Source organism: Lachnoclostridium sp. MSJ-17, assembly GCF_018918205.1.
Taxonomy (GTDB): Bacteria; Bacillota; Clostridia; order Oscillospirales; family Acutalibacteraceae; genus Ruminococcoides.
In genome coordinates this window covers 1-49,345 of the sequence record NZ_JAHLQB010000116.1, presented here as the reverse complement: position 1 = coordinate 49,345, position 49,345 = coordinate 1, and the positions used below count along the sequence as shown (strand labels likewise).

The window sequence follows — 49,345 nt, the reverse complement described above, 5'->3', positions numbered from 1 at the left end:
TCTTTGAGATATTTCTCGTCGTGGAGCTTGATGTCGCGGCAGCTTTTGCCGTTGGGACAGTGAAAGGTCAGATACTTTCTCTCATCCGTCCACGTCATTCGGTAGCCGAGAATAGACATCGAGCGTATAAATTCATCCTTGCTTCCGCTAAACTCCATCGCCTTATCGATGTCATTCGCCAGCTTTTGTTTCCAGCTTTCACCCTTCATTCTTGCTCGGTACTCTCTGGTGGACATTCTTTTGCCGCCGTCCTCGTATGGCTTGAGAACGGAAAGCCCGTGCGCAAGGCAGATTTCATCGCTGACCTTGCGCAGCTTTTTCAGAGTTGACGGCGATTGCCGCAGCTTCATTCCCGATTCATAGCCGACCAAATTGATGACGAAGTGGCTGTGTACATGAGTGGCGTCGCAGTGAGTTGTTACCAGAACCTCATGACCTACCCACGCTTTCTCCGCAAATTCAAGAGCGATTTCGTGCGCCTGTTCGGGCGTAAGCTTTTCCGACGGCGAGAACGATTGCGCATAATGGTAGAAGAATATACCGTTATCTTTTCCGTAAACCTTCTTCGTCGCCATGAATTCTCGGAAGGCATTTTCGCCGTCGCAGTTGACTCCGCTGACTAATCTGCGCTTAGATTCGCTGTCAAAGGTCTTGTACTCCTGCTGACAGTAGTTGATAACCGCGCGCATGGCGGAACGATTCTGCCGACCTTCCTTGATAAAAATGACCGTTGCCATCAGCTTTCATCTCCCATCAGGCTGAGGATCGCGTCATAGATTTTTCGCTGACCTTCGATAACCGAATCGAATTTTCCGAAGAAAAACCGTTTTGAATTGATCTTTCGTGCGATCTGATTGAGGTTATTGCCAACGCGTTTCAGCTCAACAAGCACCTCTGACAAATCAGTCACCGTGATATCTGTGTCGCGAGAACATTCAATCAGGTAGTCGGTCAAGGTCATCTGCGCCTGTTCCGCTTTGGCGACGATCTCTTTCTTTTCTTCTGCTGTAAGACGAATTGATATGGTTTGATTTCGTTTTCTGTTTGCCAAATAAATACCTCCGTGGTTGATATAAAAGTGGGTGCGGGCTTCTGCCCGGCTTTATGCGTACGGCGGACAGCCGGACGCTCTGCTTGCCTCAGCCGAAGCTGAGCAGACACAGGCTTTTTTCTTCGCTTCGACAAAATCCGCTTGAATTTGATATGCGGTTTTCATAGGATAGGGGTACTGTATTTTTCGGGGGATTAGGGGGAGAATTGAAGAAAGTCCGGATTTCATGAGGTTTTTGAGAAATCCGCTTGGGGAAGCTAAGGGGAATTTCTCACCCGAAGCTCACCCCAACAGAAAAAGGAAGAAAGCCAATATTCATGCGGTTTCTGAACCTTTATCCCCTGTATCCCCTCTTATTCGGACAAGGCTATGATTTGGTCGGCTTTCTCCTTGTCAATGCAGAGCAGCTTGATACTTCCCTTTTTTCCACAGACGCTGACGGACTTAACATTTTTGTCTTTGTCCGAATCCAGCAAGCCTTCATCCGCCAGTGCTTTGATTAAGGCGTTCTTTTTGAGGGTAAAGAATTCGCCCTGATCTTTGCACAGCTGCACGACCGCCTTGTGAGCCATGTCCGCGTTCAGGCAGTAATACTTTTCATCTTCATATCCGATAAAGTTTACCGGCATATACTCGACCGGTTTCGTTCTGTCCAGCACAACCGCCTGTCCGCTTTCAAGAAGCGAGTAGAGTTTCTGAATGAACGTTACCACAGGATTGTCCCGCTCGATGCTGTTGCTTTGACCCTTCGCTAAACCAAATAGAATTTCGCGATACTCCCGCAGAGCAGATTCCTTTTCCGTCTCTTTAATGATGCTGCGGATATAAAGAAATTCCAGAAAGTATTTCATACCGATTGTCAGCCATGCAACCATCTCGGAAACTCTGCCGTGACTGTGACTGTCCTTTTTAATGAACTCGTCGCGGTAGGCTTCAAAGCTCTCACTCAAATCCTCAAGCAAAATTTCCTGTGCGGATTCATTGTGCAGGTAGTTGCCTTTAATCCACTCCGTATATGAAAGCAGACAACTCATCAGCGTTCCGTTTTTCGCTTCACTCTGGAAGCAACTGAGGTTTTCCAAATTGACATCTCCGCGCTTTATCTCCAGCGTAAAGGTTCTGGCGGTGCCGCTCTCGCCGACGTCGGGAACGGTCTCGCCTGTCACGATAGCATTGCCCTGCGGAGGTCGGGCTTCCATCGGCGTACAATCGGAAGTCAACCGTCCTTTTCCGATGCGGTCTCCAAAGGCACGGTCAATGCCTTGGGCAATGTTGGTATCCCTTTTCTCGGCTGCCCGGGTACCGGGGTGGAAGTCGTCGATGCAGGTCAGCACATCCTTGAGCGTATTGATATTGGTGAGAATGCTGTTCAGCGTATCGCTGAATGACAACGGCAAGTCCGTACCGCTGAACCTTCCGAAGAAAGAAAGGAACAATGCCGCCAGCGTACTCTTGCGCGAGCCTGTTTTTCCTATCAGACACAGAACAAATTTCGGCTCGTAGAATACCTGCCGGAAGAACTCGTTGAGCGGTGTCAGGAAAACAAACGCGATCAGCGTCCAGATGATTGCCTTCGTCGCAATCAGCTTTTCCTTCATCATCGACCAAACCGTTTTCAAATCCGAATACGACCAACGGTTTGCCATCTCATAATGCCTGAGCTTTCCGAACAACCTGACGTCATGTTTCCCGTCATTCGGTAAGAGATATTCCCACTTGCCGTCAATCAGCTGCCAGCCCGTGGTACGGTACACGTTCTTTTTTTCAGCGTTTCCCGCTGTTTTCAGAATTGCGCAGCTGACATTTTCTCTGTTGCTGTTCCCCGGCTCAATAACGCAGTCGGCTCCCCAGCGTTCGAGAACCCAATTCATTTTTTCGAACTCTTTTACAGTGACCTCGATCTCCGGCAGCAATCTTCCGCTTTCGTGAATGCCTGCAATACGAAATGATCTTGTCCGCTCTACACCGTCGTCAACCTCGACCTCGTTTGTGAGATACGGCAGGAAGTTGCAGAGCTTTCTTGTGGTTGTTCCGTTTTTGTTGGCTTTCTCCATATAGAGACAGCCGTCGACAGCCTTGTACGGCAACGGATACCGTACAGGGCTTGTGCTTGAATTACTCATCTGTAATTCCTCCTTAAAATATTTTTTCGAATACAAAACTCCCACCTCAGAAAAGTGGGAGTAGTATTCATATTTGCAGAAATCAAATTCAGCCTTAAGGCGCCGTTCGGCTGAATCATCCTTCCACTCTATCAATGTCAATTATTTTAAAAAGTCCGTATTTTCCCGTGAAGGGTTCGAACCGTTTCCTGTTTTTTGTGAATTTAGAACGATTGTTTGAATTTATATTGAATTCTTCAAACGTATGTGCTATAATTGCATTGTGAGGTGAACGAATGTTGTTTGAGGAAGATATAAAAAACAGAATTCAAAACATCAACCTTTTCGAGGTCGTTTATAAAAAAGGTAACTTTGTATTGGGAGGTAAAGAATATCCCTTTGGCTATACGAGCTACCTTGCCATTCAGAAAGAGTGTCGTTTTATGGACGAAAACCTATTTAAAGCACTTCTCGGTCTTTATGACGACTTACTCCATGATTTTACAAAGGAAAATTTAGATTACTATCACAAAGGCATTGTTTATGTGCTTAACTCATTAAAGGATAACCCTATGTTCACGCTATTGGGAATTGGAAACGTAAAAGGCAAGATAGCCCGTCTGTTTACCGAGAAGAAAAAGAATTATTACCTTGCCATCCATGACTTTCAGGAACACGGAATCGACTTAGCTACAGAAGAGAAAGCAAATTATGCCGACGAGGTGATGCACTCTCTCAACGATCTGCTTTCCGCAATGGCAATCGGAAAAATCATATATAATTCTGTATTGGAGCTAAAGCAATACGCTGCTCTGGTTTTCCAAATAACACACCGGATTGTAGAGCGCGACGCACGAAGCAAAAGTCAGTTGGCTGACGCGTTCGGTGCGTTTCTCTCTGATGAATATATGCAGTTCATCTTCCATACCGCTTCACACCCGTTTAAGACGAGGGCGACGGTTATGCCGGTTATCGAAAATGTTGACGGTGAAAACTATATCTTCCGAAAGGTCTATTACAATAATCTAAAGGACTTTTTGATGACCGATTTATTTGAGGGATATATTCACGGCCACTATCTATGGCAGTGCGATATTTGTGACAGGTACTTCTTTATGACTACAGCGCACAAGCAGTTATATTGCAGTACAAAGAACCCTAAATACAATGTGCCGTGCTCTTATGTTGCGAAACACCCCGAAGTGGTCAAACGGAAAATGGAACGTCAGAAGAAAACTGACAGTCCGTATTATTTGCTTTGGAGAAAGCGTAATGACTTAATCAGAAAAAACAAAAGCCTCGGCAAATACGATGAAGCCGTATCTGCCAAGGCAAAGGAATATATTGATGACCGCTTTGATGAAGCACTAACCGATTTTGATTATGCGGAAACGCAGTTTGAAAAGGATATGGAAATAGAGAATATTTATCAGATGGCAAAGGAAATGTTAGATGTATGAGTTGGAGTACAAGCCCGAGAGATTAGATTGGAATGTGTATTTTATCCGATTTAAGGAAACGGGAGATATACGATTTTTTCGGGAGTTTCTTCACTTTTATGAGCCTGTGTTGGATAGAAAAATCGGGCGTTTTATTGAACATTACGAGTTAGAGGATTACCGCGCGGAGGATTTTAAGCAGATTTTCTCTTTTCTGCTGTGGGAAGAATTGCAGAGCTATGATTCCGAGATTCCGTTATTGCAGTTGATCAAGTACAAGGTGCAAACCGCGTGGCATGAGTACGTCAGGGTGAATTGCGGCAATTTCCAAGTTGATAATCGTCATCAGTATTTACTCCTGAAAAAGATAGCGTATCTTTACTATCAGAAGAAAGATAATAATTCTCTATCGGAAATAATTCCCGAAATTGCTGCTGAGCTGGAAATAACAGAAGAAAATGTTGAAGAATACATTATCGCGGTGTCGACCTTCAAGCCGAAGTACAATGCTGATTATTACGCTAATGACGACGAGGACGTTCTCTATTCCTCTGCTATGGACTCTGTTGCAAATGATTTGGACACGGAAGCGTTGTATTTTAAGTTGCTGCGACAGGAAAAGCTCAATAGCGCACTTGCCGATCTGCGTAAACCGGATAGGTTGTTGATTGAATATGTCTATGGCATTTGTCCTAAGTGTCTGAAAAATAAAGATAAGAAAACCCTGCGCGAAGCGTCGATGTTGCTTGGTTTGACCGAGGACGGCGCGGAGAAAAAACTGAAAAAGATCTTGAATAAACTGAAGAAAAATATGGAAAAATGAAGGCTGCGGGCATTGTACCTATGCAGCCTTTTTCGTGCCCACAAACCGCGACAAATCGCCTGTGTCGGCTTTGTTGGGCGAGGTCGGGTTGTTACCCGAATTTTTATTTCGCGCGGCACGGGGCGAAACAGGGCGCGTCGTGTGAGATGAGTTATTGTTTCATAAAATATGTCTTGCAATTTGCAATACTATGTTGTACAATATTCTTGAAAGGTGGTTGAATTGTGATGATGAAAGATGCAACCGTCAGCGCACGGGTTCAGTCAGATATTAAAACAGAAGCTGAAGAGATATTAAAAAATCTCGGGATTCCTGTGTCCGTTTTAATCAATTCTCTTTACCGACAAATAATTTACAAGCACGGAGTACCGTTTGAGCTAACCATTCCCACAGAGCCTGCTACTATGGATGCTTTAACAAAAGCTGAATTAGACAGGAAGCTGCAGCACAGCTATGAACAATCATTAAACGGTCAGGGTGTATCTGCCAATCAGTTTTTTGATGAGCTTGAAAGGGATTTGACGTAATGGGGCGGTATAATGTTATCATTACGCCTGACGCCGCAGCGGATTTATCGCAGATTAAAAGCTATATCGCCTATACGCTGCAAGCGCCGGATACCGCTTTGAAATATATTCGCGGGTTACGGCAAGAGATTTGTAAACTTGATTCGTTTCCTGCAGCCATTGCTACTGTTTCGGATGAACCGTGGCATTCGCGCGGAATCAGAAGAATCATTTACAAATTTTTTTATATCTATTACAGGATCGCAGAGAACACAAAGTGCGTCTATGTTCTAAATGTGATTTACGCAAAGCGTGATCAACTGAACGTATTGACAGAATACAACTAATCATCAACAGCTATGGAGCCTGCATGGGCTTTCATAGCTGTTTTTGCGCTCACAAACCGCGACAAATCGCCTGTGTCGGCTTTGTTGGACGAGGTCGGGTTGTTACCCGATTTTTTGTTTCGCGCCAAATTCAGCGAATTTGGGCGGGTCAGGTTTTGCCGTAGTTCAACGCCTCTACCGCGATTCTGATTCCAAGAGAAAACCCTCGGATAAACGCGTCGCGTTCTCCGAGGGTCAATAGCTCAAGGTAACTGTCCTTAAATTTTTGAAACGTTTCTTTCTGCTGTTCCGTCAGCGTAGCTGTCAGAGCTTCATCATGACGGACAACGAGCCTGTTTGCCACGTCATAATCACTGCCCTTGATGATTGGTTTTTCATGTGGGATGATGTTGCCGTAATAAAAGTTTTCCAGAGTGGTCATTGTGTTCACCTCGCTTTCTCAGCAAGACACAATACCACAGTTCATTTGAAAAGTCCAGATGTAAAAATACTTATTTTTCTGTAACCTCCGTTAAAATCCAATAGCCGTTCTGGTCGGTTTATATGTCTTTGCCGCATTGATATCAAAGTCGGACGCGGACAGGGTTGAGATAGTTTTTTTATCATAAATCTCATTTTGACATTCGGTGACAATGCGTGACGACTGCTTGATGATCGCCTGCTCCAGCACGTTGCGGACAAATCTGCCGTTGCCGAATTCCGCGTTTTTACAAGCACAGTCAAAGATGATCCGGCACTTTTTCTCCGCTTCTTCGTCGAGCGTATATCCCTTTTCTTTGCTCATCAGTTTCAAAATGTCGCAAAGTTCTTCTGCGTTATAATCGGGGAAATCAACATGAAACGCGATACGGCTGCGCAGACCCTCGTTCTTCTCAAGAAACCGTTCCATCTTATCGGGATATCCGGCGAAGATAACGATCACATCATTCCGATAGTTTTCCATCATCTGGACGATCGTGTTGATCGCTTCGTCACCGTATAAGCCTTCTTTTTCAACAAGAGAATACGCTTCGTCAATAAACAGAACCCCGCCTCTGGCTTTCTGAAACTGCGCTTCAACCTGTTTTGCGGTCCAACCGACATACTTGCCGACCAAATCCTGACGTCCGCATTCGATGAACTTACTCTTATTCAGCACATGTTCATCATAAAGGATGGAAGCGAGCAGCCTTGCGACCGTTGTTTTCGCGCTCCCGGGGTTTCCGGTAAAAATCATATGCTTCGAGGAAGCGACAACATCAAGCCCCATTTCTCTGCGCGCTTTGTTCAGCTTTTGGGCAGAAATGATCTGGTCGATGATCGCCTTGATCTCTGTTAAGCCGACCATGCGCTGCAGCTTGTCATAGCCGTTGGAAAGAGATTTCGGCGCTTCGACTTTGATGGTTTCCACACCCTTATATGCCCGATAAATACTGTTTTTGATACTGTTCTTTTTGATGTCCTTATATGTCTTAACAATATCGCTTACACTGTATTCTTCCTGATCGGGCAGGACAAAATCCTCCTCGGCATACGACACTTTGTTTTCTTTGAGAAGGTATGCGAGATACTTCTTTCCCGATTCCGCATCACCCCTGCCTTCAAATATTTCAATAAAGCTGATCCCTTCTTTATTGATGAGCCGCTGGACCGACTGCTTGCACGCTTTGCTTCCGAGATCAACAAGGATAAATACCGATTGCGGCGCAAACTCTCTGACAGAGTCACATATCAGTTCGCATTTTCTTTCGCTGTCCCTTGCGAAGCTGTCCTTGTCCGTGTTATCATCGTCACATTCGATTGCAACAACCGAGGCATACGAATTGCCGCAGAGTTCTTCCAATAATTCATCACGGTAGTCGCAGTCAAGATCGGTAATATAAGAGATTCTTGTGCTGAGGACTCTCTTGTTTGCATACAGCGCTTTCGTTAAGAGCTTTACGAGGTTAACGGCGGTTTCTCTTGACGCGGCGTTGAGTTTATAATGAACCGGGCTTCCGCAAAACTCACGCTTGTTCAGCGGGGAATAGATTCTTTCGATCTCCTCGAGCATTGTATCATCCGCAAGATACTCCTGCGTTTTCCTAAGAGCTTCTTCGTAAGGAAAATCCGCGTGAGGCATAATATATTCATCATAGTGCAAATCCGAATGACTTGCATAGCTTGCTTCGCAATATTCCGCGGCATGCCGTCTTGAACCTCTGGTATACGATCTGAAATATCCCGCCATCAATCCTTTGTGTGTCAACTCAACCGCTTCTTCAACGGTGATTTCTTCAGGCTCGCCTGAAAAGCTGACACAAATTCCCTTTTCATGCTTCAGCTCGATTTCGTTAAGAACACTCTTTTGCGCGGAAGAAAGCGCGTTTTCTTTGACTGAAAACATCAACACGGCATCAAACGATGTTTCGTCATGATCAAAAACAAACAGTTTATTTCGCGCTTTGCCGAAACGAACATCTGTACTGATATCTTCCCAAATTCTCTTTTGTTCTCTCTCACCAAGCTCCTCTGCAAAAGTATAATTGCACTTCACTTTGTAGTAGATCATATGGTACCTCCCGATTGAATCTTGTGTTCGTTCCATTCGTCTTTAATCGATATAGATTTCTTCCGTGGTGTCCAGACAGATACACCCCAAAGGATTGCCGAAAACAGCTCCGCAATCAACTGCGATATGATTGTTGCCCTTCCATATTCGTCCCGTGTATGCGGGATCGATGAACCCTGTCGGCGTGTGACCGGTGACGATCGTCATATCCTCAAAATAACACTTTTCGTATTCCAGTTCTCCGATAAGAAAATCCAAAATACTGCACTTTTCAATATCGAGCAGTTTTGCTTTTTCGCAGACCGTATGCGAGAGAAAGAACCGCTGTCCGTTTATGCTGAGTTCTTCATAAAACGGTAAAGAGTCAAGAAAGCTCAGTACGGAATGTTTTTCGTTATCGCTGAGCTTTGAGAACGCGGAAAAGGTCTCTGCGCCGCCGTCCTCCAGCCATAACCTGAAAACATCTTTCAGACGGTTTTCTTCTTTGATGTGATCCTGCACGGCAAATCTTTTCAGGAATATCAAAGCATAATAATCATGATTTCCCCGCAGGCAAACGACGTTTTTCCGCTTCATCACATCTTTGATGATCTCAATTCCCCCGCCGCCTCTGTCGACCAGATCGCCGAGGATATAGAGCGTGTCAGCTTCTTTCATATCTAAGCGCTCTATCAGCCGCAGATACTTTTCATAGCATCCGTGAATATCCGATGTAACATAAACCATAACACACCTCCTGATTGGATTAAACGGTTATTAACTCGTCTGTTCTGTATATATAACATACCATAATCCATGGGGCAAATTCGGGGCATAAAAAACAGAGCAGTCTGTGCTGCTCTGCAAAATGCTTGTTGCATGATCATTCTGTCACACAATCAAAAATCAAACATCCTTTTTTCATTGTCCATATTATCGGATACAGGAAATTTTTCTTTACTATGTCCATACACCCACAATGCTTGGTCCTGTTCTCTGGTAATACTGTAACTTGTAAATAATTGTGTTAACAGCCAGCAGTATTCACAATACAAAGTTAAGACTTTGTCCATATCATTTTTATCGAGAGAAGTTTCAACAGTAACGTCTTTTGGGTTAGCATTGAAGAATAAAGCCTTAGCCGCCTTGTGAGCATATTTATCATAAATAGGAAACTTTCCTTTTGATAAAAAGTATATCAAGGTAAGAATATAGACCGGCCCAAAGTATTTCACTGTTTGCTCATTATTCTGTTTCTGTAAATTCAATATTTCCTTGTATGCTTTTTTAAGCTGTTCATAAACTTTATTGTTATCTTTAAGTAAATCCGAACTAACTCTTTCGCAAACACTATTGATCGAGTTAAGATACTCATTTATCAATTCTATCGGATTACCGTAGCCGTTACAGCCATCCCAAGCGTAACGCCCATCAGAGCTCACATGATAATCCGAGTCTTTTTCGTACTCTTTTAACAAACCGCCTTTTGCATCAAATTCGAGCCTACCCGCTTTCCAAGCTATATGTTTCCAACAGATTTCTTGACATGGAGTATCAAATCCTGCTATTGGAAATACTGAATTAGTAGCAATATCCTCTACGTCTTTTACAGAAGTACCGAGTTTGACATTCTTTCCCAATTTTTTATGCTTCTTATCAATGTATTGCTTGATTTCTCTGCCTTTTTCATTGTACTTGTTTTCAGACGAGTAGAAATATGAGTATTCTTCAACGAATTGTATTGTTTCCTTTGGTGTAATCATTTCTAACCTTCTATACTTATTTATTATTCTGATACTTCTCCAGCCCCGCGCTCAGAAGCTCTATCATATCTTCCCTTAACTCATCGGGCTTTATGATCTCTACCCACGGGGTATAGCTCTTTGCGAACTGCATCATTGCGAGGTCGTTGACGTAGGCAGTGACGGTGATGTGGGTGTCTGTCTCTTCGCTGAACCTGACATCCTTGCCGAACACATCTATCACATCGCTGATGCAGTCCTTTGTGATACGGAACAACGCGCGGACGGTTTTGCCCGAGAACATATAGATATGCTTTTCCATATACTCTTGCAGGTTGAGCGGTCTGCCGTCGGAGCCGGTCAGTGTATTGAACGGCTTGATATGTTCGGGCAAAATCTCCATATCTGTGATGCGGTCGAGGCGATAGTTGCCGACGCTGTTGTACTTGTCGTTGTTGCAGATCAGGTAATACTTGCCCTCTTTGGCGACGAGCTGATAGGGATTCATGACGTATTCGCGCACCTTGCCATCCTCGCCGCAGCGCTTGTGGAGCTTCTTGTCCGACTTGTATTCAAGGTAATGAAAGCGCACCTTCTGCCCTTTGTCGATCGCCTCGTCCAGCAGCTCGATATTGTAGAAAAGCTGTTTGTTATCGGTCTTATCTTCCGGCATACGGGCTATGTGCTTCACGCGCGATTTAAAGTAGACATTGGACAGCCCCGAGAGCTTTTTCTCCAGTTCCATATCCTGCTTGTAGGGGATGTAGTTCGAGAACAGCACGCTGTCGATCAACAGCCTCAGCTCGCTGTCAGTGAATTCCCGCTTCAGATGAAAATCGGAGAGAACGACGTTTTCCTGTTCTTTGCCGTCCTTATCCTTGACGATGCGAATGCTCTCGCTGTAATTGATATAATAGCCGAACTCGATCAGGTTCATCAGGTTGCGCTTGATTGCCTTCCGGTCGACCTTCATATCGTATTCCCGCGCTAGGATGTCCTGTATCTCTTTCTGGCTGAGCCGATGATTCTCGTCTGTGTATCGCTTGAGGATGTCCAGAATATTCATAATAATCAGTTTCTTCGGCTGCTTGGCATACATCGCATACAACTCCTTCCGCAGATTGCTGTTATCATAATACCATAGGTTATGCACCAAAAACAACCCATCATTTTTGATAGATTATTATTGCGGGATTTGTTGAAATGTGACAGGGCGTGTAGTATGATTAGAATAACATATCAGGTTGGAGGAAAGCGTATGAAACTACATCTCTCAAAATCAAAATACTGTAATGCAGTACAATGCCCGAAGATGCTGTGGATGCAGCTCAATCACCCCGAGTTGTTTGACGACTCGGTGATGAATCAGACGATCCTCGAAAACGGAAATGAAGTCGGCGACCTTGCGAGGGGATTGTTTGGGGACTATACCATCGTCGAATTCGGCGAGTATCCCGATATGTTGAACCGGACGCAGGAGCTCCTCAATAACGGTACCGCAAATATTGCAGAGGCGTCGTTCGCGTATCAAGGGTTATTCTGCCGCGTCGATATCCTGCGGAACCTCGGCAATAACAAATTTGAGTTGTATGAGGTCAAGAGCTCGACTTCGGTACACGATATCTATTATCACGACGTTGCGTTTCAGTATTATGTCCTGACTAAGCTCGGGTACGAGGTCACCAAAGCCTGCCTTGTCCATGTAAACAAGGAGTATGTCCGACACGGAGAGCTGGATATCCAAGCGCTCTTTACGATCAACGATATTACCGCCGACGCCCGCGCCCGGTATGCCGAGGTGGAGAGCAATCTCGACTTTTACGCAGCGTACTTGGACGCTGTCGATGAACCGGAACAGCCGTTGGGCGAATACTGTTTCAGCCCGTATGACTGCGGCTTTTTCAAGCATTGTTCCAAGGATTTGCCTCAGCTGAATGTCTTTCAGATCGCGGGGATGCAGTTGAAAAGCAAAATGCGCTTTTACAGAGAGGGGCGTGTCAGCTTTAAAGACCTCGACGATGACAGAAGCATCAACGGCAAACAAATGCTGCAGATTCAGCACGAGGTCAACGACCTGCCGCCGAAGATCAACAGGGACAGCATCGCGGCGTTTATGCGTCAGCTATCTTATCCGATCTATTTTCTCGATTTCGAGTCATTCCAGCCGGCGATACCGCTGTATGAGAACGCACATCCGTTTGAGCAGATTGTCTTTCAGTATTCACTGCACTATGTCGAGCAGGATGGCGGTCCGCTGCATCACAAAGAGTACCTTGCCGAACCGGGCGAGGACCCGCGGCGCGGACTGGCGGAACAGCTTTGCAGGGATATCCCAACGGACGTCTGTGTAACCGCGTACAATATGAGCTTTGAAAAAGGCAGGATCAAAGGACTCGCGCAGCTCTATCCCGATCTTGCGGATCACCTTATGAATATCCACGACCACATCGTCGATCTGATGATCCCGTTCCGCAACAAGGATTACTACTGCAGAGCCATGCAGGGCTCCTATTCTATCAAGTATGTTCTGCCCGCATTGTTCCCAAATGAACCCGCTCTGGATTACCATAACCTTGAGGGTATCCATCACGGCGGAGAAGCATCAGCGGCGTTCTCTTTAATGCAGAATATGGCTCCCGACGAACTCCAAAGGTGTAGGTATAATCTGCTGAAATACTGCGAGCTGGATACATACGCGATGGTCAAAATCTGGGAGAGGCTGAAAGAGGTAGTTAAGTAGCAATTGAATAGAGTAACTCTAAGAGAACCGCAGTTCATAAAGGCTTCCTCGCATATATCGGTAATGCCGAAGGGCACTATCACCTTTGTTAGCGAACGGCAGTTTTTATACGCGCCATCCATGATGAAGGCCATTCCTTCACTGATATTCTTCACGATTTCGGATTCATCAAAACAATTGCCGGCAAGCGCCCAATCGGCTCCGGTATTTAATTCTTTATTGTCTGTTGTCTGAAGATTGATTTTCTTTGTCAACGGCATAAAAATGCCTCCTTGTCATTTTGATATCCGTCAAAAAAAGCGCTTTGTTTAACTGCCTGAATCATATCAAAAATGCTTGATTTGCGCAAGGAAGTCCTTGAAAAACTTTTTTTGTTGCTGAAAGTTTATGCAGTTTCACGAAACCGTTATCAGTTCTTGATTTCCGTTTGGGCAATGGGTGGAGAAAGTCAAATCCGTTACTGACCTTTAATAATGAATTGGTGCTGTGACTAATGAAATGGGAAACTCGCACTTTTTTGTTTTTGATTTGCAAAAACAGACTTATTTTCGGCATGCGACATTGACAATCAGAGAATGGATTATTATAAAGATATAAATGCAAGGGAGATATTATATGAAACAACATTATCTGATTCAAATACCTCCGCGCAAAAGCGGAATATATTTGATACTGAACCTCTTGAAAAAGAAGGCATATGTTGGGCTGGCACAGGATTTTTGCAACCGCGCTTTAGACCATTTCAAAGCCCTCAGCATCACGAAGGACGGCGAAACCACCATTTCAGTTAATCAAAGCGGTGAAATTGTTGAAGTGGAAGTCAACGAAAACATAAACCTGCTGAAAGAAACAGAACGCAATTTCCTTCATATCCCAATCTTTGAATACGTTCATAGACAATACGATTTGAAAGATATTGAAACCGCTTTTATGTCAATCGTGAAAGAGGCGGGCTTTGAATTATATAACACGGCCAAGATAAATTACAGCTATCCCACGGAGCTTGAGCCGATCAGGAACGAGCTGTGCTCAAGCCTGAACAAATCGCTTCAAGCGCTGTATCTCTACGATATCGACGCGCTGGGAGCCCTGGAAGAGCCGGCTGCTGCTGACTTGTGGAACAAGCTGTCAGGACGATTCGCCTGCAGCAGTGAACGATTCGTTCTCTCAAAAGAGCCGAGTGAGCGATACCTCAACGACGCGCATTACGCCAAGGTCTGCGACATACTGGACAGCTTTTTTATCTCAAAGGAAAAGCTGAGAAAGCTGGGGCTGGCAAAGGAAATTCCTACCGTCAGCCTAATTGCCAAAGACAAGACGAGTATAGCCATCAGAGCCCGTATGAAAAGCAAAATCATTGTCAGTAATTTTGGTACGCACAACGGTGAATCACCCTATGAAATTCTGACGAGAAAAACCATGGACATGGATATCAAACAGTGCGGCTACACCTACTGGGCGTTCAAAAAAGGAACAAGCATTGAATACTTCACAAAGGTATTTCAGGAGAGCGGAGAGCGTGACGATGTTTACATTTTACTGAAAACCACCCCATCGGATAACTCGGGCGGATATAATCCCAAGCCCGATATAATCAGCAGCAAGGCGAAAGACACAATTATCCTCGACGACAAGTATAAACACAAATGGAACAAAACTGATTTGAAGCACGCGTTTTTCCATGATAACCACTGGACGCTGTTTCCTAAAAAAATGCTGTCGGTCACTTCTCCGCGCGGAGAAGGCCGTTTTGAGGGAATGTCCCGCGCGTTTAAGATAGACAAATTCTGGCTGTGCAACGAGAATTTTGACATAAAAGAAAAGACAGGGAAGCAACCGACATATCCACTCACATTCGATAAAGATTTTTTTCAACAAAACTTTCCTTGCGGCGACAGCGCCTCTGTCATCATTGCCCGGCTGAAATATCCCTATATTGTTCCCATCAGCCACGTCCCGTCGCTAAGTCTGTTCCTGGACTGCGTTGACAACAGAGAAAACCTCCTGCTGGCGGAAAAAACCGACGACGGGCGCATAAGCCGATGGATGGAATCGTATCAAATAAAAAACGATAACTTCATGGACGTCTGGCACTTTACTCCTCCGCTCCCCTATGCCGATGTTGTTGACGCCTATTACCGCAACCAAATCGACCGGCTTTCCAAGGAAAAGTGTCGGGAATATTATTATTCTTGCAAGCTCTGTTATGAGGAGGATGAAAACGGAAGCATTATCACTTGTGAAAAGTTCGTCCTGAAAGATCAGAAAGTCGTTAAGGAAACGCTGCTGATCGACCCAAGCCTTGACTCGTTCGAAAAAGAACCCATTAAACTGAAGGGCGGCGGACAATTCTGCAGGATATTCCGGTTCTATCCCGCGGAGCCGCGCGTCATCATTGAAACAGAAAACGGTAAACTTGACAAGAATAAAAAAATAAAAAGAGTAATCTTTCTCTGCCGTGAAGGCGATCAAAGGAAAGCGTGGGTGTATAAGCCGAAGGAACCCTTCACTATCGCCGATCTGGACGGCGCTGACGCTGCTCATCCTGACTCAAACACCAAACTATGGGCGGAATGCCTGGATGGTATAAAAACAGGTGAACTTGACGCAGCCGAGGGCAATTATTTTTGCAAACACAACTATGATAAACAAACGGCAGTCATCACTGTAACAATGGAAAACGCTTCTGACATCCGCATCGCGCTTGATGACAAAATGGTTCATAACTGCCTTTATCTCAGCCAAGAAGATCCATACGCCTACTACACCTTTGTGCAAAACAACAGCAGTCTGCAATACAGCTTCCGCTATCGGGACAAGATGTCGGGCAGTATGTCGAGCAGTATCTTTACGCCTCCCTTCATCATCGATGATACAAACTACATCGATGATGCAAACTACAAAAAGAAGAATTAAACAGTATTAAAACCGCTTAGCCAAGCTTCAAGCAATGACTAAGCGGTTATTTCATCTTTTTCTACACTGCAATCCCGTAAATGTATGTAACCCGCTCGGTTTGCCCCTGATTTTGATGGAATAATCTGACGAAAATGGAAAAAAGCGGCGGTAAAATCACTTAATCAACCCTTCCTTTTTCAGCCTTGATTGTATTGCGCCCCGGGTTCTTCCGTGGATATCGGACATTTGCTTCACTGTCAATCCCGACGCGTATTCCTCCTTCAGACGGTTGATTTCGTCCTCAGTCCAAGGGGCATAAGCGCCTGAATAATTTGCTTTCGCTTTCTCCATATAGTTTTTATACTCCGGCTCCTGTGCAGTGTTGTCCTCAACCTCAACGACCTCATATTTTTCGTTAACATAATCCCGTATTACTCTCAGGAATTCTTCGCCGTATTTTTCGAGCTTGTTGGCGCCGACGCCGCTGACAGACAGAAACTCATCATCCGTCATCGGCATTCTCCTGCACATATCGTTGAGCGTCGCGTCGGAAAAAATTACGAATGCCGGCACTCCGCGCTTGTGCGCGAACCTCAGGCGTACTGCCTTGAGCACTTCAAGCAGCTCCTGATCAGCAGCGACATTGACCTCCTGCGTAACGAGCGAATGCATAAGCTTTGATTTTTTTACCACGAATTTTACGCTGCCCCTCAGAATCGGACGGCCCATATCCGTCACGCGGAGAAACGGGCGGGTCAAGTCCACCGTCACAACCATCTCCTGCTCTTCCAGCTGCTCGATCAGATACCGGATTTCCGAAGCACGGATGTTCTTCATAATGCCATAGGTGGATTGCTTGTCCAGACCTGCAGCGTTGATTCTGACCGAATCAACGCCTCGCAAAACGTCCGTTATCATTTTCACGCCGTATCGCTGCCCTGTTTTGATGATGCATGAGAGGATTTTCTGCGCTTCCACCGTCGCGTCCACGGTTTCAAATTCCGTCAGGCAATTCGAACACTTGCCACATGCTCCTTGGTATCTGTCGCCGAAGTACCGCAGCATGAATTTGCGCAGGCAATCGCTCGTCGTGCTGTAGAAAGTCATATATTTCAGGCGTTCCTCTTCTTTCCTTTTGAACGCCTCGTTCTGCTCGGGCGGCAGGTCGGGATTGTCCTCGATATTGTCGATAAAATAGCGACATGTCGCTACATCCGCTTTGGCGTAAAGCAAAATGCAGTCTGCGTTCTCGCCGTCGCGTCCGGCTCTGCCTGCCTCCTGATAGTAGCTCTCGAGGTTTTTCGGCATGTTGTAATGAATGACAAACCGCACGTCCGACTTGTCGATGCCCATACCGAAGGCGTTGGTCGCAACCATCACCTGTCTGCGGTCAAAAACAAAATCGTCCTGATTTTTCACGCGTTCCTCCTGCGGCAATCCCGCGTGATATCGCGTCGCAGAAACACCGCTGCTATTGAGCATTTCGCAGACCTCCTCCACCTTTTTACGCGTGGAACAATAGATAATGCCCGGTTTTCCCTTTCTCTCCTTCAACAGCTTCATCAGCTCCGCCGGCTTGTTTTTCGGACGGAGAACGGAAAAGAACAGATTCGGTCGGTCAAAGCCCGTCGTAACGACAAGAGGGTTTTGCAGCTGCAGAAGGCGGATAATATCCTCGCGGACTTCGTTTGTCGCGGTCGCGGTGAATGCGCCGACGACCGGACGGCGCGGAAGGCCGCTGATAAAGCGGCTGATGTTAAGATAGCTTTTGCGGAAATCCTGACCCCACTGTGACACGCAATGCGCCTCGTCAACGGCTATCATGGAAATATCCGCCCTTTGCGCAAACGCGATAAACGACTGCGACTCCAACCGCTCGGGCGCGACGTAGATGATTTTGTACATACCCTGCGAAGCGTTGCTGAGAGCCTTGCGGTACTGCGCCGCGTTCAGCGATTGATTCAGATATGCGGCGCGCACGCCTTGCTGAATCAATGCGCTGACCTGATCCTTCATCAGCGAGATCAGCGGTGAGATAACGAGCGTGATACCGACCTTCATCAGCGCGGGCACCTGATAGCACATCGACTTTCCCGCGCCGGTCGGCATGATCCCTACGACGTCGCGTCCGGACAAAAGACCGTCAACCAACTCCTCCTGTCCGGTACGGAAGGAATCATAGCCGAAATACGCTTTCAATACATCAAATTTATCCCGTTGCTCACACAGCATAACCGCTCACCGCTTTACCTCGCGAATGTTTGTTTGATGAATTCATTGTATCATTTTATCGTGAAATAATCAAGCGTTTTGTAAACAATCCATTTCCGCTTTCTTACTCATTATCGTTTTATGTTTGACCGCACTATGCGCCTGCGGTAGTCCACAGGACGCCCTTGCAGGCAGATGGACAAAATCAGACGGAGGCATAATGTTTAGTAACGTAGAGTTTTTCAAAGACGGAACTTACGAATCCGACGACGCCAATTACGACGGTTCCTATTCAATCGAGGGAGATAGAATTAAGTTTTCAGGTGTTTTAGTTGAGCCTGTCACACTGTCTTACAAGATTGACGGTGATAAGTTGTTCTTCTACCGCAGCAGCACAAGTGGAGAACCGACCGCAACGTTTGAAAGAGTAAAATCATAACTAATCAAAACAATCTCTTCCCGATTCACATCGTCTAATTGGGGAGAGATTGTTTTCTCTTACTAATGAATGGACTGCAATGGGAATTATATTCAACCAGAAAACCACTTGGAGACTATAACTGTCACGGCAAATCAGAAAATACAAATACAATATACGGCTATCACGCAATAATCTTCGTGATAGCCGTAATTCTTGGTTTGTCCTATTCGATTTTCATTTTTCCGTTAAGAATATCACGGAAAACGGTCAGGGGTGATTTACGTTTATTTCATCTCGAGATTGTCAGTCATGATATCCTGCTTGAACTCCTCGTTCATATCGGGATAAGCCGAGAGCATCGGCTCAAGCTTTTTTCCTTTTTTGCGGTCGAAGTAGTTCTTGGTGATTTTTGCGACTAGACCGCTCAGCGCGATAAGACAAACGAGGTTCGGTACAGCCATCAAGCCGTTGAAGGTATCGTCTATCGCCCAGATAAGCTCGCCGTGAATAGCGGCGGAAACCGCAATCAAGACTACGTAAACAACCTTGAAGGCTATAATAATTATTTTTCGTTTCTTGTCGCTTACCCAGCCGAAGCAGAACTCAATCGCCTTTTCTCCGTAATACGACCACGCGATTATCGTGGTAAACGCGAACAGAGGAAGGATAATCGAGAACACAGTAACTCCGAATGCGCCGAAATTGGTTGAAAACAGCGACATAGCCATAGCAGAGTCGTCCATATCGGCAGTGAGAGTGTTTAGGTCGAAGGTCGTCAGGAAGGTCAGAGATGTGAGCGTGCAGATGATGAAGGTGTCGAAGAACACCTCGAACACACCCCACAGGCCCTGCTTTACAGGCTCTCTGGTTTCGGAAGCGGAGTGCGCGATAACGGACGAGCCAAGACCCGCTTCGTTTGAGAATACGCCTCTCGCCATACCTTTTTTGATGACCTGAGCGAAGGTGTAGCCGAGGATACCGCCGCCGGCAGCCTGAAAATTGAACGCCTTTTCGAAGATAAGACCGAATGCCGCGGGCACCTTGTCAAAATGAATGATAATAGCGATAAGCGACATGATAATAAACAGCAGTGACATGAACGGTACGAGCATGGATGTGACCTTTCCGATTCTCTGAATGCCGCCGATGATAATAACCGCCGTCAGAGCCGCCACGATAACGCCGATGATAAGCTTGATCGTCATCGCGTTTTCAGCTGTCCAGACTCTTGTAAGCGCTTCGGTTAGGGTTCCTGAGATTTTATTTGTCTGTACGCCGCTCATACCGATCGCCGCGAATACACAGAAAATCGCTGCGCAGTAGGCGAGCCATTTCCATTTCAGACCGTTCGCTATGTAGTAGAACGAGCCGCCCGACAGGTTGCCGTCCTTGTCCTTTTTGCGGAAATATAGACCGAGCACGTTCTCGGAATAGTTTGTTACCATACCGAAGAATGCCGATATCCACATCCAGAACACAGCTCCGGGACCGCCGGTCAAAATTGCCGAGACGACGCCGACTATGTTTCCCGTGCCGACTGTACCGGAAATCGCGGTCGAGAATGCCTCGAACTGCGACACAGACTTGACCCGGCTGTCCTTCTCGCGTTTTTTTCCTAAGCTTTTGAGCGTCGGAACTATGGTGGTGTTCAGCGATTCGCCGAACTTGCGCACCTGCAGAAATTTTGTCCTGACTGTCAGCAGAATGCCGGTGCCTAGAATAAGAATGACCACAGGCCAGCCCCAAACAATACCGTTGAGAAAATTATTTACTTCCTCAACGGTCGAGAGTATTTGCTCCCACATAATTTTCCTCCTCATTTTTAAAAATACACAATAAGATTATATCATAACCTGAAAAATTGCGCAATAGTAATATATAAATCATAGAAAATAATTACTTGCCTTATAAATTGAATTTGCGAAAAACTCGCAAATTGCTTGACATACCGCCGCCGATTTGGTATAATAATTTGCGAATGAATTGCAAATTAGGAGGCGATGATTTGCCTAAGTATATGACAAAGCAGCGAAAGGCGCTGCTTGCTTTTTTGTCCGATCACGCGGACGAGGAACTCACGGCAAAGCAGCTCGAAGCGGCACTGTCCGGCGAGGGTATCAGCATAAGCGCGGTTTATCGCAACCTTTCTGACCTTGAGAAGGAAGGCAAGATCCGCCGGGTATCAAAAAGCGGAACCCGTGAAGTATATTATCTGTATACAGACAGCGACTCCTGCAAGGAATGTCTGCATCTTTCCTGCGAAAAATGCGGCAAGACCTATCACATGAATATGCCCGGGGTCGAAATGCTTATGAATAACCTCGAGCAAAGCGACGAATTCAAGATTGACAAGGCAAACACTGTGCTCTACGGAGTCTGCAAGTCCTGTCGAAAGAAATAGGGAGGACAATATGAAAAGATTAATCGCGTTAATTCTCTCAGCTGTGATGACTCTCTGTATGTTTGCGGGATGCGGCACAACCACAACCGAGAGCAAAAACTTCAAGATTGTAACCACGATCTATCCTGTTTATAACTGGCTTCAAAACCTCACGGACGGTGCTGAGAATGTCGAGCTGACTCTGCTTGTAGGCGACGGCAAGGATATCCACAACTACCAGCCGACTGCCGAGGATATGGTAAAAATCAGCGACTGCAACTACTTTGTGTACGTCGGCGGCGAGTCCGATAAGTGGGTCAACGACGCAGCTGCGGCGTTCTTCAAAGACGGAGACGGCAAGACAAAATTATCCTTGCTCGAACTTCTCGGAGATTCCGCGAAAAGCGAGGAGCTTGTCGAGGGTATGCAGGCTGAGGAAGACGATGATGACGACGGCGCTTTTGACGAGCACGTCTGGCTTTCCGTAAAGAACGCGGAGCTTTTCTGCCGCGAGCTTTCCGAAGGTCTGAAAACAGCCGACAAGTCAAATGCTGAGGTTTACGGGAAGAACGAAAAAGCCTATCTTGATAAGCTCGAAACGCTTGACGACAAGCACACGAAAGCTCTAGTCAAGTCTGACAAGAAATACGATACCCTGCTTTTCGGCGACAGATTCCCGTTCCGTTATCTCGTAGACGACTACAAGCTCAAATACTACGCTGCTTTCGCGGGCTGTTCAGCCGACAGTGAGGCTAGCTTTGAGACTGTTGCTTTTCTCGCGGACAAGCTCACCGAGCTCAAACTGCCTGCGGTTCTCACAATCGACGGCTCAGACCGGAAGCTAGCGAACACGATAATCGATACATCTGACAATAAAACCGCCCAAATACTCGAGCTGAACTCAATGCAGGCGGTCACGAATGAAATGTTAAGCAGCGGCGACGACTATATCGGTATCATGGAAAAGAACCTCGATGTGCTCAAAACAGCTCTTGCAGTCGAAGAATAAGGAGAAAATATGTCACAATTAATCTGCCGTGAGCTTTCTCTCGGCTACGAGGGCAAGGAGATCATCAGCAATCTCAGCTTTCACGTCAACGCCGGCGATTACCTCTGCATTGTTGGAGAGAACGGCTCGGGCAAATCCACCCTGATGAAAACCCTCCTCGGACTTCGCAAGCCGATGAAGGGCGAAATCCTCACCGGCGGCGGGCTGCGTTCACGCGAGATAGGCTATCTGCCGCAGCAGACAGTCGTGCAGAAGGACTTTCCCGCTTCGGTAAAAGAAATCGTACTCTCGGGCTTTCAGGGACGCTGCGGACTGCGTCCGTTTTATACAAGAGAAGAAAAGCGCATAGCCGCCGGGAATATCCGCAAAATGGGTATTGAAGACCTCAAAAACCGCTGTTACCGCGAGCTTTCGGGAGGTCAGCAGCAGCGCGTCCTGTTGGCAAGGGCTTTGTGCGCGACCAAAAAAATGCTGTTGCTGGACGAACCTGTCGCGGGACTCGACCCGCTTGTTACGGCAGATATGTACAGTCTGATTGAAAGCCTCAACAAGGACGAGGGCATCACAATCATCATGATCTCGCATGACATCTCAGCCGCTCTCAAATACGCCACGCACATTCTCCACATCAGCGACGAGCTGTTTTTCGGCACAAGGAGCCAGTTTGAGGAGAGCAAGGCAGGCAAAAGACTTGCGCTTCTGAAGGGAGGCGAGTTCTGATGGAGGAAATGTTCTCCCGTCTCGCAGTATTCTTCCAGATGCCGTTTGTGCGTTACGCCTTTATAGTCGGTGTGCTCATCGCACTATGCGCGTCTTTGCTGGGCGTGACTCTCGTACTCAAGCGTTTTTCGTTTATCGGAGACGGACTTTCGCACGTCGCGTTCGGCGCGATGGCTGTGGCGGCTGTCACGGGACTTACAAATAATATGTTCATTGTTATGCCGATTACGGTAATCAGCGCAGTTCTGCTTCTGCGCACAGGGACGAATTCAAAAATAAAAGGCGACGCGGCAGTCGCCATGATATCCGTAGGAGCACTTGCGTTCGGCTATATTCTGATGAACAAGTTTCCCGCGTCCGCAAACGTATCCGGTGATGTGTGCACGACTCTCTTTGGCTCGACCTCAATCATCACTCTCAGGGAGCAGGACGTCTGGTTCTGCGCGGTGCTCTCGCTCGTCGTTGTGCTTGCTTTTGTTTTCTTTTACAACAAGATTTTCGCCGTCACATTTGACGAGAATTTTGCCCGTGCCACGGGAACTAAGGCGAACGTCTACAACCTGATTATCGCGATAATTATCGCGGTTATCATCGTAATCGCTATGAACCTTGTCGGTTCTCTGCTGATTTCCGCGCTTATTATCTTCCCGGCGCTTTCTGCTATGCGCGTGTTCAAGAGCTTCAAATCCGTCACGATTTGTTCGGCGTGTTTGTCTGTAGTCTGCGCCGCGGTTGGAATCCTAGTTTCGATTCTCATTAACACCCCTGTAGGCGCTACGATAGTCATAGCCGACATAGCTGCCTTCGGTATTTTTACCCTGATAGGCGGCTTCAAGAGCGGATTCAGGTCATGAATAAAACGGAGCCGATTCAAGACTTAGGAGCGGCTCCGTATTTTTCTATAATTCTGATATTATCTCACTGACGAGGCGTACACCCTCGTCAATTTTTTTTACAGGTATTCCCGAAAAACAGAATCCCAGCTCTCTGTCCGACTTGATAGATGACATCAGGCGTATTCCGTTCTCCTCGAGCTTTTTGTCAATAGCCGTGCGGTCAACCGGACTATTAAGTCTTACTGCGACGAACATGGCTGTCTCGTTAAATTTTTGCTCCGCTCCGGGAAAATAATTATTTATACTCTCGAGCGTCTGTCTGCTTTTTTCAAGGTAAACGCGTCTTGCCCTGCGAATGTGCGAATCCATCTTGCCCGAGTTTAGATATCCCGCGAGCGCGAGCTGTTCTGTCTTAGAGGCGATTTGGTTAATTTGCGGCTTGTGAACATAAAACTCCTTCATCAGCCTGTCGGGCAGCACCATGTAGCTGATACGAACCGACGGGAGCAGCACCTTTGAGAACGAGCCGATATATACTGTATGCTCCGGGTCGTAATACTGAACGCAGGGGATAGGGTGAGAGCTGTAGCGAAGCTCTCCGTTGAAATCGTCCTCGATTATGTACGCATCGTTATCTGCTGCCCAGCTGATTATTTCAAGCCGTCTGGTAACAGGCATATTTATGCCTCGGTTGCCCGAGAAATTCGGGTTGACAAGAATAATATCGGGTTTGATTTTTTCGAGCGAGCTGACAGTCACTCCGTATTCGTCGCTCTCGAAATAGCTAATCTCATAACCAAAGCTGCGGAAAACAAACTCCGACTGTACAAAACTTGATTTCTGCATGGCGACGCGCTTTTTTATCCCCAAAAGTGAGCACAGGAGATACAAAACCGCCTGAGTACCTGCGCCGACGATTATGTTGGACATATTGGAATTCACACTTCTGATTCCGAGAGCGTATTTTTGAAGCGCGTGACGAAGTGCTTCCTCGCCCTGAGCGTCGCCGTAGGAGGTCAGAAGATAGCTGCGGTTGATGATGTTCTTTATTTCCTTACGCCATACAGCGAGGTCAATAACGCTGCTGTCGATGCTTTTGGTGCTGAAATCGTATTCGTAGTACTTATTTTCTTTATTAGAATAATCATTGCTGCTTTCCGCAAGCATCGGGCGGTTCTCGAAATCAGCCGCAACGAAGTAACCGCTTTTCGGGCGGTTTGAGATATACCCCTCTGCGCACAGCTGATCGTAGGCGGCTATCACAGTGGTCTTTGACAGAGATAGCGAACCGCTGAGAGCTCTTATCGACGGCAGGCGGTCGTTTATCCTGAGACTTCCGTTCTCGATTGCCTGTCTTACTGAGTGATATATCTGGCGGTATAGTGGTTTTCTGTCATTTTTGTCAATCATAATAAAATCGTAAAGCATTTCATCACCGTTTTCATTGTACCACCGGCGCGGGAATATTGCAATAACGGTTGAAATTTTCTCAGTTTATTAGTATAATAAAAAGGTATGATATTTTATAGAGAGAGGGATTTTTGTGAATACTTCTGTAAACCGTTTTTTTGAAGGTATCAAGGGAAAGACCGTCGCCTTTATCGGCATCGGTACAAGCAATCTGCCCCTTATTAAGCTTTTTGCTGACAAGGGCGCCAAGGTCAAGGCGCTCGACAGAAAGGATTTTGAAGCGCTCGGCGAAAACGGCGTGCTCGCGCGTGAATACGGCGCTGAGCTGGTTTTGGGCGACAGCTATCTTGACAACATAGACGCGGACATCGTATTCCGCAGCCCCGGTACTCCGTTTTACAAGCCGGAGCTTGTGGCTGTACGTGAGAGCGGCAAGGTTCTGACCTCTGAAATGGAGGTATTCTTTGAGCTCTGTCCGTGCAAAACCATAGCCGTAACCGGTTCCGACGGCAAGACCACGACAACCACTATCATTTCAGAATTTTTGAAGGCAGCAGGCAAGACAGTTCACCTCGGCGGCAACATTGGCAAGCCCTTGCTTCCCGAAATAGAGAGCATTGACGAAGATGATTTCGCTGTAGTTGAGCTTTCGAGCTTCCAGCTCATTTCCATGTGCCAAAGCCCCGACGTCGCGGTCGTCACAAATCTCGCGCCTAACCACCTCGATATCCACAAGGATATGCAGGAGTACATCGACTCAAAGCGCAATATCGTGCTTCACCAGAGCGCATTCTCAAAGGCAGTTGTCAACCTCGACAACGAGATCGCGAACAGCTTTTCCGAGAACGTCCGTGGTCAGCTCTGCAAGTTCAGCGTGAAGGAACAGCTCGCAAACGGCGCTTACCTCGACGGTACCACGATCTGCTACAGCGACTACGGCAAAATCACCCGCATCATGGACATATCCGACATCCGCATTCCCGGAATGCACAACGTCGAGAACTACCTTGCGGCGATATCCGCGGTCTGGGGTATGGTCGACACCGACACTATTGTCAGAGTCGCAAAGGAATTCGGCGGCGTTGCGCACAGAGCTGAGTTTGTCCGTGAATACAGGGGCGTGCGCTATTACAACGACTCCATTGCTTCAAGTCCGACCCGAACCGCTCTCGGCACGCTCTCACTCTACGATTTCAAAATTGCTATCATCGCAGGCGGATACGACAAGCACATTCCCTATGAGCCCCTAGGTCCTGTTATCAATGACAAGGTAAAGCTCCTCATTCTCCTCGGCGATACAGCCCCGAAGATCGAGCAGGCTGTCAGGGAAGCCTCGAACTTTGACGAGAACTCGATAAAAATCATCAACGTCACCAACATGGAGGAAGCCGTTGCCGCGGCGGTTGAAAACACTTCAAAGGGCGACATCGTTTCGCTTTCGCCCGCAAGCGCAAGCTTCGGTCTTTACAAAAACTTCGAGGAACGCGGCAATCACTTCAAGTCGATAGTGAACGGACTGGAGTAAAAAATGGACATAAAAGAAATAATATTCGCTCTCTGCAAAGCTCAGGGCGTTTCGGGCAGCGAGGAAACGGCTGCGGAAGTTGCTGCTCGTTACCTCGAACCATATGCTGAGGTTGAAACCGATTCGAACGGCAACCTATATGCCACACTCGGTAATAAAAACGCTGGCAGAACCATTCTTCTCGACGCTCACATCGACCGCATCGGACTCATTGTCACAGACATCAACGACAAAGGCTTTATCAAGGTCGACAAGTGCGGAGGTATGGATATCCGCGTCCTGCAAAACGCCGTTCTCACTACAGAGGACGGTCTGACAGGCGTTGTCTGCTCGCTGCCGCCTCATCTGAGTGACGGAAGCGAGGACAAGGCTACCCCGATCAATAAACTCTGGCTCGACTTCGGAATGAGCTGTGAAGAAATAAATAAAAAAATATCGATCGGCGACAAGCTGACCTTCTGCGAACAGCCGACGGAGCTTTTGGGCGGAAAGATAACCTCGCCCGCTCTTGACAACCGCTGTTCGGCGGCAGCTCTTATCCGTGTTGCTGAAATGCTCAGCGGCAGGGATTTGAAGTACAAGGTCGTCATTCTCCTCAGTGCGCAGGAGGAAACCTACGGCTCGGGAGCTATGACGGGAGCATTCAAGATCGACGCCGACGAAGCGATAGTTGTTGACGTCAGCTTTGCGAACCAGCCCGACGTTTCCGGTCAGTACGCAAATGTTGAGCTGTGCAAGGGTCCCATGCTGGGATATTCTCCTATACTGAACAAGGCAATGACCGGGAAGCTCAAATCCATAGCCGAATGTGAAGGCGTACCTCTCCAGTATGAAGCAATGAGCGGCAGAACAGGCACAAACGCCGACCATATCTCAATCACAAAAGGCGGCGTAAAAACCGCCATGCTCTCTATTCCCGAGAGGTATATGCACACTCAGGCGGAAACCATGCACCCGAACGACGCGGAACTCACCGCCAAGCTGATTGCGTCTTATATTCTGAGCGGAGGTGCTTTTGATGATTGATTATGCATTATTGAAAAAGCTCTGCTCGGCAAACGGCATTTCCGGCGACGAGGGAGAGGTACGCGAATTAATTATCAGTGAAATAAAAGACTTCGCCGACGAAATAATAATCGACAACCTCGGTAACCTTCTCGTACAAAAAAAAGGCAAAGAACGAGCCAAAAATAAGCTCATGCTCTCCGCTCACATGGACGAGGTCGGACTTATGGTTACGGATATCACGTCCGACGGATTTTTAAAATTTGATGAGGTCGGAGGCCTTGACCGCAGAGTCGTTATAGGCAAACGCGTCCGCGTCGGTAAAGAAGGCATACCAGGCGTTATCGGAATAAAGCCCGTCCACCTCACAAACGGAGACGAAAGCGCGTCAATCCCGGCGTACTCGGAGCTGTATATCGACATTGGCGCAGACAGCCGCGATGAAGCTCTGCGCGTTGTCGGAATCGGCGACAGTGTCTGCTTTGACAGCGGGTTTTATGAGAATGAAACCACAATCCGCTCAAAGGCTATCGACGACCGCTTTGGTTGTCTCGTGATGATCGAGCTTATCAAGAGCGATTTGAAATACGACACTGACTTTGCCTTTGTCGTTCAGGAGGAGGTAGGACTGCGCGGAGCAAAGGTTGCGTCTTACACCCTCGACCCGGAATTTGCTCTCGTTATAGAGACCACGACCGCCGCTGACATTCCCGAAATAGATCCGACAAAACAAGTCTGCACTCTCGGCGAGGGAGCCGTGATTTCAGTCATGGACAGATCGACTATCTATGATAAGGCTCTTGTACGCGCGGCATTCAAGACGGCTGAACAAATCGGCGTCAAGGCTCAGTACAAGCGTGCCGTAGCAGGCGGAAACGACGCGGGCATTATCCACAAGTCAAACAGCGGCATTCGCACCTTAGCAATATCTCTCGCGTGTCGTTTTCTCCACGCGCCTAATTGCGTTGCGAATAAGTCCGACTGCGAGAGTGTGATGCTGCTCGCACATAAAATGGCTGAAATAATCGCGGGCGGTGAGTTATGATACAGGCTGTAAGCGAAGGTACGGATTTTGCAGGCGCTATAAGGGCGTTTTCGTCGCTCGATCCGTTTGCATGCCGCATACTTTCACTCTATAGAAGCTACAGACCGGGGCTAGCCTTTGTCGACTACTGGCTCGAGCTCGACGACAGCGGCAAGGTAACCGGCGCGATCGCCCGCAACGGCGCGAATTTTATTCTGTTTCTGACCGATAAATCCGCTTTGGATGAGATTTGTTCCTTTGTGCGAATAAGCGGCGCGGCGGGAATAATCTGCTCAGGCGCCTACGACCTTGATCTGAGTATGAAAAAGACCTCGGGTGCAGTGTTGATACGCAACGCGCCGTTTGATTCCGACGAGGGTCTGATAATAATTGAGCCGGATTTGCGTTCGGCTTACGACCTTATTTTTTCATGTTCGGGCGAGGGCTTCCAACCGCCGGCATTCGAGGATTTTTATGTGGACATGAACCACAGAATCCGTCACGGCACCGCGCGTATCCGCGGAGTCAAGCATGAAGGAAGGCTTGCTGCAGTTGCAATGACGGTTGCCGAGAGCGACGACGGCGCGGTTTTAGGCGCGGTTGCCTGCGCAAAAGAATACCGCAGACTCGGTTACGCGTCTACGGTTGTGAAAAGCATAACGAATTCTCTTGTCAGTGAAGGAAAAAGCGTTTTTCTCCACCGCGCGAAAAACGAAAATATCAGTTTTTACAGCGGTCTCGGCTTCACAGAGTGCGGGACATGGCAAGAACTTATTTTATAAGGTGATTATTTGAAATTTTTTGATATTGACAAGCGCGTGCTTGACGCGTCTGAGAAGGCTATGGCTCTCTGCGCGGACAAGCTTCGCGAGATAGATGAAATCCAGGAATACCATCAGATAAAGATGATAAAGGCATTTCAGAATGCCGGTGTGCGCGAGAGCTACTTCTGCGCGTCAACGGGCTACGGCTACGACGACTTCGGACGGGACGCACTCGACAGAGTATACGCATTTGCCTTTGACGCGGAGGATGCTCTTGTCCGCCACAATTTTGTCAGCGGTACCCATGCGCTCACAGTTGCTCTTTTTGGCATTCTTCGCCCGAATGACTCGGTTTTATGCGCGACGGGAATGCCATACGACACAATCCGCTCGGCAATCGGCATCGAGGGCAATTATCCCGGATCGCTCAAGGATTTTAAAATTAATTTTGAAATGACCGACCTTCTGCCCGACGGAACAGTCGACTACGTAGGCTTCGAGCATGATTTATCTGAAAAACAGCCTAAGATGGTATATATCCAGCGCTCGCGCGGTTACAGCCTGCGCGCAACCCTGACGTGGCGCGAGATTAAGAGAATCTGCGACATCACTCGCAGAGTGTCGCCGAAGTCCGTCATAATGCTCGATAACTGCTACGGCGAGTTTGTCGAGAAGATAGAGCCGCTGACCGTCAGAGTCGACATCATGGCAGGCTCGCTGATAAAAAATCCCGGCGGCGGCATTGCTCCCACAGGCGGCTACATAGCCGGCAAAAAGGAGCTTGTCGAGATGTGCGCGTACAGGCTGACGACCCCGGGCACCGGAAAGGAAATAGGCGCAACTCTCGGCGTTAACCGCGAGATGTTTATGGGCGCCTATCACGCTCCTCACGTCACCGGCGAAGCTCTCAAGACGGCAGTATTCGCTTCCGCTCTCTTTGAGCTGCTCGGATTTGAAACCACTCCCAAATACAGCGACGAGAGGGGAGACATCATTCAGCTCATAATGCTAGGCGACGAAAAGAAGCTTATTTCCTTCTGTGGGGGAATACAGAGCGGCTCTGCTGTCGACAGCTTTGTACAGCCTATGCCTTCCGATATGCCCGGCTATAAGAGTCAGGTAATAATGGCGGCAGGCGCGTTCACACTCGGATCTTCAATCGAACTCTCAGCCGACGCTCCTCTCAGAGAGCCTTATGCAGTCTGGATGCAGGGCGGACTTAATTTCCACGGCGGAAAGCTAGGCATAATGCTTGCGGCTGACAGGATTTTAAAGGAGTGCGGTATTTAATGACAAAGCTCAAAAAAGTGCCGAAGCGGTATATCATCATTCCCGCTCTTGTTTTTCTGATATTACTCGGCTCTTTCTTCTACATAATGATTGCGGCGAGGACATATACCAAGCTTGTGTATGTTTCCGATACCCCGATTGACTCCAAGACGACATATGTTACCGTTGAAAACCCGGATGTTGTCACAGCGGATTACGAGTGTGTTCAGCAGAATGATTTCTATTACTGCTACCTGAAGGCAGAATACGCCGGATTGGGAAAAACAGAGGTAGTATTTCATTATCAGGATGAAAACGATAAACCCTCGGAATCGATTTCCGTGCTGGAGACTACCGTTCTCGGCACAATAGACGAAGATGCTACGATGAACTTCAACGGTCAGGAAATACTTTTTCCGGCATTTATTCTCATTGTTCTGCTGACGTCCCTGTTTTTCCTGGGCACTCTTGTCGGAAAAATCAGGAAGGGAGAATTTTCCTACTCAATGGTTGCCCTCGGCGGCGTCCTGCTTTATCTTTTGGGTATGATGTTCATTATGTTAGGATACTCCCTGATAAGCTTTGACTCACTCAGCTTTACATTTTCAAATCTGCGGACTATGATTATCGCCACGGGAATGTTTTTTCCTATTCTCACATCTCCCGTGCTGTTTATTCTTGCAGTTGCGCTGAGTATAAGCAACATCTGGCTTGTGCGTCACGAGGGCTTCCGTCTGATGAACCTTCTTGGCATACTGCTCAGCCTGGTGATATTTGCAGGATATGTCGCTATGATCATTTCATCATTAAAAACGGATTATTCGGGAAAAGAAGGCGATATTTTCAATCTGCTTGAAAATTTCCATTTGGTAATCACGATTTTCGTGTTCTATGCATTTTCATATATGGAATGCATGCTGCTGTCCACAATGCTATGCGCAGTGACCTCCACGCTTTATATACCGCCGCACGACCGGGATTATATAATTATTCTGGGCTGTGCCATTCGCTCTGACGGTTCTCCGACTCCTCTTCTGAGGGGAAGAATTGACCGCGCGATAGCGTTTGAACGTGAGCAATTCTCGGACACGGGCAAGCACGCGGTGTTTGTACCGTCGGGCGGACAGGGGAGCGACGAGGTGATATCGGAAGCTGAAAGCATGAAGCGATACCTGTTGGAACAGGGCGTTCCCGAGGAACAGATTATTTTAGAGGACAAGAGCGTAAACACTTTACAGAACATGTCGTTTTCCGAAAAGGTCATAGGTCGTGACTGCGGCGACATCGAAAAGGCAAAAATCGCGTTTTCAACCACTAATTACCATGTGTTCCGAGGTTACACTTTAGCGAAAAAGCTCGGAATGAAGGTTCTTGGACTCTCCGCTAAAACAAAACCGTATTTTTACCCGAACGCGTTTGTGAGAGAATTCATAGGCTTGCTCTATGAACAAAAATGGCGTCATTTGCTTTTGTTAGCTTTGATCGCGCTGATGTGCGTGGTATTTGTTATCTTGTCATATTTATAAAAAAGTACGGAGCCGGGTCAAACTCGAATTGGTTTGACCCGGCTCCTGTATTTTATGCTGTTTCAGATTCGTTTTTGCTTTCGCTTTCTCTGAGCTTTTTGCGCTTAATTACCTTCAGACGGCTGAATTCCTCTCTGTCCTTTTCATCGAGAGCGTCGGTGATGAACTTCACATTCTCCTCGAATCGCGGTATCATGATATTTTTCAGAGCATTTGCGCGCTTCTGGGTTTTCTTTATCGAATCCGCAAGGCGGTAAACGCTGTTTTCGATCTCCGCAAGCTCTACCGTGAGGTACTTAACCTTTGAAAATAGGATAAACGCCTTGTCGATAGCGGAGTTGGTAGTTCTAGTGCCGTAGTGCAAAAACTCGTAATGCTCGCCCTCGTCAATGGTGAGGATAGGTATCTCCACACCCATGACGCTGCGGGAATCGAGGTGCAGACCGTCCTCGACGGGGATAGCGTTGGAAATCTCCTCGCAGAAGCCGTTTGAAATATTTGCGGTCTGCAGCGCGATATACGCTTCCTCGTACGCGCCGTCGATTTTTTCCTGAATGGCATTCGCATGGTCGATAAGCGTCATCATTTCTCTGATAAGAATGTTGCGCTTTCGGTCGAGCAGCTCATAGCCGTTCTTGGCAAGAGAGAGCGATTTTTTGGTATTCATTAAATTACCCTTGGTGGGTACTGCCTGTACAGCCATGATTACACACCCTCTCAGCCCTTGTAATAAACGTCGAGAACAGCATCGTCAACACGGTCAAGCTCGGCTCTGGGCAGTGTAGAGAGAAGCTCCCAGCCCAAATCCAGGCTCTGCTCAATCGTTCTGTTCTCGTCAAAGCCCTGATTTACGAATTTCTGCTCAAAGAGCTTGCCGAATTCGATATACTTCTTGTCGACGGGGGAAAGCTCCTCCTCGCCGATAACGGAAGCCAGAGCTCTCGCGTCGATAACCTTCGCGTATGACGCGAACAGCTGATTCGCGAGCGGCTGGTGATCGGCTCTTGTAAAGCCCTCGCCGATGCCGTCCTTCATCAGACGTGACAGCGACGGCAGTACGCTTACGGGCGGATAGAAGCCCTGACCCTGCAATGTGCGGTCAAGAACGATCTGACCCTCGGTGATGTAGCCGGTGAGGTCGGGAATCGGGTGAGTGATATCGTCGTTTGGCATTGTCAGAATCGGGATCTGGGTAACAGAGCCCGGATGTCCCTTTATCATGCCGGCTCTCTCGTACAGTGACGCGAGGTCAGAGTACAGATAACCGGGATAACCCTTTCTGCCGGGGATCTCGCCCTTTGATGACGAGAACTCACGCAGAGCCTCGGCGTAGGAGGTCATGTCGGTCATGATGACGAGAATGTGCATATCCAGCTCAAACGCGAGATATTCCGCGATAGTCAGAGCGCATCTCGGGGTGAGGGTACGCTCGATGATCGGGTCGTTGCTCAGATTGAGGAGCATAACAACTCGCGAAAGAACGCCGCTTTCCTCAAAGCTCTTGCGGAAATACTCCGCGACGTCCTTCTGTACGCCCATCGCGGCAAATACAACGCCGAAGTTTGTACTGTCAGCGCCGCTGATTTTTGCCTGACGAACAATCTGAACCGCGAGGTCGTTGTGCGTCATACCGGAACCCGAGAAGATAGGCAGCTTCTGACCGCGGATAAGTGTCATAAGCGTGTCGATGGTCGAGATGCCGGTGTTGATGTAGTTTTTGGGATAAACTCTTGAAACGGGGTTTATCGGGGTGCCGTTGATGTTAGCTTTTTTGACGGGGAAGATATCTCCAAGTCCGTCGATAGGTCTGCCGGCGCCGTCGAGTACTCTGCCGATGATCTCAGGCGAGAGCGGCATTTCCATCGGGTGACCGGTAAGGCGTGTGCGTGTGTTTTTAAGGCTGATTCTTCTCGTGCCTTCAAAAACCTGCACAACGATTCTTTCACCCTCGATCTGCACGACACGACCCTGTCTTGTGGTGCCGTTTTCGAGCTTTATATCAACAATTTCTTCGTTGGAAACGCCTTTAACGCCGTCAATGACAATCAGCGAGCCGTTGATTTCCTTGACGCCAACATAATCAATAATCATTGCGCGTTTCCTCCTTACTTCAATAATTCGCCGAGCTTGGTGTCGATTTCTTCAATATATTGGTCGAACATTTCAAGCCTGTCGTTGGGAATATCGTATTTCATCTTTGTGAGCTTGTCAAAGAGTCCGAGCTCCAATACCTTTGAGAGAGGTATTTCGCGCGCTACGACTTCCTTCGCCTTTGCGTGCAGGTGCAGAATGACCTTCATCATCAGCTTCTGCTTCTCGAGGGGTACGTATGTATCCTCGGCGTGGAAGGCGTTTTGCTGCAAGAATCCTACGCGGATTGCTCTCGCGGTCTCGATAACAAGCTTCTGGTCGTCGGGAAGAACGTCTGAACCGATGAGCTTTACGATCTCCATCAGCGAGCTTTCCTCCTGCAGCAGGGCGCTGATTCTGTTTCTGTAATCAACGAAGTCGTCGCCGAGGTGTTCTCTGAACCACGGGTCGAGGTCGTTGAAATACTCGCTGTAGCTGTCGATCCAGTTGATAGCGGGATAGTGACGCGCGTAGGCGAGAGCCTTGTCGAGAGCCCAGAAAACGCGGGTAAAGCGCTTGGTATTCTGAGTGACGGGTTCCGAGAAGTCGGAGCCCTGCGGGGAAACCGCGCCGATAAGGGTAACGGAGCCTTCGTCGCTGCAGAGAGCGTTTACACGTCCGCCGCGCTCGTAGAACTCGGCAAGTCGCGAGGGCAGATATGCCGGGAAACCTTCCTCGGCGGGCATTTCTTCAAGTCTGCCTGAAATTTCACGGAGTGCCTCAGCCCAGCGGGAGGTTGAGTCTGCCATCATCGCTACGTGATAACCCATGTCGCGGTAGTATTCCGCGAGGGTGATGCCGGTGTAGATAGAAGCCTCGCGCGCCGCGACAGGCATGTTTGAGGTGTTCGCGATAAGTACGGTTCTGTCGGTCATCGGACGCTTTGACTTCGGGTCGATAAGCTCCGAGAATTCCTCGAGTACCTGGCTCATCTCGTTGCCGCGTTCGCCGCAACCGACGTAGATAATAATATCCGCGTCGCACCACTTTGCAAGCTGGTGCTGGTTCATGGTCTTGCCCGTACCGAAGCCGCCCGGGATAGCCGCTGTGCCGCCCTTGGCAATGGGAAAGAGAGTATCCATGATTCTCTGACCCGTAATCAGCGGGATTGACGGTGTGAGTCTGTCCTTAACGGGACGCGCGGTTCTGATTGGCCACTGCTGACAGAGCTTGAGCTCGTGCTTTTCACCGAGGTCGTCCTCGATCACAGCAACGGTGTCAAAAAGCTTGTAGTCGCCGTCGGGCTTGACTTCCGTGACAACACCGGAAAGGTCGGGGTGAAGCATCAGCCTGTGCTCGATAATCGGTGTTTCGGGCAGGGTCGCGTAGATCTGACCGCCTTCAAGCTTGTCGCCGGCTTTGATTTTCATGGTGACGTTCCAGTAGCGTTCGGTGTCGAGTGAGTTAACGGAGGCGCCTCTGTTGATAAACGCGCCTGCCTGCTCCTCGATAGCCTTTAGCGGACGCTCAATGCCGTCGAAGATATTGTCAATAATACCGGGGCCTAAGAGCACGTTCATGGGAGCTCCTGTACCCGTTACGGGGTCTCCGGGCTTCAGACCGGTAGTTTCCTCGTAAACCTGAATGGTGGTGAGCCTGTCGGTGATGCCGATGACCTCGCCGACGAGGTTCTGGACTCCGACGTGAACCATTTCCATCATTTCAAAGCTGTCGGTATCCTTAACGGTAACAACAGGTCCGTTGATTCCGTAAATAATATTTTGATTCATTATTTCTTACCTCCCTTTCGGCTCATTGTACGGAAAGGGTGGCGTTTTCGATAAACCACTCCCGCTGTGCTTCCAGCTTGGTGTCAAGGGTCTCGTCGGCGATGACTGCCATGTCCGCGCAGTAACCCTTGATTCCGCCGATTTTTATGGTTTTATCAGCCATAACCTCGGAATTTCCCGCGAAGAAGTTCTTAATGCTGTCCGCAAGGTCAAGATCGCGTTCGTTGACATAGAGCACGCAGTCCTTGTTTTCGAAAAATCCGGCGATTTCCTTTGCACTGCCGAGAAGCTTTTGCCTGTATTCATCTGTATTTGTGAAGTCAAGGAGCTTGTTCGCCGCGTTCCTGAATACCTCATCGGTCATTCTTGAGCGTTCAACAAAGAGCTCTCTCTGACCCTCCTGAGTCTTTTTAGCGAGGATAGCCAACTCGTGGCTGCGCTTTTCGTGCAGCTTATCCTTAATCAGGCGTTCGCTGTCGCGCCGGGCTTTCTCCTCAGCTTCCTTGAGCCGCTCTGATTTGAGCTGCTTTACCTCGGTTTGGAGGAGCGTGCTCTGCGCCTTGGCGTATTTTTTTATCGCCCTAAGAAAGTTATCGGTTTTATTTCTTGCCATATCATTACCTCAGTTACATGATAACGCCTACAGCTTTACGCCGATGGCTTCCTGAACATATTTGGTTATGCTGTCCTTGGTTCTGCCGTTGCCGTGACGGTCGGGAATTTCGACAATCAGCGGCTTTTCCCGGTTGAGCTTGAGGTTGTAAACGATGTCGGGACAGAGAGAAACGAGCTTTTCCGTCATCAGAATAACGGCAATATCCTCGTTCTCTATAGCCTTTTCAAGCTCGCGCCTGACCTCGTCCTCCTCGTGGACAACAACGCCTTCTATACCTGCAAAGCGCATGCCCATTTTGGTATCGACGTTATCACTGATCAAATAGAATTTCATAATCGGTCACTTGGCTTAGCTGTTGATGATAAGCATGGAAACCAGAACGCCGTAGAGAGCGATACCTTCACCGAGAGCAACGAAGATGATAGCCTTACCGAACGCCTTGGGATCCTCGCTTGTAGCGCCGATTGCCGCGGGAGCCGCGTTGCCAACCGCAACACCGCCGCCGATGCAGGCGATGCCGGTAGCAGCTGCAGCCGCGATGTACTTCATTCCGCTTGCGTCGCCCGCAGCGGAAGCGTCGCCTGCAGCGTTAGCAACGATCGGAAAAATAACACAGAGGGCGAATACGGCAGCGAAGGAAGCGAGCTGCATGAGCATAGTTCTCTTTCTGCTCTTGCCGCGGGAAACAGCCTTTACAGCGATAATAACGGAGCCGATCAGGAAAATAACGGGGATAGCAGAAAAAATAAGATTAAAAAGAATAGACATAATAGATAACCTCCAAAAATTATTCAATATTTAATTTAACGGGATTGAAGGGTCTGCCTTCGCCCGAATAGAAGCGGTTGAACATCTCGTAATACTCGAGTCTGAGCACCTGAATGCTGACAAGCAGAGCCTCGAGAGCCATAACCAGCGCGTTGCCGAATACGATGATGATCCAGTAGGGAATACTGAACTCGCCGCCTGCGGTCTCCGCGAGAGTAAATACAACGAGCATCATGCCCGCATGAACAAGGACGAACACGCCGATTCTCAAGAAGCTCATTGTGTTGGTGACGTAGCCGAGCAAAACCTCTATCGATTCAAAGATATTCTCGACGATATAGCCGCTCCAGCTTTCGGGCTGCCAGTCCTCTTTGCGGTTAACAAGATTTCCCAGCGGTTCCGCGAAGAAAATCAGCAGGAACGGGAACACGATAAGCCCGAGGATATAGAACAGCGAAACTACGTGCCAGCCGAGGAACACCTCAGCAACTACCGCGAAGATGATCGAGCTGTAGAACACGATTCCCGAGAGTCCGCTCGTACCGAACAGCGCTCTGCCTAAATCCTTCTGCCGTATGGAAGAAACGACGTTGAGGAACATCGCTACAATCAGAAGCACAACGCCTATGCTTATCGCGGTCAGGATAACCGAGTTTGTGTTCTCGGGGTTCATGACCTGCATCGGCTTTTCCTCAAAGCCCATAGCGTGGAACATCGGGTCGAGCAGGTGCTCAAAGCCGAACACAGAGCCGAATATCGTTCCGAACACCGCGGCGCTCAGTCCGCAGGGGAAGAGTATTTTGCCGACCTTCATTTTCTTTATCTTCCACATCAGTATTCCGACGAGAGAGAGCAATAGTCCCTGTCCTAAATCGGCGAACATGATGCCGAAAATAACAACATAGGTAAAGGCGATGAACAGCGTCGGGTCGAGCTCGTTATACTTCGGCACTCCGTACATCTCGGTATAGAACTCGAAGGGCTTCGCGAGGAAGCAGTTTTTGAGTTTAACGGGCGGACGCTTGTCCAGCTCGTTCTTAGCGTCGGAAAAGTCAAGCTCGATGCTCTGGATTTTTTTGAGCCTGCGGCTGAGCTGCTTTTTGTTTTCCGTAGGTACCCAGCCGACGATGATGAAGCTCTTGTTGTACTGGAGCGCCTTGTTACGGATGCTCGCGTACAGATAAAGCTCCTCAAGCTTTGAAAGATAGCTTGTTATCTGATCTTTGTTGTAGTCGAGGTACTTGTCGACAGCTGCCTGAGCCTTTTTGACCTCAGCCTCGAGCTGAGGAATTTCCTTTTTGTATTCCTCGATGCGTTCCTTCGGTGTTTTATCTTCGCTTACGAGGTCGCACCTCTCGAAGAACAGAGCCTCAAAGATTTTGTCGATCTCCTCGTACTCGTCGTAAGGCGCGAAATAAACGCCCCAATAGTGGTTCTTGTCCTCGGTGCAAACCGCGAAGTCTACATAGTCGTTGTCGCTGTAAGCGTCGAGCTTTGGCATGCTGTCCTTGGGAAGCCGTCCGAAGCGCGCCTTCATGTACTTCATCTCGAGTACCTTCTCAATCTCGACGCCCATGCCGATAAAGTGGCTTGTGACCTTGAGATTTTGCTTTACCTCATCGAGCTTTTTCGCCGCGACCTCTCTCTTGTCGATAAGGGCGTCGATATCAGCCGTGGTAGTCGCCGAAAAGTTTTCAAGCTCCTCGACCGTGGGGCTGAAATCGCTCACGTCCTTTAAGGGGAAGCTGCGCTTTGTGAGGTTGAGAGCCGCCTTGAGGTTCGTCAACGGCTCAGCGTAGGTATTTTTTGTTTGCAAATGCGTAAAGTCCTGAACGTCGTCATAGAAGTTTGTAACGTCGTCGGGCTGAAATACTCCCGACTCGCCGAGCACGGAGATTACTTCGTCGATGTGCTCCATCAGGCCTATGACGTTCAGAGCCTGCAGTGATGATACTGCCAAATTATTTCACCTCTTTCACCGGATAATCAGTGACTGTATTATCGATTTGTCGAGCTGATAACGAATGCCCTCAATCATGCTGATGACGTTCAGCAGCTCGGTTTCGGCGAGAAACATATACGAAATCATCACAACAGAAGGGTTGTTTGAAAAATGAATATTCTTTTTCGCCATGGTGTAACGCACGCGCGGACTGATGTCGCTCGCGTAGGTGTAGCCGATTTTGTTGATAAGTCTGCCGCAGCCTTTGCTCTGCATTATTCTGAAAACCTCAGCCGAAGACCCGGCGGCGCACATTCTGTCAATCATATTCTGACTGAGGTCGCTGTATTCGGGCAAAAGATTTGACTTTACGACCTCGGGCGAGAGGTTATAATATTTTTTCAATCTCAGGATTTTTGAAAAAATAGCATAATCGTTGATTGTGTAGAACATACGCAGCAGCTCATCGCGCTCGGCGCCCTTGGATTTCTTTTTGATAAGCTCGAACACGTTGCCGAAAACATAGGCGTAAAGCTTGTTTTCCATATAGGAAACAGGCAGCATGCCCTTTTTGTCGGGCTTATATGCCTTAAGAATATCGTAATAGGGCGAGCCGTGCAGGGCATTGAGAAACTCGCTGAAATCATGAGCGTTCGCGAGCTTGTTGATATTGAGCGCGGTGTGCTTTACAAAAAATGCGGGGAACTGGAAAATAAACTTTTCCGTAGAATTTGAGTTGAGCAGGATCAGAAAACGGATGATCTGCTCGACCTCGGTTTTTTCGACGACGTATTTCGAAAAGCCCTCGCTTATGCTTGAATCATAGCGGCACAGCGAGTCGAACTCGTAGAACTGATACTGACGGAGCAGCATTTCGAGCCTGCCTCTGTGAACGTCGCGTTCATTGACCTCTGAGAGCGCGGAAGCGTAGTGGGTGTGCGATTTAAGGTAAACCATGACCTCGGCGACGCTCTGACAGGCGATGATACTTGAGTAATCCCGGTCTGTCAGGTGCCTGCCGTACTTAGCCCGCGCCTTTGCGAGGACGGCATAGGAAGTAGTTGACATCATGTCGCCTCCTTTTTATTCCAGCACACGCTGAACTATATCGTCAACCCATCTGTCGCAGTTTTGTTCATAATCCATTCTCAGCTTGATAAGCGACGAAGCCTGTCTGGCGGTGATATCCGTCCACTTCTTGTAATAACGCTTTTCGAGATAGGCGTTGTTTTTTGCGATTTCACGCTTTGCGCTTTCCATGTAGCTCTCGTAAATAGCGGCGGCTTCCGCTTCTATCCGACGTTTTTCTTCCTCGGCGTTTTTGCGGTTAGCCTCGTCCATAGCCTTTGCCTCGGTGTCCGCCTGTACGATTTTACGAATCATGTCCTGCATAAATAATCACCTCGATTATAGTGGGATAATATATGTGAACAGGTAATTAGCCCGTAGACAAGCAATTTTAATTCTTCAACGCCTGCAGCGGAGCGGGAATGCGGCCGCCTCTGTTTATGAACACAGCGGGCGAGCCTTCTCTGACCGGCATTACGGGACCCGAGCCGAGCAGACCGCCGAACTCGAGCATATCGCCGGCTTTTTTGCCGATTGCGGGAATAAGCCTTACAGCAGTTGTTTTTGAATTTACCATGCCGATAGCCGCTTCGTCCGCGATAATAGCGGAAATGACCTCGGGCGTAATGTCGCCGGGAACTGCAATCATGTCAAGACCGACAGAGCAGACTGCAGTCATAGCCTCAAGTTTCGTAATGTCGAGGTGGCCGCTCTTTGCCGCCGCGATCATGCCGGCGTCCTCCGATACGGGGATAAACGCTCCGCTTAAGCCTCCGACATGAGAGGAAGCCATAACGCCGCCTTTCTTTACGGCGTCGTTGAGCAGCGCGAGAGTAGCGGTGGTGCCGTGGCAGCCGCATTTCTCAAGACCCATTTCCTCGAGAATGTAGGCGACGGAGTCTCCGACAGCGGGTGTGGGAGCGAGGGAGAGGTCGACAATTCCGAAGGGTACGCAGAGCCTTTTGCTCGCTTCCTTGGCGACGAGCTGACCCATCCGCGTTATCTTGAACGCGGTTCTCTTAACCAGATCCGCGATTTCCGCTATGTCCTTGCCTTCGCCGTTCTTTGCGAGAGCCGCCCTGACTACTCCGGGACCCGAAACGCCGACGTTGATAACCGTGTCAGCTTCACCGACTCCGTGGAACGCTCCCGCCATAAACGGGTTATCCTCGGGGGCGTTGCAGAATACGACGAGCTTAGCCGCGCCAATGCAGTTGCGGTCTGCGGTGATTTCGGCGGTCTCCTTGACGACCTTACCCATCATCTTGACCGCGTCCATGTTGATACCCGCCTTCGTCGAGCCGATATTTACGGACGAGCAGACGAAATCGGTCTCACTGAGCGCCTCGGGAATACTCTCGATAAGCGCGTAATCTCCGCTTGCAAAGCCTTTCTGAACGAGAGCGGAATAGCCGCCGATGAAATTAACTCCGAGCTCCTTAGCCGCCTTGTCGAGCGCGTACGCAAACTTGACGACTTTTCTGCTCTGGCACGGAGCAGCGACCATGCCGATAGGTGTGACGGAAATTCTCTTGTTGATAATAGGGATTCCGTACTCTCTCTCGATATCGACGCCTGTTTTGACGAGATCCTTGGCGCTGCGGCAGATTTTGTCATAAACCTTATCGCAAGCCTTGTCGATATCCTCGTCAATGCAGTCGAGCAGCGAGATACCCATCGTGATAGTTCTCACGTCGAGGTTCTCGTTGTCTATCATATTTATTGTTTCCAGTATATCTCTTGTTTCTAACATTGAAATCCTCCGCAATCAAATCAGATTCGGTGCATGCTGTTGAATATATCCTCATGCATAAGATGTATCTGCGTGCCTGTGGACTCGCCGACCTTGTTAAGATTTTCCCTGAGCTGCTCGAACTCAATATTAGCCTTGTCGATATCCACGAGCATGATCATGGCGAACATATCCTGGAGAACGCTCTGGGTGACCTCGATGATATTTACGCTTGCCTTGGCGCAGGCGTCGGAGACCTTGGCGAGAATGCCTACGGTGTCCTTGCCGATTACAGAAATTACAGCCTTCATAACTAACCTCCGTGTGCTTTTAAATATGTATAATAACATTTTGTATATTATACAATTTTCCGGCTCGAAAGTAAAGTCAAATATTGCATAAAGATAATTAATATGGTATCATTTTTTAGGGAGTGATACAATATGAAGCTTTGTGATATGCACACGCATTCCGATAATTCTTTTGACGCAAAAAGCACCGTCGACGAGCTCTGTCAGGCAGCGCTTGGTAATGGTCTTTACGCCATAGCAATAACCGACCACTGCGAGGCTGAGTATATCAACATGGGAGAGGACTGTGAATTCGGCAGTTTTGACAGACTGATACCTCAGTCGGTACGCGATATTAATTCTGCAAAAGAAAAATACAAAGACAGGCTGCTCGTGCTCAGAGGACTTGAACTCGGCGAGCCAATTCACGACCCTGCTCAGACAAAACACGCCCTCGAATACGCGGACTTTGACTTCATTTTAGCGTCCGTTCATAACCTCAGAGGTTACGAAGACTTCTATTATCTCGATTACAAGACCGTCGACGTTAACGAACTGCTGCGCAGGTATTTCGACGAGCTTATCGAGACCTCGAATTTTGAACACTTCGACAGCCTTTCACACCTCACATATCCGCTGCGGTACATAGTCGAGAGGGAAGGATATTACCCGGACTTAACGCCGTTTCAAGAGCAGATCGACGAGATATTCAAAACACTGATAAAAAACAAAAAAGCCCTTGAAATCAACGTTTCGGGGCTGTTCAAGCCGATAGGAAGAACCCTGCCCGACATTGAACTCGTCAGGCGTTTCAGGGAGCTTGGCGGAGAGTACGTGACCGTAGGCACCGACGCTCACTCAGCCGACATGGTCGGCAAAGGAATCGAGCAGGGAATAGAGGTCGCAAGGGCTGCAGGCTTTACGCATTATACTATATTCCGGGAGCATAAGCCGGAGCTTTTGGTATTTGACAATTATAGTTGGTAGTTGGGTAGTTAGTAGTTGGTAGTATATGGCGGGACACCCGCACCCGATTTTATATTCGGAGCGAAGCGACCAATAATTGTCCATAAACAAAACGGACGTGCCAAAAACACGTCCGTTTTTCATATCGTTATAAAGTTTCAGCCAATTTCTTAATGTACTCGGTTAACTGTTCCTTTGTTTCGGGGTGATCCAGACCTACCTCGATCTGTGCCTGCAGAATGCCGAACTTGTTGCCCATATCGTATCTTGTACCCTCAAACTCGACGGCGGTCATTCCTTCTTTTATTGCTATCTCGCGCATAGCGTCAGTGAGCTGAATCTCACCGCCGACGCCCGGTTCAGTGCGCTCAAGAATCTCAAAAATCTCGGGCGGCAGAACACAGCGGTCTAGGATAGAATATAGCGAAAGCACTTCTTCCTTGGTCTTGGGCTTTTCCTTCATGTCGGTGCAGGCGAAAACATTGTCGTGCAGGTTCTCAACCTTAAGCGAGCCGTACTTGTGGATTTCCTCCTCGGGAACCTTCTTTACACCTACAACGCCCTTACCGTACTCGCCGTAATGCTCGATAAGCTGACCGATAGCGGGCTTTTTGCCGACGATTACTCCGTCGCCGAATAGCACCGCAAAGGGCTCGTTACCGACAAAGGACTTCGCCTTGAGCACCGCGTGACCTAAGCCCTTCATTTCCTGCTGACGGATAAAGCTGATGTTGGCGAGCTGCGAAATACCCTTGACCTGCTCAAGAAAATCTGACTTGCCGCCTTTTTCGAGAATATGCTCAAGCTCGGGCGAGCGGTCGAAATGATCTTCAATCAGGGTCTTTCCTCTGTTCGTGATGATAAGGATATCAGTGATACCTGCCGCGACAGCTTCCTCGACGATATACTGTATCGTGGGCTTGTCAACGATAGGGAACATCTCCTTGGGAATGTTCTTTGTGGCGGGAAGGACTCTTGTTCCGAAGCCCGCAGCGGGAATAACCGCTTTTGTAATTTTCATAATCATCCTCCGTTAAATTGTTATACTTGCAGACGCGATAAAGAAGTTGCAGATATACGAGACGGCAACGGTGGCAATGCCGAAGCTGAGCGCGAGCGGAAGGTTCACGCCGCCTTTTTCCTCAAGAGCCTTATTGATCTCGTCGGGCGCAGCGCCGCGGTGCTCGTCCTTGATTCTGCGGATTTTTTTCATTGAATGACCGTAATAGATACGGTTTGCCGTCAGTCCGCTGATCAACATAAAGATATAGCGCACGGCGTTGAGCAGCAGCGGAAGGTAGGCGTAGCCCATCTTTCCGAGCAGCGAATAGGCATACATGGGGTCTGAGGCGATATTCTGCGGAGAAGCGGAAGCTATCTCACGCACTGCCGATGACCATTCCGGCGTCATTATTATGAATGTCGACAGAACGTTTGTAGCGATGACAACAAGCGAGAAGGCGAGACCGATACCGTACATTTTTCTGTAAAGGAAATATACTCCCGAAAACAGAAATGCCGCGAATCCGAATTTACCTCTGCCTTGCTTTCTCAGCCTTTGGAATACCATCGAGAAATACTGCGTGTTTCTGCCGGTAAACTTTGCGGCTTCACCGGCTGTAACGTTGTCGCCGACTTCCTCTTTGCTGTCCATACCCGCGAGAGGGTCGTATTCGGGCATGCCCTGGGCTGCAAATCCGAACGGCGGGAACCCTTGATTGGGAGCGCCCTGACCTGAATTGCCCTGATTGCCGGGCTGACCGTTCGGCTGTTGCGGATTATGGGCGTTTTCGGCTCTCAGATCCGTGCCGCAGCGCTGACAGGTCTGCGAACCCATCGGGTTCCTGTTGAAGCAGACAGGGCAGACGATAGTCTGAAAATCCTCAAATTTGGATTCAGTATTATCACTCTCCGGCTGTTCGGGGTGCAGGCTGTCAAAGGTAAAGCCTTCCTTGTGTTTGTCCTCGTAAAAGCAGTGTCCGAGCCCTTCATAGCAATCCCTGTGATGCGGAGCGCCGCATTCGGGACAGACGACAATGTCGTCTGAGCTCTCAAACTTCTTGTCGCATACGGGGCAGGTGTACTTAGTAAACTCCATATAGACCTCCGTACTTGTTATCGTTATTATTATAACAAATTTTATCGGCAAATGCAACAATAATTCAAATATAAAGAATTTTTAATTTTAGTTTACAAGAATTCACTTTTTTGGTATAATATATATTTGGTAAAACGAAAGAAGGTAGAAGTATGGTACAGTTTGAAGAATTAATGCTTTCATTGCAGGCATTAAAGCCCGATATCGACGACCTTTCAGACGCTCTCGGCATGAAGAGCATGAAGTCAGAGATTGAGCAGCTCGAGCTCAAGGCGACAGAGCCGGGCTTCTGGGACAACGTCGAGAAGTCTCAGCAGGTACTGCAAAAGACAGGCGCGTTAAAAGGCAAGGTCGAGGCTTACGAGGCTCTTGTTTCGAAATATGAGGACACTCAGGCTTTGATTGAGCTTGCGAACGAGGAAGAGGATTTGTCGCTTCTCGAGGAAGCTCAGGCTGAGGTCGACGATGTAAAAGCCACTCTTGAAAAGCAGCGTTTGCAGACCCTTCTCACGGGCGAGTACGACAAGAATAACGCCATTCTCACCTTCCACGCGGGCTCAGGCGGCACGGAAGCTCAGGACTGGGCTGAGATGCTCTACAGAATGTACACTCGCTGGGCTGAGGCACACGGCTTCAAAATCAAGGAGGTCGACTATCTCGACGGCGATGAAGCCGGACTCAAGAGCGCGGTGCTCCTGATCGAGGGAGAAAACGCCTACGGCTACCTCAAAAGCGAGGCAGGCGTTCACAGACTTGTGCGCGTTTCTCCGTTTGATTCTGCAGGCAGACGTCACACGAGCTTTTCAGCGCTCGAGGTAATGCCCGAGATGGACGACAACGTCGAAGTCAATATCGCGCCCGAGGATATCAAAATGGACGTATACCGCGCAAGCGGTGCAGGCGGTCAGAAGGTCAACAAGACCTCGTCGGCTGTCCGTCTTACTCATATCCCGACGGGTATCGTAGTCGCCAGCCAGGTTGAGCGCAGCCAGTACCAGAACCGCGACGTCGCTATGAAGATGCTCATTTCAAAGCTCGTTGAAATCAAGGAGCGCGAGCACCTTGAAAAAATCGAGGACATCAAGGGCGTGCAGAAGGAAATCACCTGGGGCTCTCAGATACGCAGCTACGTGTTCATGCCGTACACAATGGTAAAAGACCACCGCACCGCGTTCGAGACCGGCAACATTCAGGCGGTAATGGACGGCGACCTTGACGGCTTCATCAACGCCTACCTGAAGTGCGCCAGCCAGGGCACACTGCTCAAGTAATTATTAACTACTGAAAGGACTGTTCAAAATGTATATAACCTGTCTTGACCTCGAGGGAGTGCTTGTACCCGAAATCTGGATCGCTTTTTCAAAGGCTACCGGAATCGAGGAGCTTAAAAAAACCACACGTGACGAGCCTGACTACGACAAGCTTATGAGGTACCGCCTCAAAATCTTAAAGGAGCACGGGCTGGGACTCAAGGAGATACAAGACGTGATCGCGACGATCGATCCCATGGAGGGCGCGAAGGAGTTCCTCGACGAGCTGCGTTCATGCTGCCAGGTGATTATCATCAGCGATACCTTCACCCAGTTCGCGGCGCCCCTTATGAAGAAGCTGGGCATGCCGACTATATTCTGCAACTCGCTCGTCGTAGCGGATAACGGAGAGGTCACTGACTTCAAAATGCGCTGCGAGCAGTCGAAGCTCACCACAGTCAAGGCTCTGCAGTCTATCGGCTACGAGACAATCGCAGCGGGCGACAGCTACAACGACCTCGGCATGATTCGCGCGAGTAAGGCAGGCTTCCTGTTCAGGAGCACCGACAAGATAAAGGCGGACAATCCCGACCTTCCCGCGTTCGACGACTACGGAGATTTTCTTGCGGCTATCAAGGCAGCAATGGTTTGATATACGGCACACGGCTGTATAAGGAGAGTTTATGAGATGAAAACCAAGCGATTTATTTCACTTGTTTCCGTATTTGTGATTCTTATGACTGCTTTCACATTTTCCGCCTGCGGAGAGCCGGGCGACCCCGTGAAGGTGACAGTTTTAGACAGCGGCAAGTCCGTCACAGCAGAGGGCACCGACGACATGACCGTATCGCAGCTGCTCGGTGCGGCGGGCATAAGCATAACCGACCGCGACACAGTCGAACCCAAACGCGACGCGAGGTGGGTAGACGCGGGAGCCCACGCGATAACCGTCAAGCGGTACGCGAAGGTCAAGGTCATTGCCGGTGACGAGACAAAGGAAGTCGAGCTAATCGGCGGCACGGTAGATCTCGCGATATCCCAGTCGGGCTTCAAGACGTCGATGTACGACAGCGACGCCGACAAGCGCAGTTACCTCACGGACGGCATGGAAATTCACCTCACGCCTAAGAAGGACGGATTCTTCTCCGACGGCAAGACCGCTAACTTCATCAAGGACGGCGAGATTCAGAAGGGCGGCATAGTCGGCAGCGACAAGGACGGCTACTACTACGCAGACTCTGAGGGCAATATCGATTTAGGTCTCTGCGATGGAATAAACGACGGTAATTATGACTGGAGCGTCATCGAGGGCAGGGCATACAAGGCGGAGAGCGATTCCGACAAGACGCTTTTTGCGGCATGCAAGGCGGTTGCGGCATGTACGGACAACAGCATGACGCGACAGGAAAAGCTCAAAAAGTGCTTTGACTACATAAAGACTTCGTACCTCGAGGGTGTGCGCCACGACCCGCCGTACACCGAAATGGACTGGCCTGTTGTTTATGCCAACGACCTCTTTGTTTACGGCAAGGGCGACTGCTACAGCTATGGTGCTGCATACGCGTACATGGGTAAGGCGATAGGGTTTACGGAAGTCTACGCCTGCAACTCAGGCGGTCACGGCTGGGCAGAGATAGAGGGCAAATACTACGACCCCGAGTGGGATATCCACCACAACGAGTACAATCACTTCGGAGTCGCACCCGAAGATCCCTGCGATGTAAATTACTCAGGCACACTGGTTATGGGCAACGCCTGGATGAGAATAAAGATATAGTCAAAAAAGAGGTTCAGCCCTTGCGGGTTGAACCTCTGTATTTTTTGTTGTTGGGTATTAGATAGTTGCGCATGATCTGCCTACTGAACACCTACATACTTTCCCAGCTCGCTCAAAAGATCTGTATCCTCCGACAGCTCCTTTTTTTCACCCTTCGCAATCAACTCCTCGCTGTACTTAACATAAGCCCTGTAGTAGCTGCCGCATTTTTTCCATTCAGCGTTTATCTTGTCGCTTCTGTCCTTCGGCCCGACTGAATACCTCGCCGTGAGGTAATCTGTCAGGTATTCGGTGAACTTTTGCTGACCGTAAACATTGAGGTGGTCAAGGTTATAGAAATCGCGGTTCTCGTCAAGTCCGGTATTTACGAAATCGCGCTCGAAGTTGAGGTAATCATACCCGTATTCCTCCACGATATCCCCGACTGTGTTGCTCTTTTCAAACCTGTCGAAGGTGCGCTTTACGACAATGTGCGGGAACCTTGTGAACACGACGTTTTTAAGGTTCTGCTCCTTGCAGTACGAGAGCAGCTCTCTGAGCGCCTTTTCCTCGCGTTCGGGCAGCGGCTTTCTGCCTTTCTTGGTTTGGTTATCATCGGCGCGTTTAGCTTTGTCCTGAATCTTTTCATTTAACTGCTGCTTCTGAGCGGAATCCAGTGTCGCTTTGATGTTATTGCGAGGGACGCCCTCTCCGTTAGCCAGCTTCTGCAAATACGGATTCA

At 48.5% G+C, this 49,345-nt stretch carries 46 protein-coding genes and 2 pseudogenes; 21 read left to right on the top strand and 27 right to left on the bottom strand.

Annotation, left to right across the window (positions count from 1 at the left end):
- The 3 genes from KQI64_RS09650 to KQI64_RS09640 form a co-directional block, all read right to left on the bottom strand.
- On the bottom strand, nucleotides 1–737 hold a 737-nt coding region (locus KQI64_RS09650), incomplete at its 3' end, for a relaxase/mobilization nuclease domain-containing protein (RefSeq protein WP_216524548.1).
- Nucleotides 737–1,051, bottom strand: a complete 315-nt coding sequence (locus KQI64_RS09645; RefSeq protein ID WP_216524547.1) for a MobC family plasmid mobilization relaxosome protein — start codon at nucleotides 1,049–1,051, stop codon at nucleotides 737–739. The genes KQI64_RS09645 and KQI64_RS09650, both read right to left, overlap by 1 nt.
- A 353-nt stretch (nucleotides 1,052–1,404) precedes the next feature.
- Nucleotides 1,405–3,174 carry a hypothetical protein gene (locus KQI64_RS09640; RefSeq protein WP_216524546.1) on the bottom strand — a complete coding sequence of 590 codons (1,770 nt, stop codon included), beginning with the start codon at nucleotides 3,172–3,174 and terminating at the stop codon, nucleotides 1,405–1,407.
- Nucleotides 3,175–3,449: 275 nt separating this feature from the next.
- Here KQI64_RS09640 and KQI64_RS10490 point away from each other — a divergent pair, with 275 nt between their 5' ends.
- The 4 genes from KQI64_RS10490 to KQI64_RS09620 all read left to right on the top strand — a co-directional run bounded on the left by KQI64_RS10490 (nucleotide 3,450) and on the right by KQI64_RS09620 (nucleotide 6,268).
- Nucleotides 3,450–4,613, top strand: coding sequence for a DUF6076 domain-containing protein (locus tag KQI64_RS10490; RefSeq protein ID WP_253289260.1), 1,164 nt, complete (start codon nucleotides 3,450–3,452; stop codon nucleotides 4,611–4,613).
- Complete coding sequence (locus KQI64_RS09630; protein WP_216524545.1) at nucleotides 4,606–5,415, top strand: hypothetical protein; 810 nt, start codon at nucleotides 4,606–4,608, stop codon at nucleotides 5,413–5,415. Before KQI64_RS10490 ends, KQI64_RS09630 begins: the two co-directional genes overlap by 8 nt.
- Before the next feature lie 227 nt (nucleotides 5,416–5,642).
- On the top strand, nucleotides 5,643–5,942 hold the full coding sequence (locus tag KQI64_RS09625) for a type II toxin-antitoxin system RelB/DinJ family antitoxin (RefSeq protein WP_253289261.1): 300 nt from the start codon (nucleotides 5,643–5,645) through the stop codon (nucleotides 5,940–5,942).
- Nucleotides 5,942–6,268, top strand: a complete 327-nt coding sequence (locus KQI64_RS09620) for a type II toxin-antitoxin system RelE/ParE family toxin (protein ID WP_216524544.1) — start codon at nucleotides 5,942–5,944, stop codon at nucleotides 6,266–6,268. The genes KQI64_RS09625 and KQI64_RS09620 overlap by 1 nt, the downstream gene beginning before the upstream one ends.
- Here the strand turns inward: KQI64_RS09620 and KQI64_RS10565 are convergent.
- The 6 genes from KQI64_RS10565 to KQI64_RS09595 form a co-directional block, all read right to left on the bottom strand.
- Nucleotides 6,265–6,396, bottom strand: coding sequence for a hypothetical protein (locus KQI64_RS10565; protein WP_301282434.1), 132 nt, complete (start codon nucleotides 6,394–6,396; stop codon nucleotides 6,265–6,267). The genes KQI64_RS09620 and KQI64_RS10565 overlap by 4 nt on opposite strands.
- Nucleotides 6,397–6,416: 20 nt before the next feature.
- The gene (locus tag KQI64_RS09615; protein WP_216524543.1) at nucleotides 6,417–6,689 is read right to left on the bottom strand and encodes a DUF6809 family protein; all 273 of its coding nucleotides are present in this window, start codon (nucleotides 6,687–6,689) and stop codon (nucleotides 6,417–6,419) included.
- A gap of 90 nt (nucleotides 6,690–6,779) precedes the next feature.
- On the bottom strand, nucleotides 6,780–8,798 hold the full coding sequence (locus KQI64_RS09610; protein ID WP_216524542.1) for an AAA family ATPase: 2,019 nt from the start codon (nucleotides 8,796–8,798) through the stop codon (nucleotides 6,780–6,782).
- A 42-nt stretch (nucleotides 8,799–8,840) separates the two neighbouring features.
- A complete protein-coding gene (locus KQI64_RS09605; RefSeq protein ID WP_216524541.1) occupies nucleotides 8,841–9,524 on the bottom strand; it encodes a metallophosphoesterase in 684 nt (227 codons plus the stop codon).
- A 152-nt stretch (nucleotides 9,525–9,676) separates the two neighbouring features.
- Nucleotides 9,677–10,540, bottom strand: a complete 864-nt coding sequence (locus KQI64_RS09600) for a hypothetical protein (protein ID WP_216524540.1) — start codon at nucleotides 10,538–10,540, stop codon at nucleotides 9,677–9,679.
- 16 nt (nucleotides 10,541–10,556) lie between these two features.
- Entirely contained in the window at nucleotides 10,557–11,618 is a 1,062-nt protein-coding gene (locus KQI64_RS09595) for a helix-turn-helix transcriptional regulator (RefSeq protein ID WP_216524539.1), read from the bottom strand.
- 159 nt (nucleotides 11,619–11,777) lie between these two features.
- Between KQI64_RS09595 and KQI64_RS09590 the strand changes: the two genes are divergently transcribed.
- A complete protein-coding gene (locus KQI64_RS09590; RefSeq protein WP_216524538.1) occupies nucleotides 11,778–13,259 on the top strand; it encodes a DUF2779 domain-containing protein in 1,482 nt (493 codons plus the stop codon).
- A 29-nt stretch (nucleotides 13,260–13,288) separates the two neighbouring features.
- Here KQI64_RS09590 and KQI64_RS10790 read toward each other — a convergent pair.
- Nucleotides 13,289–13,519 (bottom strand): annotated as a pseudogene (locus KQI64_RS10790) (hypothetical protein); the annotation flags it as partial.
- Between the two features lie 670 nt (nucleotides 13,520–14,189).
- Here KQI64_RS10790 and KQI64_RS09585 point away from each other — a divergent pair.
- The gene (locus KQI64_RS09585; protein WP_216524537.1) at nucleotides 14,190–16,175 is read left to right on the top strand and encodes a hypothetical protein; all 1,986 of its coding nucleotides are present in this window, start codon (nucleotides 14,190–14,192) and stop codon (nucleotides 16,173–16,175) included.
- Between the two features lie 156 nt (nucleotides 16,176–16,331).
- Here KQI64_RS09585 and recQ read toward each other — a convergent pair whose 3' ends face one another.
- Nucleotides 16,332–18,389, bottom strand: coding sequence for a DNA helicase RecQ (gene recQ / locus KQI64_RS09580; protein WP_216524536.1), 2,058 nt, complete (start codon nucleotides 18,387–18,389; stop codon nucleotides 16,332–16,334).
- Nucleotides 18,390–18,588: 199 nt separating this feature from the next.
- Here recQ and KQI64_RS09575 point away from each other — a divergent pair, with 199 nt between their 5' ends.
- Entirely contained in the window at nucleotides 18,589–18,807 is a 219-nt protein-coding gene (locus KQI64_RS09575; RefSeq protein WP_216524535.1) for a hypothetical protein, read from the top strand.
- Between the two features lie 266 nt (nucleotides 18,808–19,073).
- On the opposite strand, the gene KQI64_RS09570 is transcribed toward KQI64_RS09575, so the two are convergent.
- Nucleotides 19,074–20,594: an alanine/glycine:cation symporter family protein gene (locus KQI64_RS09570; RefSeq protein WP_216524534.1), complete on the bottom strand. Its 1,521-nt coding sequence runs from the start codon at nucleotides 20,592–20,594 to the stop codon at nucleotides 19,074–19,076.
- A gap of 200 nt (nucleotides 20,595–20,794) precedes the next feature.
- Here KQI64_RS09570 and KQI64_RS09565 point away from each other — a divergent pair, with 200 nt between their 5' ends.
- Genes KQI64_RS09565 through KQI64_RS09550 form a run of 4 tightly spaced genes read left to right on the top strand, consistent with a single transcriptional unit; the run spans nucleotide 20,795 to nucleotide 23,752 of the window.
- Nucleotides 20,795–21,190 (top strand): Fur family transcriptional regulator, encoded by a 396-nt coding sequence (locus KQI64_RS09565; protein WP_216524533.1) that lies wholly within the window; start codon nucleotides 20,795–20,797, stop codon nucleotides 21,188–21,190.
- Nucleotides 21,191–21,200: 10 nt separating this feature from the next.
- A complete protein-coding gene (locus KQI64_RS09560; RefSeq protein WP_216524532.1) occupies nucleotides 21,201–22,178 on the top strand; it encodes a metal ABC transporter substrate-binding protein in 978 nt (325 codons plus the stop codon).
- Between the two features lie 9 nt (nucleotides 22,179–22,187).
- Nucleotides 22,188–22,898: a metal ABC transporter ATP-binding protein gene (locus KQI64_RS09555; RefSeq protein ID WP_216524531.1), complete on the top strand. Its 711-nt coding sequence runs from the start codon at nucleotides 22,188–22,190 to the stop codon at nucleotides 22,896–22,898.
- Nucleotides 22,899–22,906: 8 nt separating this feature from the next.
- Nucleotides 22,907–23,752, top strand: a complete 846-nt coding sequence (locus tag KQI64_RS09550) for a metal ABC transporter permease (protein ID WP_216524550.1) — start codon at nucleotides 22,907–22,909, stop codon at nucleotides 23,750–23,752.
- A 45-nt stretch (nucleotides 23,753–23,797) separates the two neighbouring features.
- Here the strand turns inward: KQI64_RS09550 and pdxR are convergent, their stop codons facing one another.
- A complete protein-coding gene (pdxR, locus tag KQI64_RS09545) occupies nucleotides 23,798–25,144 on the bottom strand; it encodes a MocR-like pyridoxine biosynthesis transcription factor PdxR (protein ID WP_216524530.1) in 1,347 nt (448 codons plus the stop codon).
- A 133-nt stretch (nucleotides 25,145–25,277) separates the two neighbouring features.
- Here pdxR and murD point away from each other — a divergent pair, with 133 nt between their 5' ends.
- Genes murD through KQI64_RS09515 form a run of 6 tightly spaced genes read left to right on the top strand, consistent with a single transcriptional unit; the run spans nucleotide 25,278 to nucleotide 32,257 of the window.
- Nucleotides 25,278–26,669, top strand: a complete 1,392-nt coding sequence (gene murD, locus KQI64_RS09540; RefSeq protein WP_216524529.1) for a UDP-N-acetylmuramoyl-L-alanine--D-glutamate ligase — start codon at nucleotides 25,278–25,280, stop codon at nucleotides 26,667–26,669.
- 3 nt (nucleotides 26,670–26,672) lie between these two features.
- Complete coding sequence (locus KQI64_RS09535; RefSeq protein WP_216524528.1) at nucleotides 26,673–27,695, top strand: M20/M25/M40 family metallo-hydrolase; 1,023 nt, start codon at nucleotides 26,673–26,675, stop codon at nucleotides 27,693–27,695.
- Nucleotides 27,688–28,719, top strand: coding sequence for a M42 family metallopeptidase (locus tag KQI64_RS09530; RefSeq protein WP_216524527.1), 1,032 nt, complete (start codon nucleotides 27,688–27,690; stop codon nucleotides 28,717–28,719). The genes KQI64_RS09535 and KQI64_RS09530 overlap by 8 nt, the downstream gene beginning before the upstream one ends.
- On the top strand, nucleotides 28,716–29,480 hold the full coding sequence (locus KQI64_RS09525; protein WP_216524526.1) for a GNAT family N-acetyltransferase: 765 nt from the start codon (nucleotides 28,716–28,718) through the stop codon (nucleotides 29,478–29,480). Before KQI64_RS09530 ends, KQI64_RS09525 begins: the two co-directional genes overlap by 4 nt.
- Nucleotides 29,481–29,489: 9 nt before the next feature.
- Nucleotides 29,490–30,752, top strand: coding sequence for a methionine gamma-lyase family protein (locus KQI64_RS09520; protein ID WP_253289259.1), 1,263 nt, complete (start codon nucleotides 29,490–29,492; stop codon nucleotides 30,750–30,752).
- Nucleotides 30,752–32,257 (top strand): YdcF family protein, encoded by a 1,506-nt coding sequence (locus KQI64_RS09515; RefSeq protein ID WP_216524525.1) that lies wholly within the window; start codon nucleotides 30,752–30,754, stop codon nucleotides 32,255–32,257. The genes KQI64_RS09520 and KQI64_RS09515 overlap by 1 nt, the downstream gene beginning before the upstream one ends.
- Nucleotides 32,258–32,309: 52 nt before the next feature.
- Here KQI64_RS09515 and KQI64_RS09510 read toward each other — a convergent pair whose 3' ends face one another.
- The 11 genes from KQI64_RS09510 to KQI64_RS09460 all read right to left on the bottom strand — a co-directional run bounded on the left by KQI64_RS09510 (nucleotide 32,310) and on the right by KQI64_RS09460 (nucleotide 42,554).
- Nucleotides 32,310–32,960, bottom strand: a complete 651-nt coding sequence (locus tag KQI64_RS09510) for a V-type ATP synthase subunit D (RefSeq protein WP_216524524.1) — start codon at nucleotides 32,958–32,960, stop codon at nucleotides 32,310–32,312.
- A gap of 14 nt (nucleotides 32,961–32,974) precedes the next feature.
- Nucleotides 32,975–34,348, bottom strand: a complete 1,374-nt coding sequence (locus tag KQI64_RS09505) for a V-type ATP synthase subunit B (RefSeq protein ID WP_216524523.1) — start codon at nucleotides 34,346–34,348, stop codon at nucleotides 32,975–32,977.
- Between the two features lie 14 nt (nucleotides 34,349–34,362).
- Nucleotides 34,363–36,120, bottom strand: coding sequence for a V-type ATP synthase subunit A (locus KQI64_RS09500; protein WP_442912076.1), 1,758 nt, complete (start codon nucleotides 36,118–36,120; stop codon nucleotides 34,363–34,365).
- 19 nt (nucleotides 36,121–36,139) lie between these two features.
- Nucleotides 36,140–36,730 (bottom strand): V-type ATP synthase subunit E, encoded by a 591-nt coding sequence (locus KQI64_RS09495; protein ID WP_216524521.1) that lies wholly within the window; start codon nucleotides 36,728–36,730, stop codon nucleotides 36,140–36,142.
- Nucleotides 36,731–36,757: 27 nt separating this feature from the next.
- Nucleotides 36,758–37,066, bottom strand: coding sequence for a V-type ATP synthase subunit F (locus tag KQI64_RS09490; protein ID WP_216524520.1), 309 nt, complete (start codon nucleotides 37,064–37,066; stop codon nucleotides 36,758–36,760).
- Between the two features lie 15 nt (nucleotides 37,067–37,081).
- Nucleotides 37,082–37,501 (bottom strand): ATP synthase subunit C, encoded by a 420-nt coding sequence (locus KQI64_RS09485; protein ID WP_216524519.1) that lies wholly within the window; start codon nucleotides 37,499–37,501, stop codon nucleotides 37,082–37,084.
- 19 nt (nucleotides 37,502–37,520) lie between these two features.
- Nucleotides 37,521–39,461: a V-type ATP synthase subunit I gene (locus KQI64_RS09480; protein WP_216524518.1), complete on the bottom strand. Its 1,941-nt coding sequence runs from the start codon at nucleotides 39,459–39,461 to the stop codon at nucleotides 37,521–37,523.
- 15 nt (nucleotides 39,462–39,476) lie between these two features.
- The gene (locus KQI64_RS09475; RefSeq protein WP_216524517.1) at nucleotides 39,477–40,511 is read right to left on the bottom strand and encodes a V0D/AC39 family V-type ATPase subunit; all 1,035 of its coding nucleotides are present in this window, start codon (nucleotides 40,509–40,511) and stop codon (nucleotides 39,477–39,479) included.
- A gap of 15 nt (nucleotides 40,512–40,526) precedes the next feature.
- The gene (locus KQI64_RS09470) at nucleotides 40,527–40,835 is read right to left on the bottom strand and encodes a hypothetical protein (RefSeq protein ID WP_216524516.1); all 309 of its coding nucleotides are present in this window, start codon (nucleotides 40,833–40,835) and stop codon (nucleotides 40,527–40,529) included.
- Nucleotides 40,836–40,902: 67 nt separating this feature from the next.
- On the bottom strand, nucleotides 40,903–42,264 hold the full coding sequence (locus KQI64_RS09465) for a PFL family protein (RefSeq protein WP_216524515.1): 1,362 nt from the start codon (nucleotides 42,262–42,264) through the stop codon (nucleotides 40,903–40,905).
- Nucleotides 42,265–42,284: 20 nt separating this feature from the next.
- Entirely contained in the window at nucleotides 42,285–42,554 is a 270-nt protein-coding gene (locus KQI64_RS09460) for an ACT domain-containing protein (RefSeq protein ID WP_216524514.1), read from the bottom strand.
- 132 nt (nucleotides 42,555–42,686) lie between these two features.
- Between KQI64_RS09460 and KQI64_RS09455 the strand changes: the two genes are divergently transcribed.
- The gene (locus tag KQI64_RS09455) at nucleotides 42,687–43,520 is read left to right on the top strand and encodes a histidinol-phosphatase HisJ family protein (protein ID WP_216524513.1); all 834 of its coding nucleotides are present in this window, start codon (nucleotides 42,687–42,689) and stop codon (nucleotides 43,518–43,520) included.
- 127 nt (nucleotides 43,521–43,647) lie between these two features.
- Here KQI64_RS09455 and galU read toward each other — a convergent pair whose 3' ends face one another.
- Nucleotides 43,648–44,520, bottom strand: coding sequence for a UTP--glucose-1-phosphate uridylyltransferase GalU (galU, locus tag KQI64_RS09450; protein WP_216524512.1), 873 nt, complete (start codon nucleotides 44,518–44,520; stop codon nucleotides 43,648–43,650).
- Nucleotides 44,521–44,532: 12 nt separating this feature from the next.
- On the bottom strand, nucleotides 44,533–45,597 hold the full coding sequence (locus KQI64_RS09445) for an RING finger protein (protein WP_216524511.1): 1,065 nt from the start codon (nucleotides 45,595–45,597) through the stop codon (nucleotides 44,533–44,535).
- Nucleotides 45,598–45,749: 152 nt separating this feature from the next.
- On the opposite strand from KQI64_RS09445, the gene prfB reads away from it, so the two are divergent.
- Genes prfB through KQI64_RS09430 form a run of 3 tightly spaced genes read left to right on the top strand, consistent with a single transcriptional unit; the run spans nucleotide 45,750 to nucleotide 48,624 of the window.
- Nucleotides 45,750–46,868: a peptide chain release factor 2 gene (gene prfB / locus KQI64_RS09440; protein WP_216524510.1), complete on the top strand. Its 1,119-nt coding sequence runs from the start codon at nucleotides 45,750–45,752 to the stop codon at nucleotides 46,866–46,868.
- Between the two features lie 28 nt (nucleotides 46,869–46,896).
- Nucleotides 46,897–47,499 (top strand): bifunctional phosphoserine phosphatase/homoserine phosphotransferase ThrH, encoded by a 603-nt coding sequence (thrH, locus tag KQI64_RS09435; RefSeq protein WP_216524509.1) that lies wholly within the window; start codon nucleotides 46,897–46,899, stop codon nucleotides 47,497–47,499.
- Between the two features lie 36 nt (nucleotides 47,500–47,535).
- Entirely contained in the window at nucleotides 47,536–48,624 is a 1,089-nt protein-coding gene (locus KQI64_RS09430; RefSeq protein WP_216524508.1) for a ubiquitin-like domain-containing protein, read from the top strand.
- A gap of 80 nt (nucleotides 48,625–48,704) precedes the next feature.
- Here the strand turns inward: KQI64_RS09430 and KQI64_RS09425 are convergent.
- A pseudogene (locus tag KQI64_RS09425) lies at nucleotides 48,705–49,345 on the bottom strand (hypothetical protein); the annotation flags it as partial.

Bases quoted from the DNA above. Each gene is read 5' to 3' on its own strand.
- KQI64_RS09640 (WP_216524546.1), bottom strand. From the start codon at position 3,174: ATGAGTAATTCAAGCACAAGCCCTGTACGGTATCCGTTGCCGTACAAG.
- KQI64_RS10490 (WP_253289260.1), top strand. From the start codon at position 3,450: ATGTTGTTTGAGGAAGATATAAAAAACAGAATTCAAAACATCAACCTT.
- KQI64_RS09630 (WP_216524545.1), top strand. From the start codon at position 4,606: ATGTATGAGTTGGAGTACAAGCCCGAGAGATTAGATTGGAATGTGTAT.
- KQI64_RS09625 (WP_253289261.1), top strand. From the start codon at position 5,643: ATGATGAAAGATGCAACCGTCAGCGCACGGGTTCAGTCAGATATTAAA.
- KQI64_RS09620 (WP_216524544.1), top strand. From the start codon at position 5,942: ATGGGGCGGTATAATGTTATCATTACGCCTGACGCCGCAGCGGATTTA.
- KQI64_RS09615 (WP_216524543.1), bottom strand. From the start codon at position 6,689: ATGACCACTCTGGAAAACTTTTATTACGGCAACATCATCCCACATGAA.
- KQI64_RS09610 (WP_216524542.1), bottom strand. From the start codon at position 8,798: ATGATCTACTACAAAGTGAAGTGCAATTATACTTTTGCAGAGGAGCTT.
- KQI64_RS09605 (WP_216524541.1), bottom strand. From the start codon at position 9,524: ATGGTTTATGTTACATCGGATATTCACGGATGCTATGAAAAGTATCTG.
- KQI64_RS09600 (WP_216524540.1), bottom strand. From the start codon at position 10,540: ATGATTACACCAAAGGAAACAATACAATTCGTTGAAGAATACTCATAT.
- KQI64_RS09595 (WP_216524539.1), bottom strand. From the start codon at position 11,618: ATGTATGCCAAGCAGCCGAAGAAACTGATTATTATGAATATTCTGGAC.
- KQI64_RS09590 (WP_216524538.1), top strand. From the start codon at position 11,778: ATGAAACTACATCTCTCAAAATCAAAATACTGTAATGCAGTACAATGC.
- KQI64_RS09585 (WP_216524537.1), top strand. From the start codon at position 14,190: ATGTCAATCGTGAAAGAGGCGGGCTTTGAATTATATAACACGGCCAAG.
- recQ (WP_216524536.1), bottom strand. From the start codon at position 18,389: ATGCTGTGTGAGCAACGGGATAAATTTGATGTATTGAAAGCGTATTTC.
- KQI64_RS09575 (WP_216524535.1), top strand. From the start codon at position 18,589: ATGTTTAGTAACGTAGAGTTTTTCAAAGACGGAACTTACGAATCCGAC.
- KQI64_RS09570 (WP_216524534.1), bottom strand. From the start codon at position 20,594: ATGTGGGAGCAAATACTCTCGACCGTTGAGGAAGTAAATAATTTTCTC.
- KQI64_RS09560 (WP_216524532.1), top strand. From the start codon at position 21,201: ATGAAAAGATTAATCGCGTTAATTCTCTCAGCTGTGATGACTCTCTGT.
- KQI64_RS09555 (WP_216524531.1), top strand. From the start codon at position 22,188: ATGTCACAATTAATCTGCCGTGAGCTTTCTCTCGGCTACGAGGGCAAG.
- KQI64_RS09550 (WP_216524550.1), top strand. From the start codon at position 22,907: ATGTTCTCCCGTCTCGCAGTATTCTTCCAGATGCCGTTTGTGCGTTAC.
- pdxR (WP_216524530.1), bottom strand. From the start codon at position 25,144: ATGATTGACAAAAATGACAGAAAACCACTATACCGCCAGATATATCAC.
- KQI64_RS09535 (WP_216524528.1), top strand. From the start codon at position 26,673: ATGGACATAAAAGAAATAATATTCGCTCTCTGCAAAGCTCAGGGCGTT.
- KQI64_RS09530 (WP_216524527.1), top strand. From the start codon at position 27,688: ATGATTGATTATGCATTATTGAAAAAGCTCTGCTCGGCAAACGGCATT.
- KQI64_RS09525 (WP_216524526.1), top strand. From the start codon at position 28,716: ATGATACAGGCTGTAAGCGAAGGTACGGATTTTGCAGGCGCTATAAGG.
- KQI64_RS09515 (WP_216524525.1), top strand. From the start codon at position 30,752: ATGACAAAGCTCAAAAAAGTGCCGAAGCGGTATATCATCATTCCCGCT.
- KQI64_RS09510 (WP_216524524.1), bottom strand. From the start codon at position 32,960: ATGGCTGTACAGGCAGTACCCACCAAGGGTAATTTAATGAATACCAAA.
- KQI64_RS09505 (WP_216524523.1), bottom strand. From the start codon at position 34,348: ATGATTATTGATTATGTTGGCGTCAAGGAAATCAACGGCTCGCTGATT.
- KQI64_RS09495 (WP_216524521.1), bottom strand. From the start codon at position 36,730: ATGGCAAGAAATAAAACCGATAACTTTCTTAGGGCGATAAAAAAATAC.
- KQI64_RS09490 (WP_216524520.1), bottom strand. From the start codon at position 37,066: ATGAAATTCTATTTGATCAGTGATAACGTCGATACCAAAATGGGCATG.
- KQI64_RS09485 (WP_216524519.1), bottom strand. From the start codon at position 37,501: ATGTCTATTCTTTTTAATCTTATTTTTTCTGCTATCCCCGTTATTTTC.
- KQI64_RS09475 (WP_216524517.1), bottom strand. From the start codon at position 40,511: ATGTCAACTACTTCCTATGCCGTCCTCGCAAAGGCGCGGGCTAAGTAC.
- KQI64_RS09470 (WP_216524516.1), bottom strand. From the start codon at position 40,835: ATGCAGGACATGATTCGTAAAATCGTACAGGCGGACACCGAGGCAAAG.
- KQI64_RS09465 (WP_216524515.1), bottom strand. From the start codon at position 42,264: ATGTTAGAAACAAGAGATATACTGGAAACAATAAATATGATAGACAAC.
- KQI64_RS09460 (WP_216524514.1), bottom strand. From the start codon at position 42,554: ATGAAGGCTGTAATTTCTGTAATCGGCAAGGACACCGTAGGCATTCTC.
- KQI64_RS09455 (WP_216524513.1), top strand. From the start codon at position 42,687: ATGAAGCTTTGTGATATGCACACGCATTCCGATAATTCTTTTGACGCA.
- galU (WP_216524512.1), bottom strand. From the start codon at position 44,520: ATGAAAATTACAAAAGCGGTTATTCCCGCTGCGGGCTTCGGAACAAGA.
- KQI64_RS09445 (WP_216524511.1), bottom strand. From the start codon at position 45,597: ATGGAGTTTACTAAGTACACCTGCCCCGTATGCGACAAGAAGTTTGAG.
- prfB (WP_216524510.1), top strand. From the start codon at position 45,750: ATGGTACAGTTTGAAGAATTAATGCTTTCATTGCAGGCATTAAAGCCC.
- thrH (WP_216524509.1), top strand. From the start codon at position 46,897: ATGTATATAACCTGTCTTGACCTCGAGGGAGTGCTTGTACCCGAAATC.
- KQI64_RS09430 (WP_216524508.1), top strand. From the start codon at position 47,536: ATGAAAACCAAGCGATTTATTTCACTTGTTTCCGTATTTGTGATTCTT.